Below are 57,671 nucleotides of genomic sequence, written 5' to 3'. Positions count from 1 at the left end.
CTGGAGTGAACGAGCGAAGCTGGCTCGCCGGTTTGAGTGAAGTCGGTGAATCACCGCGCGGGCCAGCAGATGACACGGTCCCGGAGGGAAACGAACGAGGCTCACTCCCGGGTTCTGCCGATGAGCCTGACCGGGTCTGCGACTCGGGCGAAGTTTCCAGGCTCAAGTCGGCTGGAGCAAACGAACATAAACGAGACGGCGAATCATGGTCAGCAGGTGAGCCAAAAGGCTGCGGGCGTGCTGGTGAATCCGGCTGACTCGCCGGCTGGAGCGGAGCCGGTGAATCACCGTGCAGGCCAACAGATAACGCAGTCCCGGCGGGAAACGAACGGGGCTTACGACCGGGTTCTGCCGATGGGCCTGACCGGGCCTGCAAACGAAGCCCGGTCGACGAAGCGGTTTCTGCAGCCCCGCTGGAACTGGATGGCGTCCATGGTCCGAACGCTGTGTCCAGAGAACTCAGCCGGGTACGGGATCCGGTCTCCCCCACCGAGAACGTCAACCTCGGCGAACCCGAGGACATCGCGGCGACCGGCGTCCGTTCCTTCGCCAATGCTTCGATCGCCGACCACGGCACCAGTACTTCCCACGAGCGTGCCGGCCGCGCCTCCGGCACGCTCGTGGGCGCGGAAGCCTGGGGTTCCGCGGCGGAAAAGACCTCCCGAGACGACCGGCCAGGTTTCTTCAGCGGGGCCGCAATCCCCGCAGCGCCAAGGGGATCGGCCGCAGCAGGGTCAGCGGGCAGAACCGGAGCGCTCAGTTTTCCGGGCACGGCCGAAGAGCCACTCGCCTCAGAAGCGGCCTCGGCCAGAGACCAAACGCCGCCTATTCCCGGCACCGCCGCAGCGCGACCCACTCCAGAAGCCGCCCCGGCCGCAGCTACAGCGTCACCCGTCGCAGAAACTCCCACGGCCGCCTCAGCCAAGGCTAAAGCGCCGCCCGCGCCAGACGCCACTCCAGCCAAGGCCGAAGCACCGCCCACGCCAGACACTGCCTCGGCCAAGGCTAAAGCGCCACTCGCACCCGAAGCCTCCCCAGCCCAAGCCGAAGCGCCACTCGCACCCAAAGCCGCCCCGAACGCAGCCCGAGCTTCCCTAGCCCGGGAAGCCCCCAAAGCCGTCCCGGCCATGACTGAAGACCCGGTCGCCGCCACAGTCCCCGAAGCCACCCCGGCCAGGGCCGAAGCACCTCCCGCTCCAGCAAAACCAGCCAGAGCCGAAGCGCCACCCGCTCCGGAACCAGCCGCACCCGAACCGTCCGCGAAGGTCACCCCGGCTTCACAAACCGCCCCCGCGGCCTCTGAAGCCTTTCCCGCGATCTCCGAAGCAATCCCCGAAGAAGCAGCCCCCGAAGCCGCTCCGGTCGTCACCGGTTTCCTCCCTTCCTCCGAATCGACCGACGGCCCGTCCCGGGCCAGGTCGTCACACCAAAGCCCGGGACGGACGCCGACACCGCGGGGAAGGCGGTTCCGCATCCTCATCCGTGCGGAAACCGCACGGTCACCCAACAATCACACCCAAAAACACACCGCTGCGCCGAACAGAATCGAACACCCGTTCGACACCATCCAGTCTCGCCCGCCCCTCCCCGGCTGTCAAGCGCGAACGGAGAAAGAACCCGGAAGATCACCGGACACCAGGAAAACCGCTCTTTACACTGGGAACCCTGATGAAGACAGGACACATCGCCCTGCGGGGTTTCGCCGAAGCTGACCTGCCCGTACTCGACCGGTTCTCCACGGACCCGGACGGCGCCGGGACTTTCCAGTGGACGAGGTTCACCGGACCGCAGGCACGACGCCGGTTCGCTGAGGACGGGTTCCTCAGCCCCGCATCAAGCGCGGTCGCGGTGACTGTCGACTCGGTCGTCGCCGGGATGGCTACCTGGGAGGCGGCCGACCGGGGCGGGCCCGCCGGCGGGTGCTTCCGGGTCGGCGTCGCGCTGCTGCCCGACTATCACGGCCACGGCACCGACGCGAAGGCGTACCAACTGCTCGTCGACCAGCTCTTCCGGCACACCCGCGCGCACCGGCTCGAAGCCTTCGTCGACAGCGAGGACCTCGCCGGGCAGCACACGCTGGAGAAGGTCGGCTTCCACCGCGAAGGCCTGCTGTGCCAGGTCACCTGGCGCGACGGCGGCTACCGCGACGAGGTCGTCTACGCGATCCTGCGCGAGGGATGAAAAACCGGCCGGGACCCGAAAGTCCCGGCCGGCCAGCACAACAATCAGTGCGCGAAGTGGCGCGTCCCGGTCAGGTACAGCGTGATCCCGGCGGCCTCGGCGGCGGCGATCACCTCGGCGTCGCGGATGGACCCGCCGGGCTGCACGACAGCTCGCACGCCGGCCTCGATCAGCACCTGGAGCCCGTCCGGGAACGGGAAGAACGCGTCCGACGCGCCGACCGAGCCCTTCGCCCGGTCGCCCGCCCGCGAGACCGCCAGCCGCGACGAGTCGACGCGGTTGACCTGTCCCATGCCGACGCCTACGGTCGCCTGCTCGTGCGCCAGCAGGATCGCGTTGGACTTCACCGCGCGCAGGGCCCGCCACGCGAATTCCAGGTCCGCCAGGGTCTGCTCGTCCGCGGGCGAGCCGGTGGCCAGCGTCCAGTTCGCCGGGTCGTCGCCGGGGGCGTCGATCGCGTCGGCTGTCTGCACGAGCACGCCGCCGGAGATCGGCCGGACCTCCACCGGGGCCGCGTTCTCGAGCGCGGGCAGCTTCAGCAGCCGCACGTTCTTCTTGCGCTGCAAGATCTCCAGCGCTTCCGGCTCGAAGTCGGGGGCGAGCACGACCTCGGTGAACACCTCGGCGATCTGCTCCGCCGCCACGACGCTCACCGGCCGGTTCGTGGCGATCACGCCGCCGTACGCGGACACCGGGTCGCAGGCGTGCGCCTTGCGGTGCGCTTCGGCGATGTCCGTGCCGACAGCGATCCCGCACGGGTTGGCGTGCTTGATGATCGCGACAGCCGGCTCGGAGAAGTCGAAGGCGGCGCGACGCGCGGCGTCCGTGTCGACGTAGTTGTTGTACGACATCGCCTTGCCGTGAAGCTGCTCCGCGTGCGCGAGGCCCGGCTGCGCGCTTCGGTACAGCGCTGCCTTCTGGTGCGGGTTCTCGCCGTAGCGCAGTACGTCCGCACGGTCCCACGTCGCGCCGAGGAAGTCCGGGAAGCCGCTGTCGTCCGCAGGCGCGTACGCGTTGGCGAACCACGACGCGACAGCCGTGTCGTACGCAGCCGTGTGCGCGTACGCCTGCGCAGCGAGCCGCTTGCGGTCCGAGAGTTCGAAGCCGCCCGCGGAGACCTGCTCAAGCACCCACGCGTACCGCGCCGGGTCCACGACGACAGCGACGCTGCCGTGGTTCTTCGCGGCCGCGCGCACCATCGCGGGACCGCCGATGTCGATGTTCTCGACGCAGTCCTCGGGGCTCGCGCCGGACGCGACAGTCGCCTGGAACGGGTACAGGTTCACCACGAGCAGGTCGAACGCCGCGATGTCGAGCTGCTTGAGCTGCGCGACGTGGTCGTCATTGCTCTGGTCGGCGAGCAGACCGGCGTGCACGCGCGGGTGCAGCGTCTTGACCCGGCCGTCGAACGACTCGGGGAACCCGGTGACCTGCTCGACCGGCGTGACCGGAACCCCGGCGTTCGCGATGACCTTCGCCGTGCCGCCGGTCGACACGATCTCCACGCCGGCCGCGTGCAGGCCGGTCGCGAGCTCGAGCAGGCCGGCCTTGTCCGAGACGCCGATCAGCGCGCGCCGGACCGGGCGCCGTCCCTGTGCTGTGCTCACGAAAACCTCACCTTTCGTCCGTCCACGGTGCACCCACCACGGCCGAGTCGCTCGATCGTTTCAACCAGCAGCCTGCGTTCCACGGCTTTGATCCGCTCGTGCAGGACGTCTTCGGTGTCGTCGGTCTCCACCGGCACCGCCTCCTGGGCGATGACCGGCCCAGTGTCCACCCCGGCGTCGACGAAATGCACCGTCGATCCGGTGACGCGCACGCCGGCGGCCAGCGCGTCGGCGACCGCGTGCATCCCGGGGAACGACGGCAGCAGCGCCGGGTGGGTGTTGATCACGCGGCCCGCGAACCGCGACAGGAACTCCGGCCCGAGGATCTTCATGAAACCCGCGGACACCACGAGGTCGGGCTGGTAGGCCGCGACCGCCTCGGCGAGCGCGCGGTCCCACGCGGCCCGGTCCGGATGATCCGCGACCCGCACGGTGAACGACGGCACGTCCGCCCGTTCCGCTCGGGCAAGCGCCTCGATGCCGGTGCGATCGGCTCCGACCGCGACGACGGTGGCCGGGAACCCGGGCTGCCCGGCGGCGTCGAGCACAGCCTGGAGCAACGTGCCGGACCCGGAGGCGAGCACGACGATCTTCACCGGAGTGGGCAGTTCCAAGCGGCTGGCCAGAACGGGCTCCTTGCACGGCGGTGCGCCTCGGGCGCACGGCGCTTCACCAGGTCGCCCCAACCCTAACGGTCGTCCTCGGCGGGCTTCGCGTCGCCGGAGTCCTCGGTGGACTCGGTCACAGCCTCCGGCTCTTCGGCGGGGGTTTCGGGCTTGTCTTCAGGCTTGTCCCCGGTCGCGGCGGCTTCGGTCTGCGGCTCGTCCTCGGGCAGGTCGAGGCCCAGTTCCGCGTCGGCCTCGGCGTCGAAGTCATCGTCGTCCTCAGCCAGGTCCGAGTCCTCCTCGGGGGCCTCGGATTCGTCCTCGGAGTCTTCGGAGTCTTCGGCGGCTTCGGATTCCTCGACGTCTTCGGAGGCTTCGACCTCCTCATCGGACTCGGACTCCTCCGCCTCAGCGCCTTCGGACTCGGCTTCGGGCTCGACCTCGTCCTCCACCTCAAGCGAGCCGACCGGCCGCATCGGAGCGTGCGCCCCCGCGAAGAAGGCCACGAACCCGGCCGGAATCACGATCCAGCAGAACGCGACGATCGACGCCACCCCGACCGGCACGCTGACCGGGTCGAACGGACCGTCACCCAGCCGTCCGCCAGCGAGCGTGCCGAGCAGCACGCAGCCGAACCCGACCACCGCGCCCGCGACGCCCACCACCCGCAGCCGAGCCGCCGGATCGTCGTCCACCGCGCGGACCGACCAGCCGACCAGCACCCCGACCGCCAGCGGCAGCACCAGCAACACCGGCCACCACGACGCAGCGTGCTCGGGGATGCCACCGAGCAGCGGAACTCCGGGGACGGAACCGCCTCGGTAGCCGATGAGGTGCACGCCGAGGCCGCCGATGCTGAACCCGGGTCCGCTCACGAACGACATCGCGGCGACCACGGCGTTCGGCAGGTACAGGACGGAAAGCAGAAACAGGCCGAAGCTGCTCCCGAACGACGGCTCGAACAGGCTGGACACCGTGCGCGCGGACAGCGCCATGGCGGCGGTCAGCGTCAGAGCGCCAGCGGCCAGCAACGCGAACAGCCCGAGCAGGCCGGCGCGCAAACCGCGAAGAGCCAGCGGGTCGAGCCGGTCGGCCAGCACCTGCGGCATTCCGAACCGGCGCAGCACCCCAGCGGTGGCGGCGAGTCCGGAGATCACCGCGGGCACCACTGCGGCGAGCGCGAGGTTCGCCCGGACCGGTTCGCCGATCGACAGCAGCGAAATCAGCAGGCCGAACAGCAGATGCGTGCCGGAAATCGTGGCGATCAACGGGACCGTGTGCCGCAGCCTGGCGCACCGAAGCCGTTGCACGGCCCTGGCCGCCGCCCGCGCGACGAGCAGCACCACGCCGACTGTCGGCAGCAGCGGGAGCATGCCGAGCGGATGGCCGCCGATCCCGAGTTCGACCTGGTAGGCGGCCAGCCAGCCAGGGCCCGCCGACAGCAGCACGCCGCCCGCGGAGAAGATCGCGTGCTCGGCGGTCAGCGTGACGAGCGCGAGCAGGGTGGCGACCACCGCGTAACCGGTGACGAGCGGGCCGAGCGCCGCGACGAGCAACACCCGCAACCGGGGTGCCTGCGGGACATCCTGGTCATGGGAGTCGCCCACCGGCTCGTCGCCCGCGGGGCGGCCGGGACTGGTGAGCACCTGCATGTCCCCGACCATGACATCCGCGCTCGGCCGTCCGGGTGAGGCACGCCGCCCGGTTGACGTGGTGAATCCAACGCCCACCCGGTCGTGGCGCCACGTCAATAAAAACACCCGCTGTGACACGGAGAGTCACAGCGGGTGGGTAACGCGAAGGGTTTTCAGCCTTGCTGTCCGAAACCTCCGGGCGGCGTGCCCGGTTTGTTCTGCTCCGACGGCGGCTGGAAGAACTGGCCCTGCTGCGGCGCGTACGTCGTGGCCTGCCCGCCCGGCGGCGGCGTCGCGGGCGGCTGCTGCTGGGAGGACGGCTGCTGCTGCTGCGGCGGCTGCTGGCTCTGCTGGCCGAGCCCCGGCTGGTACTGCGTCGGCTGGTACTGGCCCTGCTGCCCGTAAGGCTGCTGGTAGGCCGGGGCGGACGGCTTCGGGGCCGGCGGCTTGAGCACCTCGTACTCGAAGAGCAGCACGGCGACCGACGCGGCCATCTGCAGGAGACCGAGGATCAGCACCACGATCACGATGGCGGACGTTCGCCCGGAGATGACGGCGTCGAGCGCGCCCAGCCCGCCGAGCACGCTGAACAGCGCGGCGAACGGCAGCGTCTTCGGTCCCTTGGGCAGCAGGTTCAGCGCCGACAGCAGACCGCCCACGAGCAGGAACAGAATGGGCTGCCCAGCCGTGCCCGCTTCGGTGGCGAAACCGAGGAAGTACTCCACCAGCCCCAGCCCGGCCACGCCGAGGGAGAGCAGCAGCGGAAGGTTCGGCGGCGCTCCGGCGCCCGCGGCAGGCGGGCCCTGCTGCGGCTGGGGCTGCTGCGGGAACCCGCCCGACGGGGGCGGTCCCTGGGACGGCTGGCCCTGCTGGGGGTAGCCGGGCCCGCCACTGGGGAAGGTCATCGGAAACTCTCCTGTCTCATCGACCGGCGGTTCGGGATCCTGCGACGCCCGGGGCGCACCGGCGGCGTCCCCCCGCTCACGAGTGACTGCACGCTAGCGCATCCGCCATGGGCGTCCGCGACGTTGGACGCACTGACCGCCGGATCGGTTGCGGCCGGAAACGACGAAGGCCGGGCACCCTGTCGGTGCCCGGCCTCCGCCAGTGGAGTCGCTGCTGGTCAGCCGAGGCTGTTGTACAGCTCACGCGCGAGAACAGCGGTCTCGCTCGGGGTCTTGCCGACCTTGACGCCGGCGGCCTCGAGGGCCTCCTTCTTCGCCGCGGCGGTGCCGGACGAACCGGAGACGATCGCGCCCGCGTGGCCCATCGTCTTGCCCTCAGGGGCGGTGAAGCCCGCGACGTAGCCGACGACCGGCTTGGTCACGTTCTCCTTGATGTAGGCCGCGGCGCGCTCCTCGGCGTCGCCGCCGATCTCGCCGATCATCACGATGACCTTGGTGTCGGCGTCCTTCTCGAACGCTTCGAGGGCGTCGATGTGGGTGGTGCCGATGATCGGGTCGCCGCCGATGCCGACCGCGGTGGAGAAGCCGATGTCGCGCAGCTCGTACATCATCTGGTAGGTCAGCGTGCCCGACTTCGACACAAGGCCGATCGAGCCCGGGCCGGTGATGTCGGCCGGGATGATGCCCGCGTTCGACTTGCCGGGGCTGATCACGCCGGGGCAGTTCGGCCCGATGATCCGGGTCTTGTTGCCGGTCGCGACCGCGTGCGCCCAGAAGTAGGCGGAGTCGTGCACCGGGATGCCCTCGGTGATGACGACGGCCAGCGGGATCTCGGCGTCGATCGCCTCGATGACCGCGTCCTTGGCGAACTTCGGCGGCACGAAGATGACCGACACGTCGGCGCCGGTCTCCTTGATGGCCTCCTCGACCGTGCCGAACACGGTGAGGTCCTTGCCCTCGATGGTGACCGTCTGGCCGGCCTTGCGGGCGTTGACGCCGCCCACGATGTTGGTGCCGGACTTCAGCATCTTGGTCGCGTGCTTCATGCCCTCGGAGCCGGTGAGCCCCTGGACGATGACCTTGCTGTTCTCGTTGAGGAAGATCGACATCTCACGCACCTGCCGCGGCGAGCTCGGCAGCCTTGTCGGCCGCGTTGTCCATTGTGTCCACCACGGTGACCAGCGGGTGGTTCGCGTCGGCCAGGATCTGGCGACCCTCGACGACGTTGTTGCCGTCCAGGCGGACGACCAGCGGCTTGGTGGCCTCGTCGCCCAGGATCTTCAGCGCCTCGACGATGCCGTTCGCGACCGCGTCGCAGGCGGTGATGCCGCCGAAGACGTTCACGAACACGCTCTTCACGTCGGTGTCGTTGAGGATGACGTCCAGCCCGGCCGCCATGACCTCGGCCGACGCGCCGCCGCCGATGTCGAGGAAGTTGGCCGGCTTCACGCCGCCGTGCTTCTCGCCCGCGTACGCCACGACGTCCAAAGTGGACATCACGAGGCCCGCGCCGTTGCCGATGATGCCGACCTCGCCGTCGAGCTTGACGTAGTTGAGGTTCTTGGCCTTGGCCTTCGCCTCGAGCGGGTTCTCGGCCTGCTTGTCGACGAGGTCCTCGTGCGCCGGGTGGCGGAAGGAGGCGTTCTCGTCGAGGGTGACCTTGCCGTCGAGGGCGATGATCTTGTCCTGCGGGTCGCGAACCAGCGGGTTGACCTCGACCAGGGTGGCGTCCTCGGAGACGAAGGTCTCCCACAGCTTCACCACGACGTCGGCGGCCTCGTCGATGATCTCGGCCGGGAAGTTGCCGGCCTTCAGGATCTCGAGCGCGGTGGCCTTGTCGACGCCCTTGATCGCGTCGACGGGGATCTTCGCGAGCGCGTCCGGGCGCTCGACGGCGAGCTGCTCGATCTCCATGCCGCCCTCGGACGACGCCATCGCGAGGAAGGTGCGGTTGGCGCGGTCGAGCAGGAAGGAGAAGTAGTACTCGGACGCGATGTCCGAGGCTTCCGCCACCAGCACGCGGTGCGTGATGTGGCCCTTGATGTCGAGGCCGAGGATGGCTTCCGCCTTCTCCTTCGCCTCGTCGGGCGTCTGGGCCAGCTTGACGCCGCCCGCCTTGCCCCGGCCGCCGACCTTCACCTGCGCCTTGACGACGACCTGGGTGCCGATCTGCTCCGCGGCGGCCTTGGCTTCTTCCGGGGTGCTTGCCACGGAGCCCGGCAGAACCGGTACTCCGTGGGCGGCGAAGAGATCCCTCGCCTGGTACTCGTAGAGGTCCACTACTCCAGTCTCCTGACGACACGCCACTGTGGTGGTCCGTTTTCCGGACCGCGCTGTCGGACCAGTCGAGGTTAGCGACCAGCGCAGACGCAGGGGACGCCGCACCTGGTGAAGTCGGTCACCGTGCGCGGTCAGAGGGTGTGCCGAGGGTGTGAGACCGCACACCGACAAGCATTTCGGCGGCCTTTTCGGGGCTTTCCTCGCCGAGTTCGACGACGGTGGTGCCGGGAAGCGCTCCGGCAAGCCCCTCGGGGAGCGGTCCGCCGAGGAGGCCCAGAATGTCTGGATCCTCCTGTTCGGCGGTGCGCACGATCTTCTCAGCCGTGTCGAGGTGTCCTACATGGACGACTTCGAGACCGGCGTCGCGCAGCATTCGCGCCAACGGAATCGCCGCGGTTTCTTCGGCCAGCTCCACGAGAACGACGCGGCGCGGGCTCACTTCTTCGCACCGGCGGCCGCGGTGACGGCGGCGACCACTGCCGCCACGACCGCGGCGAGCCCGAGCCAGAACCCCGCGCCCGGCTGTGCGCCGCCGAATGCCGAGCTGACCAACGGGACCTCGGCGACGTGCAACGCGAGGAGCACGGCCGTTCCGGCCAGCCCCGCCGCCGCGGCGCCGGGCCGCGAACGGACGCTCAACCCGAGCGTCCCGAGAACGACGAGCAGCGCGGCGAGCAACCCCCACGACGGGGTGTCGAAATCGGACCAAAGACCGGGCGTCGCGTAATCGGGCGCGGTGAATACCGGCGTGCCGAACGTCGCGATCGCCAGCACCGCGGCGATTCCGGCGGGAAGCAGGACTCGGGGCCGCGGACCTTCGGTACCGGTGTCGTCGCGTTCCACCACGCCGGTGATCACCGCGGCCAACGCGGTGAGCCCGGCGAGCCCCAGCGCGATCGCGGTGAAAACGGCTCCCGCACCGAGGCGGTAGTTGATCGCGCCGCCGAGCCCGCCGAGCCCCGTCGCTTCGGAGGCGGTGATGGCCGTGCTGAGCACGGCTGTTCCCGCGAGGACGACGCCAGCCCACAACACCGCGAGAATTCCGCGCGCGGCTGACGCCGTGCGCCGGGCGAGAAGGAAAGGTGTTGGCAGCACGACAAGAATCGCCGCGACCAGCAGTTGCCACCGGGCCGGACTGTCCGTGCCGGTGCCAAGCTGCGGAGCGTACGCGCCGATCGTCGCCGCGATTCCAGTCAGCAGTGCGAGCAAGGCGGTGAGCGCGCGCCAGATGGTCAGCCCTGGCACGCGGGCCTCGCCAGCCAGATCGGTGCGCTCAGTTTGCGTCTGCTGCGGTGTCGCAAGTGGAGTGAGGACGAGGACCAGCACCATCGGCACGACGGCGAGATACGCGCCCGTCGACACCTCCAGCCCGGGCACGGCCAGCCCGGCGACGAATGTCGGCACCGCGACCGCGAGCACCGCCGCGACGAGCCCGCCGAGCGTCCCGCGAGCGACGCCGTCGGATCCGGCGAAAACCCCGAGCACCGCCGCGATCGGCAACGCACCCGCGAGGAGCAGGTACCCGGCGAGCGCTAGTCCGGGACCCTCAAACGCTGACCGCGCAAGGAGAAACGGGTCGTCCGAGAGCACGGGGGTCATCAGCAATCCGACCGCGGCGACGACGGTGAGCAGCGGAATGATCAACCGCCAGCGGCGTTTGTCGTCGCCTCCGTCGATCTCGTTGCGTTCGCGCACGACGCGCGCGGCCGCGATCCCGGCGACGAGCGTCAGCAGGTGCCCGGCGATCAACAGCCAGAACCCGATGCCGACACCGCTGCGGTCGAGAAGCCGGTCCGGGAGGTACAGCTCGGGGCGGATGGTCCTGGAGCCGTTGACGAGGAATTGGAGATCGAGGATCAGCCGCCCCGGCGCGAGAGCGGCAAGACCGGTGACGAGACCAGCGGCGAGCCCGTGCCGCCCGCTGCGAGCCGCCGCGACCGCGATCCCGGCCGGGACGACGGCGAGGATGACGAGGAGCGGCCAGGAGAGGTAGCCAGGCCCGGCGTCCGGCGAGACCGGTGCGATGGCGCCGGCAGCCAGGGCGAGTGAGCCGACGCCGAGGAGAGCGGTGGCGGCTCGAAGCCTTGGCGAGGGGGTCTGGTCGGTGAGCTCCAGGAGGTTCTGCGGCTCGCCTTGCTGGCTCGACTCTCGACGGCTGGGGATGGTGCGGGGCGCGGACCTCGGCTCAGCCGGGATGGAAGCGGGGTTTTGACTGCTGGTCAGGCCTGCCTCGTCCCGCTGTTGCGTGGCGGGCGACGCTTCTTCTCGGCTTCCTGCTGCGTTCTCGTCGCGCGGGTCGGCTGAGCCTCGCTTGGAAGTCGCTCGGGCACGGCGCACCTCGTCGGGTCCTTGCGCTGACTCGCCACGGTCTGCCGAGTTCCCCTCGGAAGTCGGCCCAGTTCGGCGCGATTCAGCTGCCCCTTCCGCAGGCGTCGACGCTTCGCGGCGGGACGAGCTTTCGGCAGAAGTCGCTCCGCCGCGGTCGGCCGGGCTCGCCGACCTCGGCTCGTCGCCGCTGGACGAGTCAGCCGACCGTCCGGCGGAAGCGGTCCCGCGGCCACGGGGCGAGTCGGCTGGGTCCGATTTCGCCCGGCTGGCGTCGCGGCGTGCTCGGGCTCGGGCGGCCGCCTTGCGCTCGGCGAGGCTGGGACGCCGGGGTCCGGCGGAACGGCCCGGGGTGTCCGGGGCGGAATCGCCGTCGGAAGGCTCTGGGGTCGGCGGAGTCATCGCTCGCGACGCTAGCAAGGACCGGTCTCGGCACGGGGACAGCAGGGCCGCCTCGACCAGGCCGGAACGCACTTCCAGGTGAATTCCCCGCCGGATGAACCTCGGGCCGTCCCCGCGCGTCTGACGGGTGCGAAGAAAAAATCCGCCGATCCGCGTAAGAGGGGCGCGGGCCGGAGGTCTCGACGGCAGAGGGAGCGGAGTGCCGGAGGGAGCGTCGAGGAAAAAGTTCGGGGAAGTCGCGTAAGAGAGTGGCGTTCGGGGCGTCACTCCGGCGCGGGACGAAGCACGGGGACACATCGCGGGGGCGATGGACGAGGTCGGATGCCTGTTCGCGGCAGGTGCCCGACCAGGTCGCGGAGGGGAGCCGCGGCGGGTGTCGGCAGGTCGTGGGGACGGCTTGCCGGGACTGAGGTGGAGAGGGCCGAGACCTGCCGGGGAGGGCAGGTGAACGGCCATCTTGCGGAGGGGAGCCGCGACAGGCTTCGGCAGACCGTGGGGACGGTCCGCCGAGGATCGGGGACAGGGACGGCCGAGACCTGCCGGGGAGGGCAGGCATTCGGCCGCACCGCCGTGAACAGCGGAAACGGGGATCCGACCGAGCGGGAGAGGGTTGACCGAGCCCGCGTGGACGCCGGTAACCACTTGCGTCGCGGAGGTTGCCCGCCGACGGGTTCCAGGGGGTTGGAGACGCGGGCCGAGGGGCAGAGCCTTGCGGGCGAAAGCGGTGAACCGCAGCGCCAAGGTCGTCGGAGGATGCTGGCAGGCCGCAGAGACGGTTGCCGCACCGAGCCGGAGAGGCTGGGCGTTGGCGGGAAACCGGGTTTGACCAGGCGAAGCCATCTCAACGCGGCCGAGTGCCGCGGACGGGCTAGGTCTGCGGTCCAGGCAGATGGGAGCGGGATGGTTCGTCACCGGATGGCTGGCGCGAAGCCTTCGAAAAGTGCCGAGCAGACTTGGTTCGAGTGAGCGGCGTCACATAATTCGGCGTGAAACTGCTTCAACGCACCCGGACGGCCGGTTATTTCGTCTGCGAGGCCGCCGGGAGGGCCTTCGGTGGCCTTGGTCCATCCGAAGGTATGTGACTCAACACACAATCAGGGAAGTAGTTTCCGATTAACTTTGGGTAGTTTCCACAGCTAGAAGCTCGATGCGCGCCACTCGTTCGGCCGAAAGGCCGGTCGCGTCTTGCTCATTGAGGCACCGTTTCGTTACTGTCCTCCGGTCCCCATTACAGTCAGGTCACGAAGCACGACGCTGAGCGAATCACCCCCGAGGTTCGTTCACGGGATCCCCCGCCCGAGTCCGCTTCCGCCCGACTCCCCGACGATGGAAGGCCCTGTCTTGGCTTCACACCGCTCCCCCGGCGGCCAAGCCCCTTCCCCGGCGCTGAAAGACGCACTGGATGGTGCGGTCATCCGCGTCCGGGGACAGCACCGCATCTCCCCGCCCTCCTCCGCCCTTCGCGGGCGAGTCGTAGTCGCGGCCGTCGCGGCTGGCGCGTTCGCCGCAGCCGCCGCCGGGCAGACCTTCAAGGGCAGCAGCGGCGGCGACTCCGACGCCTCCGCCACCCCGCTTGCCAACGCACAGAACGCGAGCGCCTCGTTCACCCTCGGCAGCGCGGGCTCCGGGGGAGCTCCCGAACTGCTGCCGACCGGCCACGCCGTCGACCCCTCCGCCGAAGCCGCGAAGATGGCCGACGCCGCCAAGGTCACCCAGGCACGCGTCCAGGCGGAAAGCGCGGCCGCGCGCCAAGCCGCCGAAGAGGCCTCCCGCCCGAAGACCTGCCTCCCCGCTCACGGCACGTTCACCTCCGGCTTCGGCGCCCGCTGGGGTACGAGCCACCTCGGCATCGACATCGCCAACTCCATCGGCACCCCGATCTACGCCGCCTCCGACGGCACCGTCATCCAGGCCGGCCCCGCCAGCGGTTTCGGCCTCTGGGTACGCATCCAGCTCGATGACGGCACCATCCAGGTCTACGGCCACATGAACAGCTTCTCCGTCCGCGAGGGCCAGAAGGTCAAGTGCGGCGAGCAGATCGCCGAGATCGGCAACCGAGGCGAGAGCACCGGACCGCACCTGCACTTCGAGGTGTGGCAGGACGGCACCAAGAAGATCGACCCGCGCCCGTGGCTCGCCGCCCGCGGCGTGAACGTCTGAGCCGACCCGCGTTTCTTGCCCGTCGGGCGGGGCCCGGCGCAGTGGTAGTTACCGCCGCAATGAGGCCGTCTGAGCTTGATCCGCACGGATCGCTCTAGACGGCTCGCGGCGGAAACGCCTTCGCACGCAAGAACCCTGGCGACTGTCCCGCATCGCGATGTGCGCTGGGCCGACTCAATCAGCGGCAGAACTTAGGCGCTGCTCGGCGAAGCAGGCACCGCCTCGTCTAGCAGCCGCCCGAGACGTATACGGCCATGATCCCCGCCTTTCCCGCAGCGCCCCGGGTGAAAGTCGCTCCGAACAAGCGGCGCGCACCAGCAGGGAAAACATCGTCAGTCAGGTGCAGGGACGCGGTCGACGGCGTCACGGATCATTGCCTGGTAGGCGACGGACGAAGTAGGCGACTGCTACCTGCCACACCGTGCACAGGTCCGCGCGTCTTCGCCACGGCATCCATCGCGCGACGCCCTCGTCGGCGCGCGATGTTCCTCCGCACACGACGCATCTGCCGTCTGCGCCCAATGCGTGCTGCCTCAGCAGCGCGCGCCATGCCGCGGCCAGCCGTGCCACATCCCCTGGCACGTCCCGAGCTGGCCGGGTCGCCGTCCCCACAGCAACCGTCCCCGCGACTCTCCTCAAGTACTCCTGTACCCCAGCGGCAAATACCCCAAACAGCACCGCGTCCATCCCCCTGCATCCCTTCATAGCGTACCGCATTTCATCGAACTTGTGTTCGATGAAGCTCAGTATGCCGGAGGGGACCGACAAGATCATCGGGTTCGCCGGGGAGTTCACTCGGTTCGGCGAAAGATGTCCAGAACGGGGCGGGATAAGGCATCGCGACCCCAGCGAGAGCGGCAAAGGCAGGGCGGTGACGGTGCTAGGACGGCTGGAGAGGCAGCTGAGGCCGAGCAGCGCCGTGCGAAGGCCGAGCGGATCCTGAAACAGTGGTGCGGTATCGGCGTGGCCGGTCTTCGCCAAGGCAAGCCAGTAGGGGTAGCCCGCGCTGACAACCGGATCAAGAGGAACCTGACCCCTGGGCAACGGCTCTCGTCAACACGGCATTGCTTGCCCAAAACCCTTGCGTGTTCCGGCAGAAAACGGCACGGCTTGCTCGCCACCCTGGCTTCCGGGCTGGGCGGGAGACCGCGCGGGCCTACAGCCCCTTCCGGCACGGCACGGCACGGCACGGCACGGCACGGCACGGCACGGCACGGCACGGCACGGCACGGCACGGCACGGCACGGCACGGCACGGCACGGCACGGAGGATCAAAGCCCCCCAAGCCGCTCCAGCCGCAATCACCGCGGCCGAAACAGTCATGACAACAGCCACGACCCCAGCCGCAGTAGCCGCGCCGGTAACCGAAAAGCCGCAGCCGTCAGAGTTTCACCATCGGCACGCTGCCGATCAGCATCAGCCGGACCTTCCCCGACGCTCCGAAGTCGATCGTCGCCGTCGCGCGCGGACCGACGCCGTCGCAGGAAATGACTGTGCCCAGGCCGTACTTGTCGTGGCTGACTCGGTCTCCGACGTCCAGCTTCAGCGCCACCGTGTCCTTCCAAGCCTTCCCGAACGGCGAACTCGAGGACGTCGACGACGAGGACCGGCGGCCCCACGTGGTCGCGGCTCGGGGGCCTGACGAGGAGCCGGAAGAAGAGCCGAAGTTTCCGAAGCCGGGCGAGGACGGTTCGAGGCGGCGCCAGTCGACGAGGTCCGGGGGCAGCTCGTCCAGGAAGCGGGAAGCCGGGTTCATCTGCGGCTGACCCCATGCCGACCGGGTGAGCGCCCGCGACACGTAAAGCCGTTGCCGCGCACGGGTAATCGCCACGTAGGCCAGGCGGCGTTCCTCGGCCAGTTCAGCCGGGTCGCCCAGGGCCCGCATGTGCGGGAAGACGCCGTCTTCCCAGCCGGTGCAGAAGACGACCGGATACTCCAGGCCCTTGGCGGTGTGCACAGTCATCAAGGTGACCACGCCCGCGCCACCGTCGCCTTCCTCGCCGCCGTCTGGCGAAGGGATCGAGTCGGCGTCCGCGACCAGCGAGACTCGTTCCAGGAAAGCGGGCAGGGAGCCGGGTGCGGGGACGCCGTCGTCCAGGACCAGTTCCGCGTTTTCGTCGTTGGTGACCTCGGCGGTGAACTCGGCGAATTCGCGGGCCACCGTCACCAGTTCGGTGAGGTTTTCGACCCGTGACGCGTCCTGCGGGTCGTCCGATTCCTCGAGTTCCGCGCGGTAGCCGGTGCGCTCCAGGACCGCTTCCAGCAGGTCGTGCACCTCGGTGCCGGACGACGCCATCTCCTGCAGTTCGTCCAGCAGCGTGACGAAACCGGTGATCGCCTTGGCCGAGCGCGGGTTCAGCAGCGGCACCTTGTCCTCGACCGCGTCGCGCAGCGCGGCCCAGAACGAGATCCGCTCCCGTTCCGCATGCGTCGCCACGACCGCCTCGGCTCGGTCGCCGATGCCGCGCTTGGGGACGTTGAGGATGCGCCGCAGGCTGACCGTGTCGTCCGGGTTCGCGAGCACGCGCAGGTACGCGATCATGTCCCGCACTTCGCGCCGCTCGTAGAACCGCACGCCGCCGACGACTTTGTACGGCAGGCCGAGCCGGATGAAGATTTCCTCGAACACCCGCGACTGGTTGTTGGTGCGGTAGAACACCGCGACGTCCGAGTAGTCCGCCTCGCCCCTCTCCGCCAGCGAGTCGATCTCCCCGGCGACGAACGCGGCCTCGTCGTGGTCGTTGTCCGACACGTAGCCGACGATCTTCTCGCCGTCGCCCGAATCGGTCCACAGCCGTTTGGCGCGCCGGTTGGGGTTGCGGGCGATCACCGCGTTGGCCGCGGACAGGATCGTTTGCGTGGAGCGGTAGTTCTGCTCCAGCAGAATCGTGTGCGCGTTCGGGAAGTCGCGCTCGAATTCCTCGATGTTGCGGATGGTCGCGCCGCGGAAGGCGTAGATGGACTGGTCCGCGTCGCCGACCACGCACAGTTCCGCGGGTTCGATCCCGGTGTCGGTGGCTTCGGTTCCGGCGAGCGCGCGCACCAGCGTGTACTGCGCGTGGTTGGTGTCCTGGTACTCGTCGACCAGGACGTGCCGGAAGCGCCGCCGGTAGTACTCCGCGACGTCCGGGAACGCTTGCAGCAACGACACTGTCTGCATGATCAGGTCGTCGAAGTCGAACGCGTTCGCGCTCGAAAGCCTGCGCTGGTACTCGGCGTAGACCTCGGCGACCCGGCGCTCCAGGTCGTTGGCCGCCTTCGAGGCCGCCTCTTCCGGATCGACCAGTTCGTTCTTCAGGTTCGAGATGTGCACCGCGAGCGTGCGCGCGGCGTACTTCTTCGGGTCGACGTCGAGATCGCGCGCCACGAGCGTGATGAGCCGCTTCGTGTCGTCCGAGTCGTAGATGGAGAAACTCGACGACATGTCGAGCGTTTTCGCCTCGCGGCGGAGGATCCGCACGCACATCGAGTGGAACGTGGACACCCACATCGCGTTCGCGCGCTTGCCGACGAGCGCCGCGACGCGTTCGCGCATCTCGGCGGCGGCCTTGTTGGTGAACGTGATCGCCATGATCTCGCCCGGGTGCACGCCGCGCTCGGCGAGCAGGTAGGCGATCCGGCGCGTGAGCACGCGCGTCTTGCCCGATCCGGCTCCCGCGACGACCAGCAGCGGACCTCCGGCGTGCGTCACCGCCTCGCGCTGGGCGGGGTTGAGGTCCTCGAGCAGGTCTGCGGTTCCCGGCCGGGCAGCGCGGGCGGGCGGGTCTGCGGGGAGATCGAAGAGGGTGTCCATCGTCTGTCAACGCTACCCCGGGGGTACGACAGTCCCGGAACAGCCACGGGGGTCGGCCTGCGCTTCCGGACGTACGCCGCAGTGTCGCCTCGCGCCCGACGCGCGACGCCGCTCCCGAGCGGAGCATCGAACGGTATGGACGACAAGATTCCCGCCCGGCTGAGGGCTTCCGACGGCGATCGCGAGCGCGTCGCCGAGATCATCCAGGCCGCCGGTTCCGACGGACGGCTCACTCTCGAAGAGGTGGAAGAGCGGCTGCGCACGGTCTACGCCACCCGCTACGCCGACGAGCTCGGCGAGCTCACCGCCGATCTTCCGCGGCCAGCGCCGGTCCGGCCCCGCGGCGGCGGCTGGCCGCTGACCCGGGCCGCGCTGCGCGAACATCCGGCGCTGCGCGTCCACCTCGGCATCGTCGCCGTGCTCGCGACCTTGCTGATCGTCCGCTGGGCGGTCGGCGGCGCGCTGTTCTTCTGGCCGGCGATGCCGTTGTTCTGGCTGTTCCTCAGCCTGGTCGTGCACGCGCGCGTGCGGGCGTTCCGGCAGCGGCCGGGCGCGCCTGTGCCATACTGAATCCGTGCGGCACAGCAGCGAGCGATTTTTTTACGGGACCCGGACTCCGGCTCCCGTGATCGCGTAGTGCCCCACCCGCCATCACCCGCAGCCCCGGAGTCCACTGGACCCGGGGCTTTCGCCGTCCCTGGGCAACCGGGAGTCCGGACTTCAGAGAGGTCCCGATGAACGCGCAGACGCAGAACGCCGACGGACAGCCAGCCGAGCACACCCCGGCGGGCGAGGACATCTCGTCGCTTCGCGAGGAGATCGACTGGCTCGACTCCGAAATCCTCCGGCTCGTAAAGCGCCGGGTCGAGGTGTCGAAAACCATCGGCGCGGCCCGGATGGCCGCGGGCGGCACGAAAATCGTCTACAACCGCGAGATGGACGTGCTGGCGCGCTACCGCGAGCTGGGCCCGGAGGGCAGGCAGCTGGCGATGCTGCTGCTGAACCTCGGCCGCGGCAGGCTGGGCCGCTGACGCGGTATCCGGGACATCCCCGATCCGCGCGGCCTGGAAACCGGGCAGACTGGACACATGATTAACCTCATCGCCGTCATCATCGCGATCGCGAGCGTGCTGGCGTCCCTCGGCCACGTCGGCTACCTGGCGCTGCTGAACAACGCGGCGGGGAAGCGGGCGGGCGGGGCTCCGGTGGCGCAGTACGTGCGCAGCCGCTGGGCGCTGGCCGGCGGTGCCACCGCGGCCTCGCTGTTCGCCTGGTTGCTCACTTCGGGCAACGTCGTGCTGGACGTCCTCGCCATCGTCATCGCGGTCGGTAGCGGCGCGACGTCGGTGAAGGCCCTCCAGTCCACGCAGGCGAAGTACCGCAGCGGCGGCTGACTGGCCCCCGAACTGGGCAAACCCCGGGCGACACGCTGCGCTGCGTGACGTGCCGCCCGTTCGGGCGCGCCCGGTCGAGTGAAACCGGTGCAAGTTGCAGGATGGGTGAAGACATTCGCCTGCCGGTTTCCTACTGTGAAGTCCGTGAGGACCCTGGCGTTTGCGCCGGGCTATGCCCGGAGTACGCGCGGGAGCTGCGGCTCCGCGCGTCGTTCTCCGCGTGCGCGTGCATTTGCTCGGGAGTTCGCAAGTGTGGACGCAAGGACAGTTCTCCGCTCGTCTGCTCCGTTCGGGTTGACGACCGCCTCGGTGCCGTCACGCCCCCCTCGCGGAGGGGTCGGACCGGCATGACGGGAAACACGATGGGCGGTTCGCGGCACGCTGACCGGCCCGCGGTGCCGGACGCCGAGGTCACCGTTCCCGGACGGCACCGCGTCCGCGCCGACGGCACCTGGACCCCGGTGGTGCCGCCCCGCGCCGCCGGACATCACCGACATCGCACCGGTGCTGCCCCGGCCGTCAACGGAGCCCCGACGCAACGGGGCAGCGAGAATCCGCAGCAGCGCGGCGCACCGGCTCCGCGCGCGAACCGCGTGCCCGACGACGGGAACCGCCCGGCCCCCAACCCGCCGGTTTTCCCCACCGCGAGCGGCACGTTGCCGATCGGCGAACCCCCGTTGCCGCAGCCGCAGCGCCGTCGGGCAGCGGTTGATCCGCAGATCCGCCGAGCCCCCGCGGAACCCCCGCGCCGCCGAGCCGCCGCCCCGGATCGGCTGGCCGAACCCAGCCAGACCGCCGTCTCCCCCGCAGAACCGCCGCGCCGCCAAGCCGCTCGGCAACCAGAATCCCCAGGCCGCCGGGCCGAATCCCGCGCCGCCTTCGCTCCCCCGCAGGACCGGATTCCCGAGGACCACCGCGCCTTCGCCCCGCCGGAGAGCGCACTTCCCCAGCCGACGCGACGCAGCCGGCAAGAACGGGTTGCCACCACCTCCGCCGCGCTGGCCAACCGGCCGGACAGCCCCCGCGAACGTGTCGAACTGAACCAGGTCGCGGAAGAACCTCCCCGGCGCCAGCGCGTCACCCTCGCCGAGCCGTCCGTCTCGCCGAAGGAACAACAAGAGCAGCAGGACGACGAGGTGCGCGTGTACGCCGCGCCGATGCTGGACGGCCTCGGCACGTTCGACCTCGGCTCGGTGCCCGCCTCGGTCACCCCGCCGAAGACCTGGCGCAAGGCCGCGTGGTTCGCCACCGGCGCGTCCGGCGCGGTGGTCGTCGGCCTGCTGTTCGCCGGGACGTTCCTGGTCGGCGGGCCTGCCAGCACGACGACCGACGCGGTCGGTGGCGGCGGCTGGCCCGGCAGGCAGAACGGCGGCAACCCGAACCTGAGCGCGCTCCTCCCGGACGGGCAGCACGGCGGAATCAGCAGCAACGTCCCGCGCGGCGGCACCAGCACCAGCCCCGACGGCGGCACCTCGGACAACGGCACGCACCCGCAGCAGGGCACCGGTCCGAACAGCTCCGCGAGCAGCAGCTCCGCCGACGTGACCACGCCGTCCGGCCCTGGAACGGGCACCGGCAGCAGGACGTCCTCGCCGACCACCACGGACTCGTCCTCGTCCAGCGAACCGCCGGAGAAGCCGCCGGTCACCCCCGCTCAGCGGGAGACGAAAGAGCCGCCGTTTTACACCGCCAACGACCCGAACACGATGGGGAACAACTCGGAGAAGTTCTTCAACACCGTCACCACCGACCCGTCGGAGGCATCGTCGGTCACGTCCGGCGACCTCAAGCAGCAGGGCCCGCAGGGGCTGCGCAAGCGCTACGCCGACGTCGCGTACTTCGAGGTCAAGAAGGTCACCATCGATCCGCAGCACGGCACCACGGTGAACACCGTCGAGGTCACGCACAAGGACGGCAGCAAGAGCACCGAACAGCGCACGCTCACCTTCGACGACAACGGCAAGATCACCGACGACGGCCGCTGACCAGGACACTGTCTGCAAATGCCGATGCACGTGCGGTGCGGTGAGCGGTTGTTCCCTCGTCCGGTTGGGTGACATAAGCTGCCGTTCGTCGTACGACGGCGGCATTCCGGCGACGGAGTCTGGCGGCCGCCCGTCGGCACAGGGTTACCTGGCGACTACGAGGCCCGGATCCGACCACGAATCGGCCGGACCGCCCCGGGGACACCGCCACCGTGCCGGGTCCCGCCCCGAACCCCCAGAGCGAGGACTTTCGTGCTTGAACGGCAGCGAACCCGGCGAGAACCCGACGCCGTGCGCGTCGAGGACCTGATCCCGCCGGAACTGCTCGACGACGTGGCCGAGGCCGACCGCGAATATCTCGAGCAGGTGTTCCGCGAACCGCAGAAGTACCTGCCGCCGCGCACCCGCCGCCCGGTCGTCCAGACCGAGGAACCCGTCGAAGAGCCCGAAAGCAAGCTCGCCCGTCGCGCGAAGCTGGCCGGGCTCGTCGGGGCGGGCGCGCTCGTCGCGGGCGCCGTCGTCACCGCCTCGCTGCTCAGCGGCGGCCCGCGGCCCACCGTGCCGGTCGCCGGGGAAACCGCGATGCCCGCCGGATTCAGCGGCGCGGCAGCGCTCGGCGGCCAGGCTGTGCCGCAGCAGCGCAAGAGCCACTCGTACGGCGGCACGACGTCGGGGCAGAGCGAAAGCACGACGCCGTCCAAGCACACCGACGCCGCGGCCACGACGCCGTTGAATTCGGGGGCCACGACTCCGGAAACCACTTCCGGCACCTCGTCGTCCGCCGCGCCGACCGCCGCGTCCTCGGCGGAATCGCACAAGAAGTCCGCCACCTCGTCGGCCGCCGCGCCGGACCCGGTGAAGCTCGAAGCGGTGCGCAAGTTCTACGCCTCGATCGACCATCAGCCGGAGAACGCGCTTTCACTGCTCGCCCCGAACGTCGCGCGCGGCGAGATGGGCGATCTGGTCCGCGCGTGGAGCGGGGCTGACTCGATCGACGTCCAGGAATTGCACGTCCAGGACGACGGTTCGGTCTTCGCCGTGGCGCTCGTCCACCAGGCCGACGGCACCCTGTTGCGCGTGACCCAATTGTTCGACGTGGCCGAGCAGGATGTGATCTCCCAGGCCCGCGTCCTGTCGGCGGTCTACTCCTGACCTGCGCGAACGTGGTGGTGCCGGGTCGCGGCGAGTGTGCCGCGTGCGTGTGCGCAGAGTGAGCGCCTAGCCTAGTCACGGGTCGGTCTCGGCAAAACCGGCACACGGTCCACAGCAGGTGCCTACGCTCCGGTGCTGCGGCGGGTTCGAACTCACCCCTTCGGGGTAGAAAAGTCCCGCCCCGGGAAGTCGGAGCCCCAAAGGGAGGTCGCGTGAGCGACGAGGGTCGTCTGGTCGCCGACCGGTACCGGATCGTCGGGAAAATCGGTTCCGGCGCGATGGGGGCCGTCTGGCGCGCCCACGACGAGGTGCTGGGCCGTACGGTCGCCATCAAGCAGCTGCTTCTCCAGCCCGGGCTGGAGCACCACGAGGCGGAGGACGCCCGGCAGCGCACCATGCGCGAGGGCCGGATCGCCGCGCGGCTGCACCACCCGAACGCGATCACCGTGTTCGACGTCGTCACCGACGACAACGGCCAGCCCTGCCTCATCATGGAGTACCTGGATTCCACCAGCCTGGCGCAGGTGCTGCAGGAAAAGGGCACCCTGCCGCCGCTGGAGGTCGCCCGGATCGGCGCGCAGATCGCCGCCGCCCTGAGCGAGGCGCACGCGGTCGGCATCGTGCACCGCGACATCAAGCCGGGCAACATCCTGCTCGCCGGCAACGGCACGGTGAAGATCACCGACTTCGGCATCTCGCGGGCCAAGGACGACGTCACGGTCACCAAGACCGGGATGATCGCCGGCACCCCCGCTTATCTGGCCCCCGAGGTCGCGATCGGCGGCGACCCCGGCCCCGAATCGGACGTCTTCTCGCTCGGGTCCACGCTGTACGCCGCTTGCGAGGGCCAGCCGCCGTTCGGCCTGTCCGAGAACACGCTGAGCCTGCTGCACGCGGTCGCCGCGGGGCAGATCAACCCGCCGCGGCAGTCCGGTCCGCTGGCGAGCGTGCTCGCGGTGCTGCTGCACCCGGAGACCCAGCACCGGCCCACCGCCGAGGAATGCGAGGAGCTGCTGTCCGCCGTCGCGCGCGGCGAGACCCCGCTCGGCGGCCCGGACGGCGACACGATGATGGCCTCGTCCTCGGGAACCCTCGGCGCGGCAGCGCTCGGCGCGGCTGGGAGCGCGGCTGCCGCTGGTCTGCTGCATCACGACGACGAGCCGGCCGGCCACTCCGGCACGCTGCTCGCCGACCCGGGCGCCACCCAGCAGTACGACCCGAGCGCGCAGCAGTACTACGACGAGGACCCGTATCCGCCAGGCTCCGGCTACCCGGAAAACGACTACGACGACCACGGCTACCACCAGGACGGCTACCAAGAGCCGCCGCTCTACGGCGACCCGAGCCGCAACGGTCTCGCCGCGACGCGCGCGGTCCCGGTGCCGAACGGCTACGAGGACGACCCGTACGACGAGGAGCCCGCGCAGCGGACCCGCGTGCAGACCGCCCCCGAGGACGACGAGGACGAGAAGCCCGGCGCGTGGAAGAAGCCCGCGCTCATCGGTGCCGTCGTGGTCGCGGCCCTGGTCGCGCTCGGCGTGTGGCTGCTGACTCCGGGGAATCCGCCCGACGCTTCGCAGCCGGCACCGCCCGCTTCGTCGTCCGCGGTCGCGCCGACGTCCGTCACACCGCCGTCTTCGGAAGCAACCACTACGTCCCCGCCTACGTCTTCCCGGGAAAGCGCGACCCGCGAGACCCAGTCGACGCGGCACTCGCGGCGGACCACCACGGCGGAGGACACTCCGACGCAGGAGCCGTCGCAGACGCAGGAGTCACCGGTGTCGTCGGTGAGCAAGCCGAAGCCGTCGAACACCTCGCAGCCAGCGTCGCCGACGGGTAGCGCGACCAGCTAAGCGATCCAGGGACAGCATTGAGTTCAGAAGGCAGCATCGTCGGCGAGCGGTACCGGCTCGACCAGCCGATCGGGCGCGGACGCGCGGGCATCGTATGGCTCGCGTTCGACACGCGGCTGTTCCGGACCGTCGCGATCAAGCGCATGTACCTGCCCGTCGGCCTGCCGCCGGACCGTGCCGAACAGGCACGCGCCATGGCCATGGAAGAGGGCAAGGCCGCGGCCCGGATCGACCATCCGTGCGCGATCACGGTGTACGACGTGCTGCCCGACGGCCAGGACGTGTGGCTGGTGATGGAGTACATCCCGTCGCGCGGGATGTCGGTGTTCCTCGCCGAGCACGGCCGCCTCACCCCGGAGCAGGCCGCGTTCCTCGGCATCCAGCTCGGCGACGCGATGGCGTCGATTCACTCGGCGGGCATCGTCCACCGCACGCTCGAACCCAACACCGTGCTGCTGGCCGACGACGGCAGCGTCAAGCTGACCGACATCGGCATCACCGGCGGCGGTCCGCACGCCGCTTACCGGGCGCCCGAGGTCGCTCGCGGCGCGCCTCCGTCCGCCGCCGCGGACGTGTTCTCGCTGGGCGCGACGCTGTACACCGCGGTCGAGGGCGTGCCGCCGTTCGGCGACGACGGCCAGTCCCCGGAGCGGCCGCCCGAGAACGCGGGCCCGCTCACCGGGGCGTTGCAGAAGATGCTGCGCGCCGACCCGGCGGCCCGGCCGACCATGGACGACACCGTCCACGCGCTGAAGGCGATCACCCTCGGACGCGAGCAGACCGCTTTCATTCCGCCCACCGCGCCCGCCCTGCCGACCGTTCCGGCGTCGCGGCCGGTCCCAGCGCAGCAGCCCAACGTGCCGGAACCCACCCAGCAGATCCAGCCGGACGCCACCCAGCAGATCCGGCCGCAGCAGCAGCCGGCTCCGCTGATGCAGCTCCCGGTCCAGCAGGTGCCGCAGGCTCCCGCGCCGGCGCAGCCGATGCAGTCAATGCAGCCAATGCAGCAGCCGACCGCCCGGTACACGCCCACTCCGGCGCAGCAGACCGCGTCCGCGCAGGCGGCTGCGCGAGAGAAGGCGGCGGCGCGGCGACGGATCATCCTCACCGTCGCGGCGATCCTGTGCGCGATCCTGATCGGGATCGGCGTTTCGCAGCTGCTGTTCGTCTGAGTCGGCGTCAGGCGACGTTCTCGGTCGCCTCTTGCATGGCTTCGAGGAACGTCTGGACGGCCGGGCTGCCCGCGACCCGCGCGGCCACCGCGGCGTGAATGTGCCTGCTCGGCTGCGGATTGCGGACCCGGCGCACCACCACGCCCGGATGCGGCGTGCCGAGACCGAGCTCCGGCACCAGCCCGACCCCGAGCCCGGCGGCGATGAACCCTTGCGCTGACGGATAGTCCTCGGACTCGACCACGACGTTCGGATGGAAACCGGCCGACGCGCAGGCGCCTTCCAGGATCGCCCGGCAGGCACCGGGGATCGGGTCGACGCCGACCCAGGGTTCGTCGGCGAGGTCGCCCAGGTCGAGGACGCGTTTGCGGGCCAGCCGGTGCGCCCGCGGCAGCACCGCGCGATACGGGTCGTCCAGCAGCGGCACCAGCTCGATGCCCCGGCCCGGCTCGGACGGCCGCGGGTACACGATGATCGCCAGGTCAGCGCGGCCTTCCTCGACCTCGGTGAGCGGGTCGCCCGGGTCGATGAGCTTGAGATCGAGCCATACGCCGGGGTGTTCGCGGCGCAGCGCGGCCACCGCGTACGGCACCATCGTCGCGCCCGCGGTGGCGAAGTAGCGGATGGCGAGCTTGCCGGTGCGGCCTTCCTTCAGCTCGGTGAGCGCTGCTTCGGCGCGCGCCAGCTCCGCGCTGAGCGTTTCGGCGTGTTCGGACAGCAGCGTCCCGGCCGGGGTCGGTTGGACGCCGCGGCCGACGCGTTCCAGCAACGGCGTGCCCGCTTCGCGTTCGAGCACCGCCAGCTGCTGGCTGATCGCCGACGGGGTGTAGCCGAGATTCCTTGCCGCGGCAGTGATCGAACCGCTCGTGATCACCGCGCGCAGCACCTGCATGCGCCGTACGTCGAGCATGGCTTCGATCCTACAGCTTTGCTTAAACGTCCCTGCAGTAATTTTCGCTTGTCCTTACACCTTGCCGAGGCGAAGCTGGCTAGCGAGGCGAAGGAGGAACCTGGGGTGGGCGAGACGAAGACGCTGCTGAGGATCGCGGCGCTCGCGTTGATGTGGGGTTCGAGCTTTTTCTGGATCAAGCTCGGGCTCGAAGCGTTTTCTCCGGTGCAACTGGTGCTCGCGCGGCTCGTGCTCGGCGCGACGGTGCTGCTGGCGCTGTGCCTGATCGGCCGCCGTAGCTTGCCCGCGGAACGACGTACCTGGGGGCACCTGCTCGTCGCGGCGTTCTTCCACAATGCCTTGCCGTTCCTGCTTTTCGCGGTCGGCGAGACCACTGTGGACTCCGGCATCACCGGGGTGCTGAACTCCACGACCCCGCTGTGGGTGCTCGTGGTGGCTCCGTTCCTCGGAGCGTCGAGCCGGATGACCGCGACGCGGATCGCCGGACTGGTGATCGGGCTCGGCGGAATCCTGCTGATCTTCGCGCCGTGGCAAGCGTCCGGATTGCTCAGCTGGGGCGCGCTGGCCTGCCTCGCCGCCGCGGCGAGCTACGGGTTCGCGTTCGTCTACGAAGGCCGGTACCTGTCGAACACCGGCTCCTCGCCGTACGCGATCGCGGCCGGGCAAATGCTGCTGGCCACGGGTTTTCTAGTGCTGGCCACGCCGTTCGGCGGGTTCACGCCGGTGCACCTGAGCCCGGTCGCGCTGATCGCGGTGGTGATCCTCGGCCTCGGTTCGACCGGGATCGCGTTCGCGCTCAACTACCAGCTGCTGGCGAGCGAAGGCGCGGTGGCCGCGTCGGTGGTCGGCTATCTGCTGCCGGTGGTGTCAGTGTTGCTGGGCGCGGTTTTCTTGCACGAGCAGCTGAACCTGCGCGTGATCGCGGGCATGGTCGTGGTGCTGCTCGGAGTCGCGTTGACCCGGTTGCAGCGCAAACCGGCCGTGACTCCGGAAGAGGAACTGACTCCGGCTTAGACGAGGCGGCGGTCCGAGGCCCAGCGGGACAGCTCGTAGCGGTTGGACAGCTGGGTCTTGCGCAGGACGCTCGACACGTGGGTCTCGACCGTCTTCACCGAAATGAACAGCTCGGACGCGATTTCCTTGTACGCGTAGCCGCGGGCGAGCAGGCGCAGGACGTCGCGCTCGCGCGGGGTGAGCAGATCCAGCTCGGGGTCGTTGATCGGCGCGGAGCCGGGACGGTCGGCGAAGGCGTCGAGGACGAAACCGGCCAGGCGCGGGGAAAACACCGCGTCGCCGTCGGCCACCCGGACCACCGCGCGGACGAGTTCCTTCGACGAGATCGTCTTGGTGACGTACCCGCGCGCGCCGGCGCGGATGACCGCGATGACGTCCTCGGCGGCGTCGGAGACCGACAGCGCTAGGAACACGACGTCCGGCAGTTCCGGGCGCACGCGCCGGAGCACCTCGGCACCGCCGCCGTCGGGCATGTGGACGTCGAGCAGCACGACCTGCGGACGGGTGCGCGCGATGCCGGCGACCGCTTCGGCGACCGACCCGGCCTCGCCGACCACCTGTACCTCGTCGGTGATCGAGTCGAGCTCCGTGCGCACTCCCGCGCGGAACAACGCGTGGTCGTCCACGAGGAAGACCTTGACCGGTTCCCGCTGGCTATCCGTCACGACTGCCCACTCCCTCGCTTGGCCTGTCCCCGAGCATAGCGAGGTCACGCCACCCCTTTGCCCGCTTTCACCGGCATGGCGAGCTGGACTTCGGTGCCTTCGCCGGGCGCGGTGCGCAGCTTGCAGGTGCCGCCGTGACGTTCCATCCGGCCGCGGATCGAGTCAGCGAGGCCGTGCCGGTCGGCGGGCACGACATCGGGATCGAAGCCCTTGCCGCGGTCGCGCACGAACACAGTGACTTCGGTGGGCTCGACCTCGGCGAACACGCTGACCTCGTCGACGCCGGCGTGCTTGGCCGCGTTGACGATCGCCTCGCGAGCGGCCTGCACCAGCGCGGTGAGCGGCGGGTTGAGCTCGGCGTCACCGACCACGACTTGGCCGACCGAGATCGCGAACTGGTCCTCGACCTCGCCGCACGCCGCGGCGAGCGCCTCGGACAGCTGCTGCCGGGTGCCTTCTTCCTCTTCTTTGGTCCGTTTGTCGCTGGGTTTGCCGTAGCCGCCGGGGCCGTAGAGCCAGCCGCGCAGCTCGCGTTCCTGGCCGCGGGCGAGGCGCGCGACCTCGGCGGGCTGGTCGGCCTGGCGCTGGATCAGCGCGAGGGTCTGCAGGACGGAGTCGTGCAGGTGCGCGGCGATCTCGGCGCGTTCGTCGGTGCGGATGCGGGCCTGGCGTTCCTCGCCGAGGTCGCGGACCAGGCGCAGCCAGAACGGAACCGTGAGCACGGCGACGCCGACCAGCGTCGCGAGCACCGCGATCAGCGCGAACTTGACCTGGTCGAAGTCACCGCTGGCGAACACGACGAAGCCGATGCCGGTGGCCACCAGCGCGACTCCGGCGAGGATCCGGACGAACGCCGCGAGCCTGCCGCCTTCGCCGACCAGTCCGTCGCGGGCCCCGACGCGCCAGCGCCGCCGCTGCGACTCGTCCGCCTCCCGCCAGACGACCGCCGCACCGAGCGCGGCGAGCGCGAGCGGCACCGCGACCCAGCCGCGGATGGCCCCGGTGAGTGTGCTGCTGGCGATCGCGAGCCCGATGCCGAGCGCGATCAGCCCGTACGCCTGCTGCCGGTCGCGGGCCTTGGGCGCGGTTTCAGTTTCCTCGGCGCGCTGCGGGACGAACACCCAGAGCAGGCCGTAGGCGAGCAGGCCGGCCCCGTTGAGCGCGGCCAGCAACGCGAACACGACGCGGACCCAGACGACCGGAACCCCGAGGTGATCGGCGAGCCCGCTCGCGACACCCGCGACGGCGCGCCCCGAGCGTCGCCGGTACATCTTGGGCCGCGGTTCGGGTTCGGCGACCTCCCTCGCCTGGGCGGACATGAGTGCCGAGGGCTCCTCAGCGGTCGAGGAGACCCGCCCTGGGGCACTGATGTCGAGAAAGTCCTGCACGTGTCCCATCGTCACACGCGGGAGCGGCCTGGACATCGGGGAAGGCCCTGATCCATTCCCTCAGATGGCCGCCGGGAAATTCCGCGAACCTCCCTGCCGCCCGCGGGGACTCGGTACGATGCAGGAGGGAGTGATCACAGTGCGTACACGGGGCGGGGAGGCCGGATGACGGAGCAACATCGCGCGGAACACGTCGAGTCCGCAGGCGATTACTACGCCCGGGCGCAGAACGTGCACCAGATCTTCGCCGTCGGCGTGAACTCGCCGGAGACGCGCGGAGCCACCGAGCGGGATGCTTCGCAGTACTCGGTCCAGCAGGGCCAGCAGTTGCTCCAGGGCCAGCAAACCCGGAGCGACGCGCCCACACCGGACGCGAACTACGCGTCGTACAGCCACGAAGACCTGCACAAAATGGTCAACGAGGGCTTGAACTTCGAAAGCATCAACGACCGCAGCCGCGTGACGAACACCTACGGCAACTGGCTCGCGGACGCGTCCAACCAGTTCCGCGACGCGGCCAACACCGCGGGCGCCGAGTGGCAGGGCGAGGCTGCGGCACAAGCGCATTCGTTCTTCCAGAGCACGGCCGACCACACGGAAAAGACCGGCAACGCGATGCAGCTGGTGTCGAACCGCTACTCCCAGCAGTCCGCGGCGGCCGATTACGCGCAAAGGAACATGCCGGAGCCGACCGGGTTCGACCAGAAGGCCGAAATGGCCAAGGCGACCGAGCAGTTCCAGAACGGCAACCCATTGCAGGGCGTGATCGCGTTGAACGACATCGCGACCAAGCAGCAACAGGCGGACGCGGCGCACCAGCAGGCAGTCCAGGTGATGCACGGGCTGGACACGACTTATCACGAGACGTCGACTACGCAGCCGGTCTATTCACCGCCGCCGCAGCTGAACAACGACAGCACGCAGGCGAGCAGTGCCTCGCCGGTGACTGTGCCGGGTGGGGCTTCTAGCGGGCCTTATGTCGGACCTGGTGGGCCTGGGACTGGCGGGCCTGGGCCGGGCTTCACTAGTCCGCCGTTGGGCGGGCCCGCGGCCAACACGTTCGGTTCGCCGTCCGTCGGCAACCCCGCTGTCTCGCCGCCTGGGATGCCTTACGCTCCGGGGCCGGGTGTCAACACTGGTACCGGGCCGCTCAGCAACACCGGCCTGACCGGCGGCGGCAACACCCTCCGGACGACGCCCAGCCCCCTCAGCCGCCTGTCCCCCGATGGGCTCGCGCTGGGCGGTGGCGGCGGCACTGGCAATGCGGGTGAGGACACGCCCCGGACCCGCTCGGGCGGCGGTATTGGCCGAGGCGGAGCTGGCGGCCGGGTAACCGGCGGGACTGGCTCGGGCGGTTCCGGAAAGCCGGGCGAATCCGGCGGCAAGGGGGCTGCTGAGCGGCTTGAACGCGGCGCTACCGCTGCCGCGAACGCCGGAAAGGGCGGAAAGCCAGGAGCCGCGGGAGCTGGCACCGGCGCGGCGGGTGCCGGGAAGAAGAAGGAAGAGGACAAGGAACACAAGAACAAGATCCCGGCACAGGTTGATCCGGACGAGGTCTTCGAGGTCAAGTCAGAACGAGGACCGGACGGAGAGAAAATCACTCCCCCGGTCCTCGGCGGCTGATCCGCGCAGGATTTTCGCCACATGCCCACTGCCTTCGCGCGTTGAGCGCAGACACAGGAGCAGCCGATGTCAGGAATCGAAGTAAACGCGGAGCCGATCTCCGGAAGCTCGTCCGCAGCCGACACAGCGGGCAACGCCTTCCTGGCGGGGCTCACCGAGGGCCCCGGAAGCCACGAAGCCGCACTAAAAATACGCGAGGCTGGAAACACGCTGAAGGCATTGGCGCAGAGCGGGGCGTTCGCAGTCAATGAGGCTGGGTTCAACGCCTATCTGAAAGCGTGCAACTTCTTCCTGGACGGCTACCGGGACATGCGCTACGACTTGAATATCTTGACCCAGACCGCGCAAATGGGCAGCTCCGACTATGCCAACAAGGTAGCGAAATTCAACACCACAGTCGCCGAAGGGGACACCAGCGCGATGCTCCCCAATCTGGACCTTATGTACAACGGCGTCAAGGCCGCCCTGGACGCCCTGACCATCGCGCGCGAAAACTATAAAAAGAACGAATCAGAAAACACTACATCGTTCGCCGAACTCAACAAGAAGCTGGATAATTCGTGACGAAGACTCGCCGAACAGCGGGGCTACTCAGCGCCGCGTTGGCCCTGATCGGCACAGCAGCCTGCAGCAACACCGTTGACGGCTCGGCAACGCCGACCGCATCGGCACCTGCGGCAGCCACCAGCCCCGCTTCCAGTTCCGACAATCCATTCGCTTCGCTGAACCAGTGCCAGCTGGTCGATCAAATTCTGGCCGGCCAGGGATTCCCGCCAGCGCAACCGTCCATCGCGGACTCCAATCGAAGCTGCCGGACAAAGAAGATGTCCGAAAATGCCGCGAGGGACCCGGCAGCCGAAGTCGGCATCGCACTTCAAAACGGCCAAAAGTACACGGAAAATATTCAGAATCCTCATTCAGCACACGAAGGAAACATCGACGGCCGGAAGCTCATCGAGCAACGTGACCTCCTGGGCTCTCCGGGCGGATGCCAGATAGGCATGGAGGTCGGACCCAACGCACGCGCCCTGGTAATCGTGCTGATCGGCGACGACACTGCGGCCGCTTGCAAAAAGGCTGAAGACGTCGCGACGGCGTTGGACAAGCTGCTCCCCCGGGGCTGAAACCTCCAGCGCCCCGGCCCCGCCTAGGAGAGCCGCAGCGTCACGCTGACTACATCGAAGCGCTGCGAACGGTTTCCGGATCGCCAGTCGTTCCCTCGAAGTGGTGGCAAGCCGGGCTGGCTGGTCGACTCAGGGTTCCGCAATCCCGCACGACACCGTGACCAAGGGACCCAATCTCCGGGATAACCTCAGGGACCTTCCCCGATGTGCCCCTCCCCGGCCTCGACCATGCTGTACGGCATGAGTGGTGCGAACGACGTGCGGCCTCCGCGGAGCAACCCGTTGAACGGGTTCGAGGAGACCGTCAAGGACTTCTGGGCCAGCAGGCCTCGGCGGCCGCACTCGGGGCGGAAGGTCGCGGGGGTCGCGGCTGGGCTGGGGGATCGCTACGGGATCGATCCGGTGGTGATTCGGGTCGCGTTGGTGGCGGCGACCGTTTTCGGGGGGTTCGGGCTGGTGCTTTACCTGCTCGGGTGGCTGTTCTTCCCCGGAGAGGGCGACGAGGTTTCCGGCTTCGAGGCGTTGATCGGGCGGGGCCGGTCGACCATGACCAAGGCTTTCGCGGCCGTCTTGACCGTCGCGTTGATTCCGGTCGTCGGGTGGACGTTCGGCGGCGGCTGGTTCGACGGGGGCGGCCTGATCGGGTTCGCGTTGCTCGCCACGTGCCTGTATCTCCTGCACCGCACCCGCGGACAGGACAACCGACCGGCGCCGGTCGTCGCGTTCGCGGCGGACGGGGCTGCTTCCGGAACCGGAGCTTTCACGATGAACAGCGACACCCCGACTCCCACGGCGGCGGCACCGGGCTGGGACCCGCTGGCCGCCGACCCGGCGGGCTGGGATCTGCCCGACCCGGCGGCACCGGTCCCGCCGCCGCCTCCGGCTGGCGACTACAACAACTATGCACACCGGCCGCCGCGGCGACGGTCCAAGATCGGCGCCGCCACGCTCGGGGTCGCGGTGATCGTGGCCGGCATCGGCGTCGCGCTCGCGCTGAACGGCTTCGACTGGTTCTCGCTGCGGCACATCATCGGCATGACGCTCGCCGTGCTGGGCGTCGGGCTCGTGGCCGGGGCGTTCGCTCGCGGAGCTCGTGGCCTGATCGGGCTCGCGATCCCGCTGTCGATCGCCGGGCTGGTGCTCACGACCAGCACGTTCGACAACCTCGACGTACGCGGCGGCGTCGGCGACCTGTCCGCCACCCCGCGTACGGCGGCCGAAGTGCAGCCGGTCTACCGGCACACCGCCGGCGACATGAAGATCGACCTGACCCAGCTGACCGCGAGCGAGCCGGTCACTACGACGGTCTCGAACGGTGCCGGGAACACCGAGGTCATCGTGCCGCGCACCGCGGACGTCACCTTCACCTGCGAGAACAGCGCCGGCGAGGTCGACTGCCTGAACCGCACGTCCAACGGGGTCGGCCAGCCGGCCATCACCGGGACCGACAACGGCGACGACAACGTCGGCGGACAGAAGATCACGCTCCACGTCACCAACGGCGTGGGCCACGTGGAGGTGCGCCGTGGCTGAGAACCCTTACTCCTACGACGAGCCCGAAGCCCCGGTTCGCCGCCGCGGGGTCGACTGGATCACGCTGATCGTCGGGGTCGCGACCCTGCTGGTGTCCGGCTACGTCCTCACCGACGGCTCCAGCTGGCTGCCCACCTTCGACTTCCGCTGGATCATCGCGGGCGGCGCGGTGTTCTGCGGGATCCTGATGCTCGGCGCGTCCTTCCGCAAACGACGGCCGTAAGACACAAAAACGGGGCCCGGACGTCCGGACCCCGTTTTTTGTCAGCTCATTCCCATTCGATGGTGCCCGGCGGCTTGCTCGTCACGTCCAGCACCACGCGGTTGACCTCGGACACCTCGTTCGTGATCCGGGTCGAGATCCGCTCCAGCACCTCGTACGGCAGCCGCGTCCAGTCGGCGGTCATCGCGTCCTCCGACGACACCGGGCGCAGCACGATCGGGTGGCCGTAGGTGCGGCCGTCGCCCTGGACGCCGACACTGCGGACGTCCGCGAGCAGCACCACCGGGCACTGCCAGATCTGCTGGTCGAGCCCGGCCGCGGTGAGTTCCTCGCGGGCGATGGCGTCGGCCTCGCGCAGGGTCTCCAGCCGGTCCGCGGTCACCTCGCCGATGATCCGGATGCCGAGACCCGGCCCGGGGAACGGCTGGCGCTGCACGATCGTCTCCGGCAGCCCCAGTTCGAGGCCGACCCGGCGGACCTCGTCCTTGAACAGCAGCCGCAGCGGTTCGACCAGCTCGAACTGCAGGTCTTCGGGCAGGCCGCCGACGTTGTGGTGGCTCTTGATGTTCGCGGTGCCCTCGCCGCCGCCGGACTCGACGACGTCCGGGTACAGCGTGCCCTGCACTAGGAACCGGTAGTCGCCACGGGCCTTGAGGTCGCGCTCGGCCTGCTCGAACACGCGGATGAACTCGCGGCCGATGATCTTGCGCTTCTGCTCCGGGTCGGTGACGCCGGCCAGCGCGTTCAGGAACCGCTCGCGCGCGTCCACGGTGACCAGGTTGACGCCGGTCGCGGCCACGAAATCACGCTCGACCTGGGTGCGCTCCCCCGCCCGCAGCAGGCCGTGGTCCACGAACACGCAGGTCAGCCGGTCGCCGATGGCGCGCTGCACGAGCGCGGCCGCGACCGCGGAGTCGACGCCGCCGGACAGGCCGCAGATCGCCCGTCCTTCGCCGATCTGCGCGGCGATTTTGGCGACCTGTTCGTCCACAATGGACGAAGTGGTCCAGCTGGGTTTGACGCCGGCGATGTCGTACAGGAACCGGCGCAGCACCTCCTGGCCGTGCGGCGAGTGCGCCACCTCCGGGTGGTACTGCACGCCCGCGAAGCGCCGCTCGACGTCCTCGAAACCGGCGACCTCGGCACCGTCGGAGCTGGCCGTGACGACCGATCCCTCGGGGGCCTTGGTGACGCTGTCGTTGTGGCTCATCCACGCCGTCTGGTGGCCGGGCAGCCCGGTGTGCAGGACGCCGCCCTCGCCGACGATCCGCACGTCGGTGCGGCCGAACTCGCGCACACCGGTCGGCTCGACGACGCCGCCGAGCGCGCGGGCGAGCAGCTGGTGGCCGTAGCAGATGCCGAGGATCGGCACGCCGGCCTCGACCAGCTTCGGGTCCATCGCCGGGGCACCCTCGGCGTACACGCTCGACGGGCCGCCGGACAGGATGATCGCGGACGGGTTCTTGGCGAGCAGCTCCTCGGCGGTCGAGCTGGAGGGCACGACCTCGGAGAAGATCTGCGCCTCGCGCACGCGACGGGCGATCAGCTGCGCGTACTGCGCCCCGAAGTCCATGACGAGTACCGGACCGGTGGGAGTGGCCACCTACGACCTCCAGGCGAATGAGCGCTTTTGCCACCATCGTCCCAGGTGGGCCCCGTCACGTCGGCAATGCCCCCGGAATAAGGACAGCCGCTGTCCGCGACCCGGCTTACCTTCACTCCCATGACCAACGACTGGACCAACGAACTGGCCGAGCAGCTCGACTGGCACTGGCAGAACCACGTGCGCCCGAGGCTCGAGGGGCTGACCGACGACGAGTACTTCTGGCAGCCGGTCGCGGACTGCTGGACAGTGCGCCCGCGCACGAGCGAGAACGAACCGGGCACCGGCGACTTCACTGTCGATTTCTCGTTCCCGGAGCCGACTCCCCCGCCGGTGACCACGATCGCGTGGCGTCTGGCCCACATCATCCCGGGAGTGCTGGGCATGCGTTCCGCGTCGCACTTCGGCGGGCCGCCGGTGTCCTACCAAGACTTCCCGTACGCGGGAACTGCCGACGAAGCGCTGAAGCAACTCGACGACGCGTACGCGACCTGGATCGCCAGCGTACGCAGTCTCGACGCCGAAGCGTTGGCCCGTCCCTGCGGTCCGGCTGAAGGGCCGTACGCGGAGCTGTCGATGGCCGCGCTCGTCCTGCACATCAACCGAGAGATGATCCATCACTGCGCGGAGATCCTGCTGCTGCGCGACCTTTACCGAAACCGGTGACCAGCAATCCCAGCGCGATGCCGAGCAGCGCGGGCATGCCGTGGTTGTCGTGCAGCACCGTGTCGAGCACGGCTAGCGGCGGGATCAGCAGCGCGGCGAGGTAGAGCGCTTGCGGCGGCTCGGCGTCGCGCGCCCGCCCCACCACGACGGCGAGCGCGCCGAGCAGCCCGGCGACGCACATCGAGTTCCCCGCCCCCACCGGATTCAGCCAGACGGAGCTGAGGTACTGGCCGAACAGTCCGCAGCCGAAGTACAGGACGAACCAGGAAACGCGACCGAGGCACCATTCCGCGAAAGTGCCCACCACGGCGAGGGCGACCAGGTTGAAAATCCCGCCGAACAGCTTGCCGTCCTGGAAGAACATGCCGGTCAGCAGCCGCCACCACTCTCCGGCGTCGATCGCCGTGGCGTCGCGCTTGAAGCGGTCGAACAGGTCGGGGTCCGCCAGTTGGGCCAGAAGCACGGCCGCGGTCACGAGGAACACCGCGCCGGTCAGCACCGGACGGCGCGGTGTTCCGACACGAGCGAAGAAGGCTCGGAACGGGCTGGCGGACCAGCGCGAGGCAACCGAATTGGTCATGCGCTGACGATATGGCGGGCGGTCCCCGCGGACCCCCGACAAATGTCATCCCGGTGCCGGGACAGGTGCCACAATCGAAGGACCGAGTCCGGCGTGCCGGGCCTGGCGCTCCCTAATACCTTGAGCGCATGGACACGATCACCCCACAGCCGCGGGCCGCGTGGATCGCCGGTCAGGCTGAGCAGGGCGCGAGCACCCTCGTGGTACACCACCCGTTCGACGGCAGCGAAGTGGCGACGGTCGCGGTGCCCGGCGCTGACCAGGTGGAACGGGCGGTGGCCGCGGCGGCCGCGGTCGCGAAGGAGTTCCGGCGCACTCCCGCGCATCAGCGCGCGGCCGCGCTGGAGCACGTTTCGCGCGGGCTCGCGATGCGGGCCGAGGAGCTCGCCGAGGTGATCACGGCCGAGAACGGCAAGCCGTTGAAATGGGCCGAGGCCGAGGTGAAGCGCGCGGTGTCGGTGTTCCGGATCGCGGCCGAGGAGGCCCGCCGGTTCAGCGGCGACGTCCAGCGGCTCGACGCCGATCCGTCCGGCGACGCCCGGCTCGCGCTGACCCGCCGGGTGCCGCGCGGGCCGGTGCTCGGGATCGCGCCGTTCAACTTCCCGCTGAACCTGGTGGCGCACAAGGTCGCTCCCGCGCTGGCGGTCGGCGCGCCGATCATCGTCAAACCCGCGCCGCGCACGCCGCTGTCGTCGCTGGTGCTCGGCGAACTGCTCGCCGAGACCGACCTGCCGGAAGGCGCGTTTTCCGTGCTGCCGCTGGGAAACGAGGAGACTCAGGCACTCGTCGCCGACCCGCGGCTGCCGGTCGTGTCGTTCACCGGCTCGGGCCCGGTCGGCTGGTCGATCGCGGACGCGGCGGCGCGCAAGCACGTGGTCCTCGAACTGGGCGGCAACGCCGCGGCGGTCGTGCTGCGGGACTGGCCGGACCTCGAAGGCGCCGCGCAGCGGATCGCGACGTTCGGGAACTATCAGGCGGGCCAGTCGTGCATCGCGGTGCAGCGGGTGATCGTGGACGCGGCGATCTCGGACGAGTTCGTGCCCGCGCTGACCGAGGCCGTCGAAGCGCAGCAGACCGGTGATCCGTACGACCGCAACACCGACGTCGGCCCAGTCGTCGACGAGGCGGCCGCAGAGCGGATCATCGCGTGGGTCGACGAAGCGGTGGCTGGTGGCGCGCGCGTGCTGACTGGCGGAACCCGTTCGGGCGCAACGGTTGCGCCGACTCTGCTGGCCGACGTGCCCGCGGACGCGAAGGCTTGGTCGGAGGAAATCTTCGGACCAGTGCTGGCGGTGTCCATTGTGGATGGCGTGGACGAGGCTTTCGCTTCGGTGAACGCGTCCGCGTACGGACTTCAGGCCGGGGTGTTCACCAGCGACGTGCAACTGGCCTTCCACGCTTCGGCGGAACTGGAAGTTGGTGGCGTCATCATCGGTGACGTGCCGTCGTATCGGGCGGACCAGATGCCGTACGGCGGTGTAAAGGGTTCGGGCGTCGGCCGGGAAGGCGTGCTGTCGGCGATGAACGACCTGACCGAGGAACGGGTCACGGTCTTCACCGGGGTCGACCTCTGACCACAGCGGACCTGCGACGGGCAACGGCCGCTGACGCACGCGACATCGCCGACGTGTGGCTGCGGTCGTTCTCCGCCGCGCTGCCGACAGTCCGCCGCGTCCACGACGACGACGCGGTGCGCTGGTGGTTCGCGAACATCGTGGTGCCACAGCAGGAAACCTGGATCGCGGTTGCCGAGTCCGCTGTGGCCGGACTGCTCGTGCTCGACGGCGCGGAGCTGGCGCAGCTTTATCTCGATCTTCCGTGGCGTGGTCGGGGAATCGGCGACCAGTTGGTGGACTTGGCCAAACAGCTCAGACCTGACGGGCTGACCCTGTGGACATTTCAGATCAACGAGCCAGCACAACGGTTTTACCGCCGCCACGGTTTCGTCGCGGTCGAATACACCGACGGACAGCGAAATGAAGAGGGGGAGCCAGACGTGCGTTACGTCTGGCACCCGCCTCAGGCGGACTGAGCGAACCTGAAAACCGCGTCTGGGTCGTATTTTTTCGCCACCTGGTCCAACCGGGCCGCGTTGTCGCCGTAATAGGCCGACTTCCAGTCCGGCAGATCCGGGTCGATGTAATTCACGTAGCCGCCGCGCGCGCCCGCGTCCGCCAGTCCGGAGACCACAGTGGACACTGACTTGCGCGCGCTCTCCTGGCTGTCCGCAGTGGCCGGAGCGTAGACCTGAATACTGGCCAGCGCTTTCCGGTGCGGAAACGCTGTCGCCGTCGGCGCGATTTCGGCCACCGCGCCGCCGAGTCCGTCGATCAGCAGGTCCATTCCCTTGTGCCCGGAGGCGAGATCGGCGATCTTCCCACCATCCACCGGGTCGGTGATGATTCGCGACGACGCCACAAACGTCTGACGCTCCGAACTGCCGGAGAAGTAGTTCATCGCCGCGCCGTAGCCAAGGGTTTTCATCGTGCGGCTGGACGGCGACACCGACAATCCGCTGAGCGCCGATGTCAGCCCCGCCGAACTGCCCACGAACGCCCCGCCGATCCGGCACGCTCCGCCCGGGCCGCCGGAAACCACGCAGTTCGACCACAATTCGGGCGGAGCGCTCGGCAGCCAGCGCTGCCACGCGTCGACCACGTCGCTCGCCGAACCGGACGGGAACTTCAGCGAAAACACCGTGACGGTCGGCGCTTCCACGGTAGTGAAGGTGAACGAGGTGACCACGCCGAAGTTTCCGCCCCCGCCGCCGCGCAGCGCCCAGAACAGGTCGTCGTCCGCTTGCGCGCTCACCGTGCGCAGCTTGCCGTCCGGCGTGACGATCTGCGCGGATTGCAGCCGGTCGCAGGTCAGGCCGTATTTCCGGGTCAATACGCCGATTCCGCCGCCGAGCGCGAGCCCGGCAATGCCGACAGTCGGGCACGAACCGGCAGGCAGGCAACGACCCGCCTTCGCCAGCTCCGAATAGACGTCGCCCAGTTTCGCGCCCGCGCCGATCACGACCTGGTCGCCCTGAACATCCACGCCAGCCAGGCCGCCGACGTCGATCACCAGCCCGCCGTCCGGCGCGGAATACCCGGCATAACTGTGCCCACCGCTGCGCGCGGCGACCGGGATCCGTCCACCAGCCGCCTCGACGCACGCCTGCACGTCCTCCGGCTTCGAGCATTTCGCTACCGCAGCGGGGTTACGCCCGTCGAAAAGCGGATTGAACGCCCGCTTCGCGGTGGCGAATCCGTCGTCGCTGGGCAGCACGAGGTCACCGGAGAGCTTGCCGCGCAACGCGTTCCAGTCCGGTGGTCCGGACGGCTTCGAGCTGGTGCTCGGCGGGACGGACACTCTCGACGTCGGGCTGGTCTGCGGCACCGGCGGTCCCGGTTTCGCGGTGCACGCCGCGGCCACCGCACCGACCGCCGTCAACCCGGCAGCGCGCAAGAACGTCCTTCTCCCCAGTGTCATGTTCATTCAGACGTCCCAGACCGCGAGTGGGTTGCGAAAAGTCCGGCCAGTAATGCCCGAAGGGCGAATTCGAACCGCTCTTCGTGCCGGGCCCCGCCCCGCAGCGCTTGTGCGAGCAGCGGAAAGCGGTCCTCGTCGAGGTGCGTCAGACTGTCCATATCGGACCGTGTGCCGGGAGTCCGGCCAGCCTCGGCGAGCGTGTGGCCGAGGACGAAAGTCATCACGGCGTTTACCATGTCGAGTCCGCGCGCCGGCGGCAACTCAAGCATCTGCAATGCGGTTTCGAGCACCTGCAGCGAGTCCGGGCTGACCGCGGGCCGGGCCGCGGCGAGCGGCAGCGCGCCCGGATGCGTGAGCAACTGCTCCCGGTACGCCCGGGCCACCCGGCCCAGCCACTCCGGGCCGGACCCTCCCGGCTCCGGCTCGATCCCGGCCAGCGCCGAGACAAGCCGGTCGACCAGGGCGTCGAACAGCGCTTCCTTGCTCGGCACGTAGTGGTAGAGCGTCATCGCCTCGACGCCGAGTTCCGCGCCGAGCTTGCGCATCGACAACGCGGCGATGCCGTGCTCGTCCGCGAAAGCGAGCGCGGCGTCCACGACCCGCTCCCTGGTCAGCCCCGCACGCGGCCGGGCCCGCCGATCGGACACTGGTCCCCCTTGACGTTTCTTACGGCGTAAGGTAGCACTGTTCTCGTCGACCGACGGGCTCGCCGCGTTCCGCACCGGCTGGACGCAGATGCTGACCGCGTTCCCGGACCTGCGGGTGGACGTCGATTCACTGCTCGCCGAAGGCGACCGGGTCGCGGCCACGGTGACGCTCACCGCGACCAACACCGGCTACTACCGCAGAGGGTTCGCGACCGGCAAACGCGGAACGTGGCGCGGTTTCGTCCTCGCGCGGGTGACCGGCGGCCGGATTTCCGAACTCGACATCCAGACCGACCGGCTCGCCATCCTGCAGCAACTGGGCATCGTCGGGGGCGACGACGAACTCGCCGCCGCCCGGCAAGCCGGCTGAAGGCTCGGTCAGAGCAGCGGAGCCATCTCCGGCACCGGCCCGGAAAGCGCGGAACTGTCGCCGCGGCCGGTCAGCCAGGCCAGCACCGAGCCCGGCGTGCCGGTGACGAGGTCACCGCCCTCGCCGAGGGTCCAGGTGCGAACTCCGTCGGTGATCCGGAACGAGGGCAACGGACGCGGGCACATCCGGATCAGCGTCGCGATCACCGCGTCGAGGTGGTCTCCGAGCAATGCGGTGGCGCTGTCGAGATCGTGGCCGGCGTCGAGGTCGGCGAGGTGGATGGTGGTCTCGGACAGCCGCAGGGTAAGCACGTCCGCGCCGGTCAGTTCGCCGCCGTGCCGGTGCCGCACCCGCGCTGCCCACGCCTCGTCCGAGAGCCGTGCGGCGTGGTCAGTCAGCCGCTTCCCGGATGCCACCAGGTCGGCCACGATCTCCGCCGGGGCGCGACCGGCCCCGGCCTCGATGTCGTCGTCCCGGGCGTTGCCGGGGCCGTACATCGACCGCTCGACCCCGGTTTCGGCCCAGGTCAGCAGGTTGCCGAGGGCGTCGGCGTTGCGTGCGAGGTGGGTGAACAGATGCGCACGCGTCCAGCCGGGCAACGCGCTCGGCTCGCCGAACGCCGCGTCCGGCAGTGCCTCGGCGACGCGTGCCCACTCGTCGTGCAGTTCCCGGATCCGGTCCAGCGCCGCAGTCGTCACCGGACGATCTTAGGTCAACGGCGCAATGCCGCGGGCGCGTTCGCCGGAACTGCCGGGTTCTTCGGCGCGATCGGATCCATCCGGGCGTACCCGCTGCTCTGCTCCGGGCGCTGGTCGGCCTCGCCCTTGTTGGGCCAGAACGAGAACGCCCGCTCGGCCTGCGCGGTGATGGTGAGCGACGGGTTCACCCCGAGGTTCGCGGTGATCGCCGAACCGTCCACAACGGACAGACCAGGATAGCCGTAGACCCGGTGGTACGGGTCGATCACGCCGGTCTCGGCGCTGTCGCCGATCGGCACGCCGCCGATGAAGTGCGCGGTGAGCGGGATGTCGAAAATCTCGCCCCACGTGCCGCCCGGCATGCCGTCGATCCGTTCCGCGGTAAGGAGGTTCGCCTCGTAGCCCGCCGGGATGAAGCTCGGGTTGGGCTCGCCGTGCCCCTGTTTCGACGTGTACTTCCGCCGTCCGAACAGGCCGGGTTTGGTGTAGGTGGTGATGGAATTGTCGAGGCTCTGCATCACCAGCAGAATCACCGTGCGCTCGCTCCACCGGTACGCGTTGAGCAGTTTCGCCGACTGCACCGGGTGCTTGGCCAGGAACGTGAGCGCCTGCCGCCAGCGCGGAACGCTCGAAGACCCGTCGGTGGCAACGGTTTGCAGCATGCTCATCGCATTGCTGCCCTTGCCGTAACGCACCGGTTCGATGTGCGTGTTCTCGTCCGGATGAATCGACGACGTGATCGCGACACCGCGACTGAAGTCCCGTTCGGGGTCCACAGTGGTCCGCCCCGCGCCGATAATCGCCTCGGAATTCGTCCGCGTCAATTCTCCGAGCCGCTGCGACAACTTCGGCAGCACGGCCGTGTCCTTCATGCGGTGCAACAGGTTCTGCGTGCCCCAGGTACCCGCGGCGAACACCACCTGCGACGCCGTGACCGTCGTCCGGAACCGCCGTGAACGAGTGCCGGTTTTCTGCAGGGTGATCGCGTAACCGTTGCTGCGCGGGCTTACCGACGTCACCGTGGTCAGCGGAATGACCTTCGCGCCGTCCTTCTCCGCGAGGTACAGATAGTTCTTCACCAGTGTGTTCTTCGCGCCGACCCGGCAGCCGGTCATGCACGAACCGCATTCGGTGCACCCGACCCGATCCGGCCCGGCACCGCCGAAATACGGATCCTTCACCGTCTCGCCCGGTTTGCCGAAATACACCCCGACCGGCGTGGCGTGGAACGAATCCTCGACGCCCATCTTCTTCGCGACGTCCCGCATCACCACGTCGGACGGCGTGATCGTCGGGTTCGTGACGACGCCGAGCATGCGGCTGGCCTGGTCGTAGTGCGGCGCGAGTTCGCTTTCCCAGTCGGTGATGTGCGCCCACTGCCGGTCTTGGTAGAACGGCTTGAGCGGCCGGTACAGCGTGTTCGCGTACACCAGCGAACCGCCGCCGACGCCCGCGCCGGCCAGCACCATCACGTCGTTGAGCATGTGGATGCGCTGGATGCCGTAACAGCCGAGCTGCGGGGCCCAGAGGTAGCGCTTGAGATCCCAGGACGTTGTGGCGAACTCGTCGTCGGCGAATCGCCTGCCCGCCTCGACCACCGCGACGCGGTAGCCCTTCTCGGTCAGCCGCAACGCCGCGACGCTGCCGCCGAACCCGGAACCGACCACGAGGACGTCGTAGTCGGGTTCTTGCCGCGCGGTGGTGGTGTTACTGGCAGTCACAGGTAGGAGGGTAACCCCCGGAAGTCCGGCTGACCAGAGGTAAGTTACTGACGGGTTACACCACCTGGGCATAGCAACGGGCCCGCCGCGGGAGATCCCCGCGACGGGCCCGTTAAGAAAACGTCAGCCGCGGACGGTCAGGCCCACCCGCTGGAACTCCTTCAGGTCCGAGTACCCCGTCTTCGCCATCGCGCGGCGCAGCGCGCCGAACAGGTTCACCACGCCCTCCGCGTCCGAGGACGGGCCGAACAGCAGCGTCTTCAGGTCCACCGCGTAGTCCGAGTCGGGGCCGGCCACCACGCGCGAGCGCGGCAGCGACGGGTGTGCCGCCGCGGCGGTCCAGTACAGGCCCTGGCCCGGGGCGTCCGACGCGGTCGCCAGCGGGGCGCCGAGCATGACCGCGTCCGCGCCGCAGGCGATCGCCTTCGCGATGTCGCCGGACGTCGTGATGCCGCCGTCGGCGAGGACGTGCACGTAGCGGCCGCCGGTCTCGTCCAGGTAGTCGCGGCGGGCGGCCGCCGCGTCCACGATCGCCGTCGCCATCGGGGTGCCGATGCCGAGCACGCGGTCGGTGCTGGTGACGCCCTCGGTGTAGCCGTGCCCGACGATCACGCCCGCCGCGCCGGTGCGCATCAGGTGCATGGCCGTGCGGTAGTCGCTCACGCCGCCCGCGATCACCGGCACGTCGAGGCGGCCGATGAACTCCTTGAGGTTGAGCGGTTCCGCGTCGCGCTGGACGTGCTCGGCCGAGATGATCGTGCCCTGCACGACCAGGATCTCGACGCCCGCGGCGATCAGGTCCGGCGTCAGCTCGGCGGCGTGCTGCGGGCTGACCCGCGCGGCCACCGTCACGCCGGATTCGCGAACCGTCTTGATCGCCTCGCTCAGCAGGTCGAGCCGGATCGGCGCGGAGTGCAGCTCCTGCAGCTCGCGCACGACCGCGGTCGGGTCGTCGCTGTCCTCGGCCGCGCGCACCAGGCGGAAGATCGCTTCCTCGACGTTCGCGTGCCGGGCCCACAGCCCTTCGGCGTTGAGCACGCCGAGGCCGCCCAGCTCGCCGATCGCCACCGCGGTCCCGGGCGACACGATCGCGTCGGTCGGGTGGGTGACCAGCGGCAGGTCGAACCGGTACGCGTCGATCTGCCAGGCAGTGGACACCACCGACGAGGACCGGGTCCGCCGCGACGGCACGATCTCGACGTCCTCGAGGTCATACGCCCGCCGCGCGGTGCGGCCCATGCCGATCTCGACCAGATCCCGCACGTGATGTCCCTTCTCGCGCCTGACGACAACGCGGTCCATTGTCGCGAGTCGGCACGGGTGACCTGCGCGCGGGGGACCGTTGCGGTGGCGACAACCACCGGTTGTGCGCGCGGTTGTTTGCCACCGGCGCGGGCGGATGGTTGGCTGCGCGGCTGAACGAGGGGGACGGAATTGGCGCTGGGCAAGGACTTTCACCGGCTGTGGCTGGCCTACGCGGTCAGCATCGCGGGCACCTATTTCGCCCTCGACGCCTTCTCGATCGTCGCGGTACGGGTGCTGCACAGCAGTGCCGCGCAGGTGTCGCTGCTGGCCGGAGCCGGGCTGGCGGCGGGCTCGCTGGCCGCGCTCCCGCTCGGCCCATGGGTCGAATTCCGGCGAAAACGCCCGGTTCTGATCGCCATGGACCTCGTCCGCTTCGCCGCTCTGCTCACGCTGCTCCCCGCGTATCTGCTGGACATGCTGACGTTTGCCCAGCTCATGGCAGTGTCGGTGCTCGTGGCCGCGGCGAACATCGCGTTCACCTCGGCGAGCGGCGCGTATCTGAAATCACTCGCGGCTGGTCCAGACCTGCTCACCGCCAACGGCCGGTTCGAGACCACGCTCTGGACCGCGACCGCGCTCGGTCCACCGGCGGGCGGGGCGGCGATCGGGTTCTTCGGCCCGCTCGCCACCGTGCTCCTGGACGCGGTCAGCTACCTGCTGTCCGCCCTCTCGCTCTCGACGATCCGCACCCGCGAGCCCAAGCCAGCCCGCCCGGCCGCTTTCCGAGCCGCCGACCTGGTCGAGGGCTGGCGCTATCTCTTCCGGCACGCCCGGCTGCGGATGCTGTTCCTCAACAGCTGCCTGGTCAACGGCCTGATCATGGCCACCGCACCGCTGCTGGCGGTGCTGCTGCTCGGCGAACTCGGCCTGCCGACCTGGCAGTACGGGCTCGCGTTCGGCGTCCCGTGCCTCGGCGGCCTGGTCGGATCCCGGCTCGCCCGCCGGCTGGTGCCGCGCTACGGCCGGGTGCGACTGCTGCCGATCCTCGCCACGGCCCGGTCGTGCTGGGTGGTGCTGCTGGCGTTCGTGCCGCCCGGGATCGGCGGGCTGTTCTGGGTGATGGCGGTCGAGTCCGGCCTGATCGTCTGCGCGGCGGCGTACAACACGGTCATCGCCACGTACCGGCTCGAGGAAACCGAAGATGGGTACGTGAGCCGGATGTTGTCCGCGTGGCGGATCAGCGGCAGCGCCAGCACGGCCGGGCTGACGCTGCTGTGGGGCTTGGTGGCGGCCTGGCTGGGCACGCGCGGCGCACTCGGGCTGGCGGGCGCGTTGATGCTGGCGACGCCGTTGCTGCTGCTCGGGTGGAACCGCGCTCAGAACGAGACTCGCGCGGTGGAATCGGTCCGCGGCACGGATTCCTGATCGAACCGGTGCCGGTAGCCGGAAAACCGCATTCGCCCGCTCCCCTCGCCGTCACCTGGAGATCCAGGGTGGCGGGAAGAAGGAGCGGGCGAACAGCGTCGGTCAGCGGGTCGTGTAGTTCGGGGCCTCGACCGTCATCGTGATGTCGTGCGGGTGGCTTTCCTTCAGCCCGGCCGAGGTGATCCGGACCAGCTGCGCCTCCTGCAGCTGCGCGATTGTCTCCGCACCGGTGAAGCCCATTCCCGAGCGCAACCCGCCGACGAGCTGGTGCACCACGTTCGCCAGCGGGCCGCGGAACGGGATCCGGCCTTCGATGCCTTCCGGCACCAGCTTGTCGTCGGACAGCACGTCGTCCTGGGCGTACCGGTCCTTGGAGTACGACTTCGCCTCGCCGCGCGACTGCATGGCGCCCAGCGAGCCCATGCCGCGGTAGACCTTGAACTGCTTGCCGTTGACGAGGATCAGGTCGCCCGGCGATTCGGCGGTGCCGGCGAGCAGGCTGCCGAGCATGACCGAGGACGCGCCGGCCGCGATGGCCTTCGCGATGTCGCCGGAGTACTGGATGCCGCCGTCGCCGATCACCGGGACGCCCGCCGGACGACAGGCCTGGTCGGCCTCGTAGATCGCGGAGATCTGCGGCACACCGACCCCCGCAACGACACGCGTGGTGCAGATCGAGCCCGGCCCGACGCCGACCTTGACCCCGTCAGCGCCGACCTCGACCAGCGCCTGCGCACCGGCCCGCGTCGCGACGTTGCCGCCGACGACGTCGACGGTGTCGCCCAGTTCCTTCTTGAGCAGCCGCACGGTGTCCACGACCGCACGCGAGTGGCCGTGCGCCGTGTCGACCATCAGCACGTCCACCCCGGCCTCGGCCAGCGCCATCGCCCGCTTGTGGCCGTCCGCCCCCACGCCGACCGCGGCGCCGACGATGAGGCGGCCGTCCGGGTCCTTCGACGCCCGGGGGAACTGCTCGGTCTTCACGAAGTCCTTGACCGTGATCAGGCCGCGCAGCTTGCCCGCGCCGTCGACGATCGGCAGCTTCTCGATCTTGTGCCTGCGCAGCAACCCCAGCGCGGCCTCCGCGGTGACGCCCACCTGAGCGGTCACCAGCGGCGTCTTGGTCATGACCTCGCTCACCAGCCGCGTGTGGTCGACCTCGAACCGCATGTCGCGGTTGGTGATGATGCCCACGAGCGCGCCGGAGGCGTCGGTGACCGGGACGCCGGAGATCCGGAACCGCGCACACAGCGCGTCGACCTCGGCGAGGGTGTCGTCCGGGGAACAGGTGACCGGGTCGGTGACCATGCCCGCCTCGGACCGCTTCACGACCTCGACCGCCGCCGCCTGCTCCTCGATCGGCAGGTTGCGCTGCAGCACGCCGATCCCGCCCTGCCGCGCCATGGCGATCGCCATCCGCGCCTCGGTGACCGTGTCCATCGCCGCGGAGACCAGCGGAATGTTGAGCTTGATGTTGCGGGTGAGCTGGGTGCTCGTGTCCACCGCGCTGGGCACCACGTCCGATTCCGCGGGCAGCAGCAGCACGTCGTCGAAGGTCAAGCCGAGCATCGCGAACTTGCTGGGCACTGCGGGGGTGATGCTTTCGCTGGTCATGAGGGGCGAAGGGCCTTCCTGGCAGGGGTGGGCTGGAGTCGCGGGCGGCGATGCCTGGCGTGGGCCGAGGGTGGTCGGGCCTTCCCCTCATGATATCCAGGCCGGGGCCCTGGCCCGGGTGGGTGGCCCGCCGGGTACCGTGCAGGCCGTGCCGCACGATGTGTTGCCCCCCGATCCGTTCGCGGACGACCCGGACGATCCGGCCCGGGCCATCCCCGACCCCGACGACCACCTGGAAGAGCCGATCAGCGCGGACGAGCGCACCGAGCTGCTGGCCGACCTGTCCGACCTCGCCGTGTACCAGGCTCTCCTGGAGCCTCGCGGGGTGCGCGGCATCGTGGTCGACTGCGGCGAGTGCGACGAACCCCACTATCACGACTGGACGCTGCTGCGCGCGAGCCTGGAGCAGCTGCTGTCCGACGGACGGATGCGCCCGCACGAGCCGGCCTTCGACCCGAACCCGGCCGACTACGTGAGCTGGGACTACTGCCGCGGTTTCGCGGACGGGGTCACGGCGAACGAAAGCGCGTACTGACCCGTTCGGTTCCGCACAGCCTGAGGAAAGGCCCTGGTGAGCTTGGCCACCAGGGCCTTCTTCATGTGTGCACACAGTTGTCCACAGGCGTTGTCCACAGGTGTGTCGACTTGTGGACAACCTGGGGCAGCGATGGTGTTTCGCTGGCTGAGCGATCATCGCCCGCCCGGGCAGGTTCGGCCCTTGATCGACCGCGGGCGTCCAGGTCACGCCGTCCGCGTTGACCGACCGGACGTCCCCGGCCCGCCCTGGCGGCCCTGCCGGATGACCGTGAGCAGCATTGCCCCGTGGGCCGTCTCGTAGGGCTCTCCGAAAACCAGCCTCGCCCGGCGATACGAAGAAGGTCCCGGCACTGTCCGTGCCGGGACCTTCGGAAAAGCTAGGAACCGCTGGTGCCGTTCGGGGCCTGTGCCCCCTGCGACGACTCGTTGCGCGGACTGCTGCCCGTGCCCGGATCGTTCGGGGTGGCGCTCGGCGACGGCGGCGGCGAACTCGGCGTGGACGTGACCGGCGGCAGCGGTGTCGCCGAGGTGACCGGCGGCGGATTGTCGCTGCCGGTGCCCGGCAGCGACGTCGACTGGCCGGGCGGCTGCGCCGCGCTGCTGACCGGGTTGTGCACCGGCGGCACAGCGGGCGGCGTCGACGACTTCTGCCCCGAGGGCGGCGCGGTCGGCTGACCGAGCTGGGCGGCCAGTTCACGGTGCTGCTGCAGGAGCTGGTTGCGGTTGTCCGCGTCGGTGACCTGGGTGAGCGCGGCCTGCGCGTCGGCGAGCGCGCGCCGGGCGTCCGCGAGCCGGTTGTCGGCCAGCGCCAGGTTCGCCTTCTCCAGGTCGAGCTTCGCCGCGGCGGCGGCCTCGACGGAGCGGGCGTGGTCGGCGTACAGCACCTTCGTGAGGCCCCACAGCGTGTCGCCGGGCTGGGCGTCACGGGCGGCGAGGCCGGTGCCGGTGAAGGCGATCGCGGCGGCGGCGCACGCGGCGGCCACCGGCACGAGATAGCGGCGACGGCGGCCGCGGCTTTGGTACTTGCGCGCCAGCGTGGCCGTCTTCACCGTGGTGACCGCGGTGTCGACGTCCACCAGCTCGGCGAGCGGCTCGCTGTCGATGTCGCGGCGCCACGCGAGCAGCAGCGCGTTCAGTTCCTGGTCTCCGAGCCCGTCGGCGACAGCCGGATCGGTCCCGCCGAGCGCGTCGAGCAGCGCGTCGTCGGCCTGGATGGCCGTAAGGTCGCCATCGGTTTCCGCGTCGTACCCGGTCAGGCCGCTGGCCTGGGCGGAAGGTGACAGGTCTCTGTCCCGGTCTTCGCGATCGGTCACTCAGATCACCTCCTCGGCGGCAAGCACCTTGCGCAGCCGGGCGAGTGCCCGGTGCTGGGCGACGCGGACGGCGCCCGGCGTGGAACCGACGGCTTCCGCCGTCTCCTCCGCCGACAGCCCGACCACGACCCGCAGAACGACGATTTCCCGCTGTTTGTCCGGCAGCACCTGCAGCAACTGCGCCATCCGCTCGTTCAGCTCACCCTGCAGAGCACGCTGCTCCGGGCCGACGCCGACCTCGATCTCGTCGGGGATCTCGGCGACCGGCTCCGCCCGGTTGCGAGCCGCGGCGCGGTGCGCGTCGGCGACCTTGTGCTGGGCGATCCCGTAGACGAACGCGAGAAAGGGGCGGCCCTGGTCACGGTACGAAGGCAAGGCCGTAAGCACCGCGAGACACACCTCCTGCGCAACGTCGTCTGCCGAAGCGAACGAACGCTCCTGCCTGCCAACCCTGGCGCGGCAATACCGCACCACAAGGGGACGAATGGCGGCCAGCAACCGCTCGACTGCCTGAGGGTCTCCCTCGACAGCGGCGGCGACCGGCTCGTCCAGTCCATCCCCCACAGTGGCCATCGCAGACAACAGTCCCAGCGTTACGTGTAGGCGTGCAAAGAATCCGGCGCGTGGTCGTCCCCGTCCTGCGCCGGTCACAGCTACCGTACCGTCGGAGTCCTACCAGACAACCGCCAGAGGTGGTGACCGGCGCGCCGGGCGCGGCCGGACGGCGATTGTCGCAGGCAGACGGGCTGGGGCAGTGCCGTCACGCGGTGGGGACGCGGGCGAGGCACGAGAGCAGGGGCCAGGACAACAGGTACGGGCCAGGGCTGCGTCGCCCTGGCCCGTTCGTCACCGGCCGAATCGGATCGGAAGTCCCGTATTGGCTTGCTCAGCCTCGGTCAGGACACGAGGCCGCGGCGGAAGCCGTGCGCCACGGCCTGCGCGCGGTCGCGGACGCCGAGCTTGCGGAAGAGCCGCCGCGCGTGCGTCTTGACCGTGTCCTCGGAGAGGTACAGCTCGCGGCCGATCTGGCCGTTGCTCTTGCCCTGGCTCATGCCGCGCAGCACCTGCAGCTCGCGCTCGGTGAGCTGCACGCCCGGGTCGGACGGCTGCCGCGGCGCCGGCACCGACGTGCTGGCCAGGGTGTGCGCCAGCGCGGCGACCAGTTCGGGCCGGGAGGCGTCCCAGCGCAGGTAGCCGCGCGCTCCGCCGGCGATGGCGGCCGCGATGCTGCCCGCGTCGTCCGGGGCTCCGAAGACGATGACGTTCGCCTGGGGGTTCGCGGAGACGAGCCGGCGGGTCGCCTCGACGCCTGTCGGGACCGCGCGTTGCGTTCCGACCAGCACGACGTCGACCGGCTGACGGGTGTACCGGGCCAGCAGCTCGTCACCGTGCGCTACGCAGTCGATGCGACTGACCCCAGGCACCGCGGACATCACACGGGTGAGCCCTTCGCGGACACTGCGTCGGTCGTCGCAGATCAAGACCGTCGTCACGGGGTTTCCTTCCTGCAGCCGGGTGACATTCCACTTCCCCTATCGGACGCTTTAGCCCGAACCTTGACACGATCCGGTGGCTTTTTTTGAAGTTTCTTAGCCCGGATGCCGGAACGCTCGTTCCCGCAGGCCTACCCGGGTCCGACAGGCACCCATGGCGATTCGTGTGCGATGCGCATCACGCAAGGATCCGCGTGCCGTAACACTGCGTGCAACACCTGGCGACTCCTGAATCGATACTCCTCGGCCCGGTCGTGGTCCAGATCGGCGGCGACGCGGGCCGCCACCCAATTAAGTGAATCGAGTTCGTATTTCTCGGCGTCGACGGCGGCTGCGACGACGAGTTCCCGCGCGCCCTCCTGTCCGGCGGCGAGCAGGGCGACGCCGAGGACGATGCCGGACTTCACGATGTGTCGCCGAGCGTTCCGGGCGACGGCGGTCTCGTAGGCGAGTCGGGCCGGGGCGACGGCCGCTTCGGGCTGGCCGTCGGCGAGTTCGATCTCGGCTCCGACCCAGCCGCCGCGAACGGTCGCCCGCCAACGCCGGTCGGCTTGAGCGGCCCGGACGGCCAAACGGCGGGCGGCGGAGATACGGCCGAGGGCGAGGTTGTCGGCGGCCAGGCCGAGGAGGGCGTCGGCTCGGGCGCCTGGGAGGTCGAGGCCGTGGGGGTCTTCGGCTGGTACGCCGAGACTGCCTGGGTTGGCGGCCGAACGGGGCCCGCCGGGGCTCGCGGTGGTCTTTAGACGAGGTGAGTCTGTTCTGGAGCCAGTTCGGCCCGAGTCGGCGGCGGTCCCATCCGAGCCTGCGCCTGCGGCAGCCGAACCCGCACCGGCCCCAGCTCGACCCAAGCCAGCGGCAGCCCTACCCGAGCCCGCACCCCCAGCAGCCGATACTGCCCCGGCCCCAGCTCGGCCCGGGTTGACGCCAAGCGAGCCCGAGCCAACCGCAGCCCAGCCGCCGACAGTCAGTCCAGAGCCGTCACCCGCCACCCCAGTCCGATGCTCCCCCGCCCCGCGCAGTCCGACCGCCAGCAGCGCCTCCCCGTCCAGCTTTCGCGCCAAGACGTGTGCGCCCAGCTGCCGCCGATGCGACGCGAGTGTGCTCGCCGCCAGCGAGGCCGTCAGCGGATCCCGGCCGCGCCGAAGCGGGTCGAGCAAGTCCGCGGCCGCCGCGTACCGGCCTCGCGCGCCCAGCACGATCGCCGCCAGGAGGCGTTGCCTTGGCGAGCCGTCGCGAGGTATCGGATCCGACGACCCGGCGTCCGAACCGAACGCGAGGGCCGTCAGCGCTTCTTCGTCCACTCGACCTTTCTAGCGTGGAGCACCGACAAGAACGTGCTCCACGCGGTCCGCCGCTGCGGAAAGATCGCCCAGCAACTCGACTTTCGGCGGCAGCAGCGCCGGATCCCAGCCAGGGCCACAGGCGAACAGCCGGGTCCGCTGCCGTCCGCGGGACACGCGGGCGAAGAGCCGCGGGTCGGCGTCCGCCCGATTCGCCCACAGCACGACCGCAGCGGGCGCGCTTCGCCGCACGGCTACCGCCAACACCTCTTGGGGCAGCGCGATGCCGAAGAGCTGTGCGCCGATCCGTCGCCCCGCGAGAGCGGCCGCCAACGCGTACACCGGCATGTTGTCCCGTTCGTCCGGCACGCACGCGAGAAGGACCGGCCGTTGGTTGCGAGGCTCGTCGAGGACCGGCGTCGCGCGTATTAATGCCGCGTACACGCACTCGGCGAGCAGGTACTCCACTTCCGCACCCGCGTGCACGCCTCGCCACCGCGCGCCGAGAGCGGTGAGGACCGGGTCAATCACGCCCGACCACGCCTGAAGTACGCCTAGCTCGCGGATAGCGTCAACGAGCATTCGCTGCACCGCGCCGACGTCCATCGCCAACGCAGCAGTACTCAGGCGCCGCGCGAGCCGCGAAGGGACCTCGACGTCGTCGACCGTCGCCTTCGTCTTCGTCGCTTCAGCAGGCTCGGCAGGCGCTGGCACGAAGTCCGCGCGCGGCATCTGCTCCAACGCGTACTGCGCGGCCTCCGCCGTCGAAGCGCCGCGAAGGAGGGCGCGCTGCATAAGTTCGAGACGGCCGATGTCAGAGCTGCCGTAGCGGCGATGCCTGCCGTCGGTGTGGCGGCTGGGGCCGAGACCGTAGCGGCGGTCCCAAGTACGCAGGGTGGACGGCGCGACACCGAGCCGGCGGGCGACCGAGGCCACCGGCAGGGTGGGTTCTCCATCGCCTGATCCGGATCCCACCCGGTCAATATCCAGCCCGCGCGCGGTCCCGGCAACCCGAGCCAAAAGCCCTGCTCACACATCTGGGGGATGCCTAACGGCTGAATCGCCGCCGATCTATTGAACAACTATTGGCGCGCTTCTAACGTTACCGCCGTTGCACCGAATGGAGTATCGGCACCACAGCAGAGCAGCTAATGGCATCGACCGGATGACGGAGGCGGTCAGGATGGCAGACACGCGCAGGCTCCCCGGCCCCAACGCAGACATGTGGGACTGGCAGCTGGAGGGGTCGTGCCGGGGGATGGACAGCGGATCCTTCTTCCACCCGGACGGAGAGCGGGGACCGGCGAGGGCGCGGCGCGAGGCCAGGGCCAAGGCGATCTGCCTGTCGTGCCCGGTGCTGGAGATGTGCCGCAAGCACGCGCTCGCCGTGCACGAGCCCTACGGCATCTGGGGCGGACTGTCCGAATCGGAACGAGACCACATCATCAAACAGGACAAACGCGCGTTGACCATGGCGCACATCTGACTTCCTTCACGGCGCGGAAGGGGCGGTGTCCACAGTGTCCACTGTGGATGCCGCCCCTCCGCCGTTTTCGGGCCACAGCGAAAGCGCGAGATCGATGACGGTCATCAGCGAGTCGAGACTGACGCCGTCGCGCGCTTGCATGGTCAGTCCATAAAAGACAGTCGCGTAAAGCGCACTGAGCGCATCAGTGTCCACAGTGGCCGCAAGGTCGCCTTCGTCCACTCCACGGCGAAGGCGCTCGCGAAGCTGGCGTCGCACGTTGTCGCGCGAAGCGGCGAGAAACTCCCACACGGACGCATTGGCTTGCGTGCAGTTGGTAGCCGCGAGAACCACCATGCAGCCCTTGGGATGGCCAGGCTCCACGTACGCGCGAGCATTGTCGCGAAGCATCGCTTCGACCGCCGCGCGCGCAGTGGGCTCTTCGGTCAACGCCCGCATCGTGTACTGCCCGTACACGGATTGGTAGTGCTCGATCGCTTCGCGGAACAGTGTTTCCTTGTCCCCGAAGGCCGCGTACAGACTCGGCGGCTTGATTCCCATCGCCTCAGTCAGCTCCGCCAGCGACGCACCGTCGTAGCCACGCTCCCAAAACACCAGCATGGCCTGGGTGAGCGCGTGCTCGCGGTCGAACGCGCGGGGGCGGCCGCGGGGTGACATGGACCACCTTCTTTAGTGAGCGATACAGAAGTCTTGACCCCGCCCATCGTACGCGGCTATTTATTTAGTTATCGCTACAGAAAGAGGTGGGGCATGGGAACCCTGGACGGCAAGGTCGCGCTGATCACTGGCGGAAGCCGCGGGATCGGCGCGGCGATCGCGCTGCGGCTGGCCGAGGACGGTGCCGACGTCGCGATCACCTTCGAACGCGCCGCGGACCGGGCGGCGGACGTGGTCGCGTCCATCGAAAAACTCGGCGGACGCGCGCTGGCGCTGCAGGCCGACGCCGCGGACGCAGACGCCGTGACTGGCGCGGTCGACCAGACCGCAGCCGAACTGGGCGGACTGGACGTGCTGGTGAACAACGCCGGAGTGTTCCCGGCGGCACCGGTCGAAGACCTGGCCACGGAAACGATCGACCGCACGCTGGCCATCCACGTGAAGGCGCCGCTGGTGGCGGCCCGGGCCGCGGTACGGCATATGAAGGAAGGCGGCCGGATCGTGTCGATCGGCAGCGATCTGGCGGAGCGCTCGCCGTTCCCCGGATTGAGCCTGTACTCGGCGAGCAAGTCGGCGCTGGTCGGGATGACCAAGGGCCTGGCGCGCGACCTGGGGCCGCGCGGGATCACGGCGATGGTGGTCCACCCGGGCTCGACGGACACGGAGATGAACCCTGCCGACGGCCCGCACTCCGGTGACCAGTTGGCGCATATCGCGTTGGGGCACTACGGAAATCCGTCCGACATCGCGGCGGCGGTGGCGTACCTGGCGGGACCGGACGGCCGGTACCTGACGGGGACATCGATCACGGTGGACGGCGGGTTCACTGCCTGAACCTCTGGCGCACGAAAGCCTCGAAAGCCCGGCACCGCACCAAAAAAGCGGGGCGGCACTCCCCGAAGGGAATGCCGCCCCGCCAACGCAAACGCGGAACGAACCAGCGTCAGTGCGAGTGCCCGTGGCCAGCGGCCTCCGGCTCCTCCTCGACCGGCTTCTCGACCACGGAGCTTTCCGTGGTGAGCACCAGCCGGGCGATGGACGCCGCGTTCGCGACGGCCGAGCGGGTCACCTTGACCGGGTCGACGATGCCGGCCGCGATCAGGTCCGTCAGCTCGCCGGTGGCGGCGTTGAAGCCGTGGCCCCAGCCCTGCTCCTGGACCTTGTTCACGATGACCGCGCCCTCGTGGCCCGCGTTCGTCGCGATCCAGAACAGCGGGGCGGTGAGCGCGTCGCGGACGATGGCGACACCGGTCGCCTCGTCGCCGGTCAGGCCGAGGTTGCCCTCGAGCTCCTTGACCGCGTGCACCAGCGCCGAACCACCGCCGGGCAGGATGCCCTCCTCGACGGCCGCCTTGGTCGAAGCCACGGCGTCCTCGATGCGGTGCTTGCGCTCGTTCAGCTCGGTCTCGGTGGCCGCGCCGACCTTGATCACGGCCACGCCGCCGCCGAGCTTCGCGAGCCGCTCCTGCAGCTTCTCGCGGTCCCAGTCGGAGTCGGTGGTCTCGATCTCCTTGCGGATCTGCGCGGTCCGCGCGGCGATGGCGTCCTTGGTGCCCGCGCCGTCGACGATCGTCGTGTCGTCCTTGGTGACGACGACCCGGCGGGCCTTGCCCAGCGAGCTGAGGTCGACCTCGGACAGCTTGCGGCCGATCTCCGCGGAGATCACCTCGCCGCCGGTGACGACGGCAAGGTCGTCCAGGAACGCCTTGCGGCGGTCGCCGAAGAACGGGGCCTTGACCGCGACCGCGGTGATCGTCTTGCGCAGCGAGTTCACCACGAGGGTGGACAGCGCCTCGCCGTCGACGTCCTCGGCGATGATGAGCAGCGGCTTCTTCGCCTCGACGACCTTCTCCAGCACCGGGAGCAGGTCGGCCAGCGCCGAGATCTTCTCGCGGTGCAGCAGGACGTAGGCGCCCTCGAGGATCGCCTTCTGGTCCTCCGGGTTGGTCGCGAAGTGCGCCGACAGGAAGCCCTTGTCGAACTGGACGCCCTCGGTGATCACGAGGTCGGTCGCCAGCGTGGACGACTCCTCGATGGTGATCACACCGTCCTCGCCGACGCGCTCGACGGCCTCGCCGAGCAGCGCGCCGATCGCCGCGTCACGCGAGGTGACGGTGCCGACCTGGGCGATGTTGTCACGGCCCTTGACCGGGGTGGCCTTGGCCTTGAGGACCTCGACGACCTTCTCCGCGGCCGCCTCGATGCCCCGCCCGACCGCGGTCGGGTTGGCGCCGGCGGCGACGTTGCGCAGGCCGTGCTTGACCAGCGACTGGGCCAGCACCGTGGCGGTGGTGGTTCCGTCGCCGGCGACGTCGTTGGTCTTGGTGGCGACGCTCTTGGCGAGCTGCGCGCCGAGGTTCTCGAACGGGTCGTCGAGCTCGACCTCACGAGCGACGGTGACGCCGTCGAGGGTGATCGTCGGACCGCCGAACTTCTTGTCGAGGACGACGTGGCGACCGCGCGGGCCGAGTGTCACCTTGACCGCGTCGGCGAGCTTGTTCACCCCGCGCTCGAGCGCGCGACGAGCGTCCTCGTCGAAACTGATCTGCTTGGGCATAGCGCTTTCCGCTTACCTTTCGGTTGTCGTGCGACGCAAAACGCCCCGCACCCCGGCATGAGCGGGGCCCGGGGCGTCCTTGCGCTGCGAGTGACGCGTCAGTTGATGACGGCCAGCACGTCGCGGGCGGAGAGGATCAGGTAGTCCTCGCCGTTGTACTTGACCTCGGTGCCGCCGTACTTGGAGTAGATGACGACGTCGCCGACAGCCACGTCCAGCGGAACGCGGTTGCCCTTGTCGTCGATGCGGCCCGGGCCCACGGCCAGAACCTTGCCCTCCTGGGGCTTCTCCTTGGCGGTGTCGGGGATGACGAGGCCGGAAGCGGTCGTCTCCTCGGCCTCGCTCGTCTGGACAACGATCTTGTCCTCGAGCGG

The 57,671-nt window shown here is 69.7% G+C and carries 52 protein-coding genes (1 of these 52 only partly in view); 24 read left to right on the top strand and 28 right to left on the bottom strand.

All coding sequences use genetic code 11. The annotated features are described in order from the left end of the window. Positions 1-1,668: 1,668 nt before the first annotated feature. On the top strand, positions 1,669-2,181 hold the full coding sequence (locus tag H5411_RS18210) for a GNAT family N-acetyltransferase (protein ID WP_101435927.1): 513 nt from the start codon (positions 1,669-1,671) through the stop codon (positions 2,179-2,181). 44 nt (positions 2,182-2,225) lie between these two features. Here the strand turns inward: H5411_RS18210 and purH are convergent, their stop codons facing one another. From purH to H5411_RS18170, 8 genes are all read right to left on the bottom strand, one after another. Next, positions 2,226-3,788: a bifunctional phosphoribosylaminoimidazolecarboxamide formyltransferase/IMP cyclohydrolase gene (gene purH, locus H5411_RS18205; RefSeq protein WP_183124404.1), complete on the bottom strand. Its 1,563-nt coding sequence runs from the start codon at positions 3,786-3,788 to the stop codon at positions 2,226-2,228. Further along, a complete protein-coding gene (gene purN, locus H5411_RS18200; RefSeq protein WP_101435929.1) occupies positions 3,785-4,402 on the bottom strand; it encodes a phosphoribosylglycinamide formyltransferase in 618 nt (205 codons plus the stop codon). The genes purH and purN overlap by 4 nt, the downstream gene beginning before the upstream one ends. A 74-nt stretch (positions 4,403-4,476) precedes the next feature. Then, complete coding sequence (locus tag H5411_RS18195; RefSeq protein WP_246369042.1) at positions 4,477-6,045, bottom strand: cell division protein PerM; 1,569 nt, start codon at positions 6,043-6,045, stop codon at positions 4,477-4,479. 155 nt (positions 6,046-6,200) lie between these two features. Further along, complete coding sequence (locus tag H5411_RS18190) at positions 6,201-6,932, bottom strand: DUF5336 domain-containing protein (RefSeq protein WP_183124402.1); 732 nt, start codon at positions 6,930-6,932, stop codon at positions 6,201-6,203. 218 nt (positions 6,933-7,150) lie between these two features. Further along, positions 7,151-8,041, bottom strand: a complete 891-nt coding sequence (gene sucD, locus H5411_RS18185; RefSeq protein ID WP_037356476.1) for a succinate--CoA ligase subunit alpha — start codon at positions 8,039-8,041, stop codon at positions 7,151-7,153. 1 nt (position 8,042) lies between these two features. Next, the gene (gene sucC / locus H5411_RS18180; protein WP_183124401.1) at positions 8,043-9,212 is read right to left on the bottom strand and encodes an ADP-forming succinate--CoA ligase subunit beta; all 1,170 of its coding nucleotides are present in this window, start codon (positions 9,210-9,212) and stop codon (positions 8,043-8,045) included. Between the two features lie 118 nt (positions 9,213-9,330). Beyond that, on the bottom strand, positions 9,331-9,651 hold the full coding sequence (locus H5411_RS18175; protein ID WP_101435933.1) for a hypothetical protein: 321 nt from the start codon (positions 9,649-9,651) through the stop codon (positions 9,331-9,333). After that, complete coding sequence (locus H5411_RS18170) at positions 9,648-11,549, bottom strand: hypothetical protein (RefSeq protein ID WP_312878407.1); 1,902 nt, start codon at positions 11,547-11,549, stop codon at positions 9,648-9,650. The genes H5411_RS18175 and H5411_RS18170 overlap by 4 nt, the downstream gene beginning before the upstream one ends. Before the next feature lie 1,731 nt (positions 11,550-13,280). On the opposite strand from H5411_RS18170, the gene H5411_RS18165 reads away from it, so the two are divergent. Then, positions 13,281-14,099 carry a M23 family metallopeptidase gene (locus H5411_RS18165; RefSeq protein ID WP_220817076.1) on the top strand — a complete coding sequence of 273 codons (819 nt, stop codon included), beginning with the start codon at positions 13,281-13,283 and terminating at the stop codon, positions 14,097-14,099. A 1,381-nt stretch (positions 14,100-15,480) separates the two neighbouring features. On the opposite strand, the gene pcrA is transcribed toward H5411_RS18165, so the two are convergent. After that, positions 15,481-17,892, bottom strand: a complete 2,412-nt coding sequence (pcrA, locus tag H5411_RS18160) for a DNA helicase PcrA (RefSeq protein ID WP_101435934.1) — start codon at positions 17,890-17,892, stop codon at positions 15,481-15,483. A 135-nt stretch (positions 17,893-18,027) separates the two neighbouring features. Between pcrA and H5411_RS18155 the strand changes: the two genes are divergently transcribed. The 7 genes from H5411_RS18155 to H5411_RS18125 all read left to right on the top strand — a co-directional run bounded on the left by H5411_RS18155 (position 18,028) and on the right by H5411_RS18125 (position 25,448). Beyond that, positions 18,028-18,462, top strand: a complete 435-nt coding sequence (locus H5411_RS18155) for a DUF1707 SHOCT-like domain-containing protein (RefSeq protein ID WP_101435935.1) — start codon at positions 18,028-18,030, stop codon at positions 18,460-18,462. Positions 18,463-18,626: 164 nt separating this feature from the next. After that, positions 18,627-18,923, top strand: a complete 297-nt coding sequence (locus H5411_RS18150; protein WP_009072470.1) for a chorismate mutase — start codon at positions 18,627-18,629, stop codon at positions 18,921-18,923. A 57-nt stretch (positions 18,924-18,980) separates the two neighbouring features. Beyond that, the gene (locus H5411_RS18145; RefSeq protein ID WP_101435936.1) at positions 18,981-19,286 is read left to right on the top strand and encodes a hypothetical protein; all 306 of its coding nucleotides are present in this window, start codon (positions 18,981-18,983) and stop codon (positions 19,284-19,286) included. Between the two features lie 347 nt (positions 19,287-19,633). Further along, entirely contained in the window at positions 19,634-21,271 is a 1,638-nt protein-coding gene (locus tag H5411_RS18140) for a hypothetical protein (protein ID WP_246369041.1), read from the top strand. A 252-nt stretch (positions 21,272-21,523) separates the two neighbouring features. Continuing rightward, positions 21,524-22,423 (top strand): hypothetical protein, encoded by a 900-nt coding sequence (locus H5411_RS18135; RefSeq protein ID WP_183124399.1) that lies wholly within the window; start codon positions 21,524-21,526, stop codon positions 22,421-22,423. 212 nt (positions 22,424-22,635) lie between these two features. Further along, the gene (locus tag H5411_RS18130; protein ID WP_183124398.1) at positions 22,636-24,276 is read left to right on the top strand and encodes a serine/threonine-protein kinase; all 1,641 of its coding nucleotides are present in this window, start codon (positions 22,636-22,638) and stop codon (positions 24,274-24,276) included. 17 nt (positions 24,277-24,293) lie between these two features. Beyond that, the gene (locus H5411_RS18125; protein WP_183124397.1) at positions 24,294-25,448 is read left to right on the top strand and encodes a serine/threonine-protein kinase; all 1,155 of its coding nucleotides are present in this window, start codon (positions 24,294-24,296) and stop codon (positions 25,446-25,448) included. Between the two features lie 7 nt (positions 25,449-25,455). Here the strand turns inward: H5411_RS18125 and H5411_RS18120 are convergent, their stop codons facing one another. Continuing rightward, entirely contained in the window at positions 25,456-26,358 is a 903-nt protein-coding gene (locus tag H5411_RS18120) for a LysR family transcriptional regulator (RefSeq protein WP_101435941.1), read from the bottom strand. A gap of 105 nt (positions 26,359-26,463) precedes the next feature. Here H5411_RS18120 and H5411_RS18115 point away from each other — a divergent pair, with 105 nt between their 5' ends. Next, positions 26,464-27,372, top strand: a complete 909-nt coding sequence (locus H5411_RS18115; RefSeq protein ID WP_183124396.1) for a DMT family transporter — start codon at positions 26,464-26,466, stop codon at positions 27,370-27,372. On the opposite strand, the gene H5411_RS18110 is transcribed toward H5411_RS18115, so the two are convergent. After that, positions 27,369-28,037: a response regulator gene (locus H5411_RS18110; RefSeq protein ID WP_037368656.1), complete on the bottom strand. Its 669-nt coding sequence runs from the start codon at positions 28,035-28,037 to the stop codon at positions 27,369-27,371. The genes H5411_RS18115 and H5411_RS18110 overlap by 4 nt on opposite strands. A gap of 44 nt (positions 28,038-28,081) precedes the next feature. Then, positions 28,082-29,440 (bottom strand): ATP-binding protein, encoded by a 1,359-nt coding sequence (locus H5411_RS18105; RefSeq protein WP_376772173.1) that lies wholly within the window; start codon positions 29,438-29,440, stop codon positions 28,082-28,084. Between the two features lie 150 nt (positions 29,441-29,590). On the opposite strand from H5411_RS18105, the gene H5411_RS18100 reads away from it, so the two are divergent. The 5 genes from H5411_RS18100 (at position 29,591) to H5411_RS18080 (ending at position 33,928) form a co-directional block, all read left to right on the top strand. Then, positions 29,591-31,048, top strand: coding sequence for a hypothetical protein (locus H5411_RS18100; RefSeq protein ID WP_183124395.1), 1,458 nt, complete (start codon positions 29,591-29,593; stop codon positions 31,046-31,048). Between the two features lie 66 nt (positions 31,049-31,114). Continuing rightward, positions 31,115-31,612 (top strand): hypothetical protein, encoded by a 498-nt coding sequence (locus tag H5411_RS18095; protein WP_101435945.1) that lies wholly within the window; start codon positions 31,115-31,117, stop codon positions 31,610-31,612. Beyond that, complete coding sequence (locus H5411_RS18090; RefSeq protein ID WP_101435946.1) at positions 31,609-32,172, top strand: DUF3558 family protein; 564 nt, start codon at positions 31,609-31,611, stop codon at positions 32,170-32,172. The genes H5411_RS18095 and H5411_RS18090 overlap by 4 nt, the downstream gene beginning before the upstream one ends. A gap of 240 nt (positions 32,173-32,412) precedes the next feature. After that, the gene (locus tag H5411_RS18085; protein WP_183124394.1) at positions 32,413-33,705 is read left to right on the top strand and encodes a PspC domain-containing protein; all 1,293 of its coding nucleotides are present in this window, start codon (positions 32,413-32,415) and stop codon (positions 33,703-33,705) included. Further along, the gene (locus H5411_RS18080; RefSeq protein WP_101435948.1) at positions 33,698-33,928 is read left to right on the top strand and encodes a hypothetical protein; all 231 of its coding nucleotides are present in this window, start codon (positions 33,698-33,700) and stop codon (positions 33,926-33,928) included. The genes H5411_RS18085 and H5411_RS18080 overlap by 8 nt, the downstream gene beginning before the upstream one ends. 46 nt (positions 33,929-33,974) lie before the next feature. Here the strand turns inward: H5411_RS18080 and guaA are convergent, their stop codons facing one another. Beyond that, entirely contained in the window at positions 33,975-35,531 is a 1,557-nt protein-coding gene (gene guaA / locus H5411_RS18075) for a glutamine-hydrolyzing GMP synthase (RefSeq protein WP_183124393.1), read from the bottom strand. 120 nt (positions 35,532-35,651) lie between these two features. Here guaA and H5411_RS18070 point away from each other — a divergent pair, with 120 nt between their 5' ends. Continuing rightward, the gene (locus tag H5411_RS18070; RefSeq protein WP_183124392.1) at positions 35,652-36,197 is read left to right on the top strand and encodes a DinB family protein; all 546 of its coding nucleotides are present in this window, start codon (positions 35,652-35,654) and stop codon (positions 36,195-36,197) included. Here the strand turns inward: H5411_RS18070 and H5411_RS18065 are convergent. Further along, positions 36,130-36,777: a rhomboid family intramembrane serine protease gene (locus H5411_RS18065; protein WP_183124391.1), complete on the bottom strand. Its 648-nt coding sequence runs from the start codon at positions 36,775-36,777 to the stop codon at positions 36,130-36,132. The genes H5411_RS18070 and H5411_RS18065 overlap by 68 nt on opposite strands. 128 nt (positions 36,778-36,905) lie before the next feature. Between H5411_RS18065 and H5411_RS18060 the strand changes: the two genes are divergently transcribed. Together H5411_RS18060 and H5411_RS18055 are read left to right on the top strand one after the other, a co-directional pair. Continuing rightward, a complete protein-coding gene (locus tag H5411_RS18060) occupies positions 36,906-38,351 on the top strand; it encodes an aldehyde dehydrogenase family protein (protein WP_183124390.1) in 1,446 nt (481 codons plus the stop codon). A 53-nt stretch (positions 38,352-38,404) separates the two neighbouring features. Further along, positions 38,405-38,809, top strand: coding sequence for a GNAT family N-acetyltransferase (locus H5411_RS18055; protein ID WP_312878404.1), 405 nt, complete (start codon positions 38,405-38,407; stop codon positions 38,807-38,809). Here the strand turns inward: H5411_RS18055 and H5411_RS18050 are convergent. After that, positions 38,797-40,260 carry an FAD-binding oxidoreductase gene (locus H5411_RS18050; protein ID WP_183124389.1) on the bottom strand — a complete coding sequence of 488 codons (1,464 nt, stop codon included), beginning with the start codon at positions 40,258-40,260 and terminating at the stop codon, positions 38,797-38,799. The genes H5411_RS18055 and H5411_RS18050 overlap by 13 nt on opposite strands. Beyond that, positions 40,257-40,901 (bottom strand): TetR/AcrR family transcriptional regulator, encoded by a 645-nt coding sequence (locus H5411_RS18045; protein WP_183124388.1) that lies wholly within the window; start codon positions 40,899-40,901, stop codon positions 40,257-40,259. Before H5411_RS18045 ends, H5411_RS18050 begins: the two co-directional genes overlap by 4 nt. A 37-nt stretch (positions 40,902-40,938) precedes the next feature. Between H5411_RS18045 and H5411_RS18040 the strand changes: the two genes are divergently transcribed. Next, the gene (locus H5411_RS18040; protein ID WP_281377247.1) at positions 40,939-41,271 is read left to right on the top strand and encodes an ester cyclase; all 333 of its coding nucleotides are present in this window, start codon (positions 40,939-40,941) and stop codon (positions 41,269-41,271) included. A gap of 8 nt (positions 41,272-41,279) precedes the next feature. On the opposite strand, the gene H5411_RS18035 is transcribed toward H5411_RS18040, so the two are convergent. The 3 genes from H5411_RS18035 to H5411_RS18025 form a co-directional block, all read right to left on the bottom strand. Further along, complete coding sequence (locus H5411_RS18035; RefSeq protein ID WP_183124387.1) at positions 41,280-41,969, bottom strand: maleylpyruvate isomerase N-terminal domain-containing protein; 690 nt, start codon at positions 41,967-41,969, stop codon at positions 41,280-41,282. Between the two features lie 14 nt (positions 41,970-41,983). After that, entirely contained in the window at positions 41,984-43,690 is a 1,707-nt protein-coding gene (locus tag H5411_RS18030; RefSeq protein WP_183124386.1) for a GMC family oxidoreductase, read from the bottom strand. A gap of 123 nt (positions 43,691-43,813) precedes the next feature. Then, on the bottom strand, positions 43,814-44,953 hold the full coding sequence (locus tag H5411_RS18025; protein ID WP_101435957.1) for a GuaB3 family IMP dehydrogenase-related protein: 1,140 nt from the start codon (positions 44,951-44,953) through the stop codon (positions 43,814-43,816). Between the two features lie 171 nt (positions 44,954-45,124). Between H5411_RS18025 and H5411_RS18020 the strand changes: the two genes are divergently transcribed. Continuing rightward, the gene (locus H5411_RS18020) at positions 45,125-46,360 is read left to right on the top strand and encodes an MFS transporter (RefSeq protein WP_183124385.1); all 1,236 of its coding nucleotides are present in this window, start codon (positions 45,125-45,127) and stop codon (positions 46,358-46,360) included. A gap of 102 nt (positions 46,361-46,462) precedes the next feature. Here the strand turns inward: H5411_RS18020 and guaB are convergent, their stop codons facing one another. After that, positions 46,463-47,974 carry an IMP dehydrogenase gene (gene guaB / locus H5411_RS18015; protein ID WP_183124384.1) on the bottom strand — a complete coding sequence of 504 codons (1,512 nt, stop codon included), beginning with the start codon at positions 47,972-47,974 and terminating at the stop codon, positions 46,463-46,465. A gap of 139 nt (positions 47,975-48,113) precedes the next feature. On the opposite strand from guaB, the gene H5411_RS18010 reads away from it, so the two are divergent. Beyond that, the gene (locus H5411_RS18010; protein WP_020662715.1) at positions 48,114-48,509 is read left to right on the top strand and encodes a DUF5319 domain-containing protein; all 396 of its coding nucleotides are present in this window, start codon (positions 48,114-48,116) and stop codon (positions 48,507-48,509) included. Between the two features lie 379 nt (positions 48,510-48,888). Here H5411_RS18010 and H5411_RS18005 read toward each other — a convergent pair whose 3' ends face one another. The 4 genes from H5411_RS18005 to H5411_RS47630 form a co-directional block, all read right to left on the bottom strand. After that, on the bottom strand, positions 48,889-49,824 hold the full coding sequence (locus H5411_RS18005) for an anti-sigma-D factor RsdA (protein ID WP_183124383.1): 936 nt from the start codon (positions 49,822-49,824) through the stop codon (positions 48,889-48,891). After that, positions 49,825-50,397, bottom strand: a complete 573-nt coding sequence (locus H5411_RS18000; RefSeq protein ID WP_101435961.1) for a sigma-70 family RNA polymerase sigma factor — start codon at positions 50,395-50,397, stop codon at positions 49,825-49,827. Positions 50,398-50,720: 323 nt separating this feature from the next. Next, on the bottom strand, positions 50,721-51,317 hold the full coding sequence (locus tag H5411_RS17995; protein WP_020662719.1) for a response regulator transcription factor: 597 nt from the start codon (positions 51,315-51,317) through the stop codon (positions 50,721-50,723). 131 nt (positions 51,318-51,448) lie between these two features. Continuing rightward, positions 51,449-51,724, bottom strand: coding sequence for a hypothetical protein (locus H5411_RS47630; protein WP_246369040.1), 276 nt, complete (start codon positions 51,722-51,724; stop codon positions 51,449-51,451). A gap of 3 nt (positions 51,725-51,727) precedes the next feature. On the opposite strand from H5411_RS47630, the gene H5411_RS47625 reads away from it, so the two are divergent. Further along, the gene (locus H5411_RS47625) at positions 51,728-52,060 is read left to right on the top strand and encodes a hypothetical protein (protein ID WP_246369039.1); all 333 of its coding nucleotides are present in this window, start codon (positions 51,728-51,730) and stop codon (positions 52,058-52,060) included. A 567-nt stretch (positions 52,061-52,627) separates the two neighbouring features. Here the strand turns inward: H5411_RS47625 and H5411_RS17985 are convergent. Next, a complete protein-coding gene (locus H5411_RS17985) occupies positions 52,628-53,533 on the bottom strand; it encodes a MerR family transcriptional regulator (RefSeq protein ID WP_183124381.1) in 906 nt (301 codons plus the stop codon). Between the two features lie 247 nt (positions 53,534-53,780). Between H5411_RS17985 and H5411_RS17980 the strand changes: the two genes are divergently transcribed. Further along, on the top strand, positions 53,781-54,083 hold the full coding sequence (locus H5411_RS17980; RefSeq protein ID WP_037816439.1) for a WhiB family transcriptional regulator: 303 nt from the start codon (positions 53,781-53,783) through the stop codon (positions 54,081-54,083). A gap of 6 nt (positions 54,084-54,089) precedes the next feature. On the opposite strand, the gene H5411_RS17975 is transcribed toward H5411_RS17980, so the two are convergent. Then, entirely contained in the window at positions 54,090-54,740 is a 651-nt protein-coding gene (locus H5411_RS17975) for a TetR/AcrR family transcriptional regulator (RefSeq protein ID WP_183124380.1), read from the bottom strand. 93 nt (positions 54,741-54,833) lie between these two features. On the opposite strand from H5411_RS17975, the gene H5411_RS17970 reads away from it, so the two are divergent. After that, positions 54,834-55,574: an SDR family NAD(P)-dependent oxidoreductase gene (locus H5411_RS17970; protein WP_183124379.1), complete on the top strand. Its 741-nt coding sequence runs from the start codon at positions 54,834-54,836 to the stop codon at positions 55,572-55,574. Between the two features lie 109 nt (positions 55,575-55,683). Here H5411_RS17970 and groL read toward each other — a convergent pair whose 3' ends face one another. Beyond that, positions 55,684-57,297, bottom strand: coding sequence for a chaperonin GroEL (gene groL / locus H5411_RS17965; RefSeq protein WP_183124378.1), 1,614 nt, complete (start codon positions 57,295-57,297; stop codon positions 55,684-55,686). Positions 57,298-57,395: 98 nt separating this feature from the next. Then, positions 57,396-57,671: the 3' portion of a co-chaperone GroES gene (gene groES, locus H5411_RS17960; protein ID WP_009072407.1), read on the bottom strand. The gene runs 18 nt beyond the window's last position; 276 of the gene's 294 nt are visible here — the last part of the coding sequence; the start codon falls outside the window, past its right edge; it ends in the stop codon at positions 57,396-57,398.

Source organism: Amycolatopsis echigonensis (assembly GCF_014174495.1).
Lineage (GTDB): Bacteria > Actinomycetota > Actinomycetes > Mycobacteriales > Pseudonocardiaceae > Amycolatopsis > Amycolatopsis echigonensis.
The sequence above is the reverse complement of the archived record's forward strand: the minus strand, read 5'-3'. Positions and strand labels throughout refer to the sequence as shown.

Excerpts from the sequence above, each read along its gene's own strand:
- H5411_RS18155 (WP_101435935.1), top strand. The coding sequence starts at position 18,028 with ATGGACGACAAGATTCCCGCCCGGCTGAGGGCTTCCGACGGCGATCGC.
- H5411_RS18195 (WP_246369042.1), bottom strand. The coding sequence starts at position 6,045 with ATGCAGGTGCTCACCAGTCCCGGCCGCCCCGCGGGCGACGAGCCGGTG.
- H5411_RS18070 (WP_183124392.1), top strand. The coding sequence starts at position 35,652 with ATGACCAACGACTGGACCAACGAACTGGCCGAGCAGCTCGACTGGCAC.
- sucD (WP_037356476.1), bottom strand. The coding sequence starts at position 8,041 with ATGTCGATCTTCCTCAACGAGAACAGCAAGGTCATCGTCCAGGGGCTC.
- H5411_RS18000 (WP_101435961.1), bottom strand. The coding sequence starts at position 50,397 with ATGGCCACTGTGGGGGATGGACTGGACGAGCCGGTCGCCGCCGCTGTC.
- H5411_RS18120 (WP_101435941.1), bottom strand. The coding sequence starts at position 26,358 with ATGCTCGACGTACGGCGCATGCAGGTGCTGCGCGCGGTGATCACGAGC.
- H5411_RS18050 (WP_183124389.1), bottom strand. The coding sequence starts at position 40,260 with ATGAACATGACACTGGGGAGAAGGACGTTCTTGCGCGCTGCCGGGTTG.
- H5411_RS18100 (WP_183124395.1), top strand. The coding sequence starts at position 29,591 with ATGACGGAGCAACATCGCGCGGAACACGTCGAGTCCGCAGGCGATTAC.
- H5411_RS17980 (WP_037816439.1), top strand. The coding sequence starts at position 53,781 with ATGGCAGACACGCGCAGGCTCCCCGGCCCCAACGCAGACATGTGGGAC.
- H5411_RS18060 (WP_183124390.1), top strand. The coding sequence starts at position 36,906 with ATGGACACGATCACCCCACAGCCGCGGGCCGCGTGGATCGCCGGTCAG.
- H5411_RS18085 (WP_183124394.1), top strand. The coding sequence starts at position 32,413 with ATGAGTGGTGCGAACGACGTGCGGCCTCCGCGGAGCAACCCGTTGAAC.
- guaB (WP_183124384.1), bottom strand. The coding sequence starts at position 47,974 with ATGACCAGCGAAAGCATCACCCCCGCAGTGCCCAGCAAGTTCGCGATG.
- H5411_RS17970 (WP_183124379.1), top strand. The coding sequence starts at position 54,834 with ATGGGAACCCTGGACGGCAAGGTCGCGCTGATCACTGGCGGAAGCCGC.
- H5411_RS18190 (WP_183124402.1), bottom strand. The coding sequence starts at position 6,932 with ATGACCTTCCCCAGTGGCGGGCCCGGCTACCCCCAGCAGGGCCAGCCG.
- H5411_RS18065 (WP_183124391.1), bottom strand. The coding sequence starts at position 36,777 with ATGACCAATTCGGTTGCCTCGCGCTGGTCCGCCAGCCCGTTCCGAGCC.
- H5411_RS18095 (WP_101435945.1), top strand. The coding sequence starts at position 31,115 with ATGTCAGGAATCGAAGTAAACGCGGAGCCGATCTCCGGAAGCTCGTCC.
- groL (WP_183124378.1), bottom strand. The coding sequence starts at position 57,297 with ATGCCCAAGCAGATCAGTTTCGACGAGGACGCTCGTCGCGCGCTCGAG.
- pcrA (WP_101435934.1), bottom strand. The coding sequence starts at position 17,892 with ATGGACACCCTCTTCGATCTCCCCGCAGACCCGCCCGCCCGCGCTGCC.
- H5411_RS18150 (WP_009072470.1), top strand. The coding sequence starts at position 18,627 with ATGAACGCGCAGACGCAGAACGCCGACGGACAGCCAGCCGAGCACACC.
- H5411_RS18210 (WP_101435927.1), top strand. The coding sequence starts at position 1,669 with ATGAAGACAGGACACATCGCCCTGCGGGGTTTCGCCGAAGCTGACCTG.
- H5411_RS17975 (WP_183124380.1), bottom strand. The coding sequence starts at position 54,740 with ATGTCACCCCGCGGCCGCCCCCGCGCGTTCGACCGCGAGCACGCGCTC.
- H5411_RS18145 (WP_101435936.1), top strand. The coding sequence starts at position 18,981 with ATGATTAACCTCATCGCCGTCATCATCGCGATCGCGAGCGTGCTGGCG.
- H5411_RS18140 (WP_246369041.1), top strand. The coding sequence starts at position 19,634 with ATGACGGGAAACACGATGGGCGGTTCGCGGCACGCTGACCGGCCCGCG.